General features: G+C 29.4%; 48 protein-coding genes and 1 pseudogene (1 of these 49 running past the window's edge). 29 read left to right on the forward strand and 20 right to left on the reverse strand.

Annotation, left to right across the window (positions count from 1 at the left end; genetic code table 11):
- Positions 1–42: 42 nt before the first annotated feature.
- The 26 genes from BQ7358_RS06920 to pgsA all read left to right on the forward strand — a co-directional run bounded on the left by BQ7358_RS06920 (position 43) and on the right by pgsA (position 28,674).
- Entirely contained in the window at positions 43–1,218 is a 1,176-nt protein-coding gene (locus tag BQ7358_RS06920) for a MalY/PatB family protein (protein ID WP_062173485.1), read from the forward strand.
- A gap of 141 nt (positions 1,219–1,359) precedes the next feature.
- On the forward strand, positions 1,360–2,319 hold the full coding sequence (fmt, locus tag BQ7358_RS06925) for a methionyl-tRNA formyltransferase (protein WP_062173483.1): 960 nt from the start codon (positions 1,360–1,362) through the stop codon (positions 2,317–2,319).
- Positions 2,312–3,637, forward strand: a complete 1,326-nt coding sequence (rsmB, locus tag BQ7358_RS06930) for a 16S rRNA (cytosine(967)-C(5))-methyltransferase RsmB (RefSeq protein ID WP_062173481.1) — start codon at positions 2,312–2,314, stop codon at positions 3,635–3,637. The genes fmt and rsmB overlap by 8 nt, the downstream gene beginning before the upstream one ends.
- Positions 3,631–4,764, forward strand: a complete 1,134-nt coding sequence (rlmN, locus tag BQ7358_RS06935; RefSeq protein ID WP_062173479.1) for a dual-specificity RNA methyltransferase RlmN — start codon at positions 3,631–3,633, stop codon at positions 4,762–4,764. The genes rsmB and rlmN overlap by 7 nt, the downstream gene beginning before the upstream one ends.
- Complete coding sequence (locus BQ7358_RS06940) at positions 4,742–5,485, forward strand: protein phosphatase 2C domain-containing protein (RefSeq protein ID WP_062173477.1); 744 nt, start codon at positions 4,742–4,744, stop codon at positions 5,483–5,485. Before rlmN ends, BQ7358_RS06940 begins: the two co-directional genes overlap by 23 nt.
- Complete coding sequence (gene pknB, locus BQ7358_RS06945) at positions 5,478–7,325, forward strand: Stk1 family PASTA domain-containing Ser/Thr kinase (protein ID WP_072520400.1); 1,848 nt, start codon at positions 5,478–5,480, stop codon at positions 7,323–7,325. The genes BQ7358_RS06940 and pknB overlap by 8 nt, the downstream gene beginning before the upstream one ends.
- A gap of 191 nt (positions 7,326–7,516) precedes the next feature.
- On the forward strand, positions 7,517–9,262 hold the full coding sequence (gene uvrC, locus BQ7358_RS06950) for an excinuclease ABC subunit UvrC (RefSeq protein ID WP_062174737.1): 1,746 nt from the start codon (positions 7,517–7,519) through the stop codon (positions 9,260–9,262).
- Positions 9,263–9,370: 108 nt separating this feature from the next.
- Positions 9,371–10,285 carry a fumarylacetoacetate hydrolase family protein gene (locus BQ7358_RS06955; protein WP_072520401.1) on the forward strand — a complete coding sequence of 305 codons (915 nt, stop codon included), beginning with the start codon at positions 9,371–9,373 and terminating at the stop codon, positions 10,283–10,285.
- 15 nt (positions 10,286–10,300) lie between these two features.
- Entirely contained in the window at positions 10,301–11,428 is a 1,128-nt protein-coding gene (recA, locus tag BQ7358_RS06960) for a recombinase RecA (RefSeq protein ID WP_062173470.1), read from the forward strand.
- Positions 11,429–11,659: 231 nt separating this feature from the next.
- On the forward strand, positions 11,660–13,843 hold the full coding sequence (locus BQ7358_RS06965; protein ID WP_062173469.1) for an ATP-dependent helicase: 2,184 nt from the start codon (positions 11,660–11,662) through the stop codon (positions 13,841–13,843).
- Between the two features lie 3 nt (positions 13,844–13,846).
- Positions 13,847–15,835, forward strand: coding sequence for an NAD-dependent DNA ligase LigA (ligA, locus tag BQ7358_RS06970; protein ID WP_072520403.1), 1,989 nt, complete (start codon positions 13,847–13,849; stop codon positions 15,833–15,835).
- A gap of 2 nt (positions 15,836–15,837) precedes the next feature.
- Positions 15,838–16,128 (forward strand): LapA family protein, encoded by a 291-nt coding sequence (locus tag BQ7358_RS06975; RefSeq protein WP_062173467.1) that lies wholly within the window; start codon positions 15,838–15,840, stop codon positions 16,126–16,128.
- A 15-nt stretch (positions 16,129–16,143) separates the two neighbouring features.
- The gene (gene recJ, locus BQ7358_RS06980; protein ID WP_062173465.1) at positions 16,144–18,411 is read left to right on the forward strand and encodes a single-stranded-DNA-specific exonuclease RecJ; all 2,268 of its coding nucleotides are present in this window, start codon (positions 16,144–16,146) and stop codon (positions 18,409–18,411) included.
- Between the two features lie 51 nt (positions 18,412–18,462).
- Positions 18,463–18,825, forward strand: a complete 363-nt coding sequence (locus BQ7358_RS06985; RefSeq protein ID WP_062173463.1) for a hypothetical protein — start codon at positions 18,463–18,465, stop codon at positions 18,823–18,825.
- 252 nt (positions 18,826–19,077) lie between these two features.
- Positions 19,078–19,401, forward strand: a complete 324-nt coding sequence (gene ylxM / locus BQ7358_RS06990) for a YlxM family DNA-binding protein (protein WP_062173461.1) — start codon at positions 19,078–19,080, stop codon at positions 19,399–19,401.
- A gap of 11 nt (positions 19,402–19,412) precedes the next feature.
- Positions 19,413–20,765, forward strand: a complete 1,353-nt coding sequence (gene ffh / locus BQ7358_RS06995; protein ID WP_062173459.1) for a signal recognition particle protein — start codon at positions 19,413–19,415, stop codon at positions 20,763–20,765.
- Positions 20,766–20,771: 6 nt separating this feature from the next.
- Entirely contained in the window at positions 20,772–21,245 is a 474-nt protein-coding gene (gene trmL, locus BQ7358_RS07000; protein WP_062173457.1) for a tRNA (uridine(34)/cytosine(34)/5-carboxymethylaminomethyluridine(34)-2'-O)-methyltransferase TrmL, read from the forward strand.
- 9 nt (positions 21,246–21,254) lie between these two features.
- Positions 21,255–21,728: an rRNA maturation RNase YbeY gene (gene ybeY / locus BQ7358_RS07005; protein ID WP_062173454.1), complete on the forward strand. Its 474-nt coding sequence runs from the start codon at positions 21,255–21,257 to the stop codon at positions 21,726–21,728.
- A 2-nt stretch (positions 21,729–21,730) separates the two neighbouring features.
- Positions 21,731–22,642 (forward strand): GTPase Era, encoded by a 912-nt coding sequence (era, locus tag BQ7358_RS07010; RefSeq protein WP_072520404.1) that lies wholly within the window; start codon positions 21,731–21,733, stop codon positions 22,640–22,642.
- Positions 22,629–23,357 carry a DNA repair protein RecO gene (gene recO, locus BQ7358_RS07015; RefSeq protein ID WP_231723750.1) on the forward strand — a complete coding sequence of 243 codons (729 nt, stop codon included), beginning with the start codon at positions 22,629–22,631 and terminating at the stop codon, positions 23,355–23,357. The genes era and recO overlap by 14 nt, the downstream gene beginning before the upstream one ends.
- Before the next feature lie 18 nt (positions 23,358–23,375).
- Positions 23,376–24,167, forward strand: a complete 792-nt coding sequence (gene racE, locus BQ7358_RS07020; protein WP_062173448.1) for a glutamate racemase — start codon at positions 23,376–23,378, stop codon at positions 24,165–24,167.
- A 10-nt stretch (positions 24,168–24,177) separates the two neighbouring features.
- Positions 24,178–24,762 (forward strand): XTP/dITP diphosphatase, encoded by a 585-nt coding sequence (locus BQ7358_RS07025; protein WP_062173446.1) that lies wholly within the window; start codon positions 24,178–24,180, stop codon positions 24,760–24,762.
- Positions 24,752–24,988, forward strand: coding sequence for a ferredoxin (locus BQ7358_RS07030; RefSeq protein WP_062173444.1), 237 nt, complete (start codon positions 24,752–24,754; stop codon positions 24,986–24,988). Before BQ7358_RS07025 ends, BQ7358_RS07030 begins: the two co-directional genes overlap by 11 nt.
- A gap of 190 nt (positions 24,989–25,178) precedes the next feature.
- Complete coding sequence (locus tag BQ7358_RS07035) at positions 25,179–27,206, forward strand: DNA translocase FtsK (RefSeq protein ID WP_062174734.1); 2,028 nt, start codon at positions 25,179–25,181, stop codon at positions 27,204–27,206.
- A gap of 60 nt (positions 27,207–27,266) precedes the next feature.
- Entirely contained in the window at positions 27,267–27,959 is a 693-nt protein-coding gene (locus tag BQ7358_RS07040; RefSeq protein WP_062173442.1) for a hypothetical protein, read from the forward strand.
- 145 nt (positions 27,960–28,104) lie between these two features.
- Positions 28,105–28,674 carry a CDP-diacylglycerol--glycerol-3-phosphate 3-phosphatidyltransferase gene (pgsA, locus tag BQ7358_RS07045; RefSeq protein WP_072520406.1) on the forward strand — a complete coding sequence of 190 codons (570 nt, stop codon included), beginning with the start codon at positions 28,105–28,107 and terminating at the stop codon, positions 28,672–28,674.
- A 77-nt stretch (positions 28,675–28,751) separates the two neighbouring features.
- Here the strand turns inward: pgsA and xerS are convergent, their stop codons facing one another.
- The 3 genes and pseudogenes from xerS to BQ7358_RS07060 form a co-directional block, all read right to left on the reverse strand.
- A complete protein-coding gene (gene xerS, locus BQ7358_RS07050) occupies positions 28,752–29,804 on the reverse strand; it encodes a tyrosine recombinase XerS (RefSeq protein ID WP_082729126.1) in 1,053 nt (350 codons plus the stop codon).
- Positions 29,805–30,007: 203 nt separating this feature from the next.
- Complete coding sequence (rpmB, locus tag BQ7358_RS07055; RefSeq protein ID WP_006365046.1) at positions 30,008–30,196, reverse strand: 50S ribosomal protein L28; 189 nt, start codon at positions 30,194–30,196, stop codon at positions 30,008–30,010.
- 113 nt (positions 30,197–30,309) lie between these two features.
- Positions 30,310–31,704 (reverse strand): annotated as a pseudogene (locus BQ7358_RS07060) (GntT/GntP/DsdX family permease).
- Between the two features lie 262 nt (positions 31,705–31,966).
- Here BQ7358_RS07060 and BQ7358_RS07065 point away from each other — a divergent pair.
- Together BQ7358_RS07065 and BQ7358_RS07070 are read left to right on the forward strand one after the other, a co-directional pair.
- Positions 31,967–32,554: a TetR/AcrR family transcriptional regulator gene (locus tag BQ7358_RS07065; RefSeq protein WP_062173436.1), complete on the forward strand. Its 588-nt coding sequence runs from the start codon at positions 31,967–31,969 to the stop codon at positions 32,552–32,554.
- Positions 32,555–32,575: 21 nt separating this feature from the next.
- Positions 32,576–33,907: an MATE family efflux transporter gene (locus tag BQ7358_RS07070; RefSeq protein WP_062173434.1), complete on the forward strand. Its 1,332-nt coding sequence runs from the start codon at positions 32,576–32,578 to the stop codon at positions 33,905–33,907.
- Positions 33,908–33,981: 74 nt separating this feature from the next.
- Here BQ7358_RS07070 and efp read toward each other — a convergent pair whose 3' ends face one another.
- The 7 genes from efp to BQ7358_RS07105 form a co-directional block, all read right to left on the reverse strand.
- The gene (gene efp, locus BQ7358_RS07075) at positions 33,982–34,539 is read right to left on the reverse strand and encodes an elongation factor P (RefSeq protein WP_062173432.1); all 558 of its coding nucleotides are present in this window, start codon (positions 34,537–34,539) and stop codon (positions 33,982–33,984) included.
- A gap of 124 nt (positions 34,540–34,663) precedes the next feature.
- Positions 34,664–35,305 (reverse strand): tRNA (guanosine(46)-N7)-methyltransferase TrmB, encoded by a 642-nt coding sequence (trmB, locus tag BQ7358_RS07080; RefSeq protein WP_062173430.1) that lies wholly within the window; start codon positions 35,303–35,305, stop codon positions 34,664–34,666.
- 13 nt (positions 35,306–35,318) lie between these two features.
- Positions 35,319–38,180 (reverse strand): insulinase family protein, encoded by a 2,862-nt coding sequence (locus BQ7358_RS07085; protein ID WP_062173429.1) that lies wholly within the window; start codon positions 38,178–38,180, stop codon positions 35,319–35,321.
- 20 nt (positions 38,181–38,200) lie between these two features.
- A complete protein-coding gene (locus tag BQ7358_RS07090; protein WP_021752837.1) occupies positions 38,201–38,713 on the reverse strand; it encodes an adenine phosphoribosyltransferase in 513 nt (170 codons plus the stop codon).
- 145 nt (positions 38,714–38,858) lie between these two features.
- On the reverse strand, positions 38,859–39,518 hold the full coding sequence (locus tag BQ7358_RS07095; protein ID WP_062173426.1) for an aspartate/glutamate racemase family protein: 660 nt from the start codon (positions 39,516–39,518) through the stop codon (positions 38,859–38,861).
- A gap of 220 nt (positions 39,519–39,738) precedes the next feature.
- Entirely contained in the window at positions 39,739–42,318 is a 2,580-nt protein-coding gene (locus BQ7358_RS07100; protein ID WP_062173424.1) for an ATP-dependent Clp protease ATP-binding subunit, read from the reverse strand.
- 166 nt (positions 42,319–42,484) lie between these two features.
- The gene (locus BQ7358_RS07105; protein WP_062173422.1) at positions 42,485–43,516 is read right to left on the reverse strand and encodes a threonine aldolase family protein; all 1,032 of its coding nucleotides are present in this window, start codon (positions 43,514–43,516) and stop codon (positions 42,485–42,487) included.
- A gap of 96 nt (positions 43,517–43,612) precedes the next feature.
- Here BQ7358_RS07105 and BQ7358_RS07110 point away from each other — a divergent pair, with 96 nt between their 5' ends.
- Entirely contained in the window at positions 43,613–44,464 is an 852-nt protein-coding gene (locus BQ7358_RS07110) for an RluA family pseudouridine synthase (protein WP_062173421.1), read from the forward strand.
- 116 nt (positions 44,465–44,580) lie between these two features.
- On the opposite strand, the gene BQ7358_RS07115 is transcribed toward BQ7358_RS07110, so the two are convergent.
- The 10 genes from BQ7358_RS07115 to BQ7358_RS07160 all read right to left on the reverse strand — a co-directional run.
- Positions 44,581–45,867 (reverse strand): adenylosuccinate synthase, encoded by a 1,287-nt coding sequence (locus BQ7358_RS07115; RefSeq protein WP_062173419.1) that lies wholly within the window; start codon positions 45,865–45,867, stop codon positions 44,581–44,583.
- Positions 45,868–46,339: 472 nt separating this feature from the next.
- Positions 46,340–47,995 carry a formate--tetrahydrofolate ligase gene (locus tag BQ7358_RS07120; RefSeq protein WP_072520407.1) on the reverse strand — a complete coding sequence of 552 codons (1,656 nt, stop codon included), beginning with the start codon at positions 47,993–47,995 and terminating at the stop codon, positions 46,340–46,342.
- A 56-nt stretch (positions 47,996–48,051) separates the two neighbouring features.
- Positions 48,052–49,356: an adenylosuccinate lyase gene (purB, locus tag BQ7358_RS07125; RefSeq protein WP_062173417.1), complete on the reverse strand. Its 1,305-nt coding sequence runs from the start codon at positions 49,354–49,356 to the stop codon at positions 48,052–48,054.
- 120 nt (positions 49,357–49,476) lie between these two features.
- The gene (gene purD / locus BQ7358_RS07130) at positions 49,477–50,712 is read right to left on the reverse strand and encodes a phosphoribosylamine--glycine ligase (RefSeq protein WP_062173415.1); all 1,236 of its coding nucleotides are present in this window, start codon (positions 50,710–50,712) and stop codon (positions 49,477–49,479) included.
- Between the two features lie 2 nt (positions 50,713–50,714).
- Positions 50,715–52,235: a bifunctional phosphoribosylaminoimidazolecarboxamide formyltransferase/IMP cyclohydrolase gene (purH, locus tag BQ7358_RS07135; RefSeq protein WP_062173413.1), complete on the reverse strand. Its 1,521-nt coding sequence runs from the start codon at positions 52,233–52,235 to the stop codon at positions 50,715–50,717.
- The gene (purN, locus tag BQ7358_RS07140) at positions 52,232–52,795 is read right to left on the reverse strand and encodes a phosphoribosylglycinamide formyltransferase (RefSeq protein WP_062173411.1); all 564 of its coding nucleotides are present in this window, start codon (positions 52,793–52,795) and stop codon (positions 52,232–52,234) included. The genes purH and purN overlap by 4 nt, the downstream gene beginning before the upstream one ends.
- Positions 52,792–53,796 (reverse strand): phosphoribosylformylglycinamidine cyclo-ligase, encoded by a 1,005-nt coding sequence (purM, locus tag BQ7358_RS07145; RefSeq protein WP_062173409.1) that lies wholly within the window; start codon positions 53,794–53,796, stop codon positions 52,792–52,794. The genes purN and purM overlap by 4 nt, the downstream gene beginning before the upstream one ends.
- Positions 53,780–55,246 (reverse strand): amidophosphoribosyltransferase, encoded by a 1,467-nt coding sequence (gene purF / locus BQ7358_RS07150; protein WP_062173407.1) that lies wholly within the window; start codon positions 55,244–55,246, stop codon positions 53,780–53,782. Before purF ends, purM begins: the two co-directional genes overlap by 17 nt.
- Positions 55,233–55,940 carry a phosphoribosylaminoimidazolesuccinocarboxamide synthase gene (gene purC / locus BQ7358_RS07155; RefSeq protein WP_062173405.1) on the reverse strand — a complete coding sequence of 236 codons (708 nt, stop codon included), beginning with the start codon at positions 55,938–55,940 and terminating at the stop codon, positions 55,233–55,235. Before purC ends, purF begins: the two co-directional genes overlap by 14 nt.
- A gap of 1 nt (position 55,941) precedes the next feature.
- A protein-coding gene (locus tag BQ7358_RS07160) for a phosphoribosylformylglycinamidine synthase (RefSeq protein WP_072520408.1) crosses the window boundary here: on the reverse strand, positions 55,942–57,671 show its 3' end. The gene runs 1,945 nt beyond the window's last position; only the last 1,730 of its 3,675 coding nucleotides appear in the window; the start codon falls outside the window, past its right edge — the gene reads right to left on this strand; the stop codon is at positions 55,942–55,944.

Here is a 57,671-nt window from a genome sequence, read left to right on the forward strand (position 1 = left end):
GAAAAAACAATATAAAAGTATGCAAATAAGGAGATAAAACTTATGGATATAGAAAAATTTGTTAAAAAGTATAGTGTAGAACGTCGAAATACCGATTCATTGAAATGGGATGCCTTAGAAGAAAAATTTGGTAACTCAAATTTATTAGCGTTATGGGTAGCCGATATGGAGTTTAAAACACCGGAGTGTGTAAGAAAAACCCTGAAAAATAGGGTAGAGCATGGTGTATTTGGTTATACAAAATTAAGTGAAAGTTATTATACCGAATATATAAAATGGCATAAAGAGCGTCATAACTACACGATAGAAAAAGAATGGATAAGATTTGCTCCCGGTATAGTTCAAGCTATATTGTGGATATTACACGCTTATACGAAAGAAGATGATAGTGTTGTTATTATGCCGCCTGTTTATTATCCTTTTTCTTTAATGATAAAAAATAGTAAGAGAAAACTAGTAGAAGCAAATTTACTAGAAAAAAACGGAAAATTTAAAATAGATTTTGAAACTTTTGAGAAAGTCATAAAAGAAAACAATGTTAAATTATATATTCATTGTTCTCCACATAATCCGATTGGAAGAGTTTGGACATTAGAAGAGCAAATGAGAGTATTTGAAATTTGTGAAAAATATAACGTTCTTGTATTATCAGATGAAATTCATCAAGATTTTGTTTATAAACCACATAAACAAATAGCAACACTATCGCTTGAAAATGGGAAATACATCGATAGATTAATTGTTGCAAATTCCGGTTCAAAAAGCTTTAATTTAGCTTCATTATGCCATTCTTCCATAATAATTGCTGATGAAACTTTACGAAAAAGATTTGATGATTTCGGTAAAAAATATTTAGCTGTAGAATCGAGTTATTTAGGGCAAATAGCATTAGAATCAGCCTATCGCGAGGGAAAAGAGTGGTTGGAAAACCTTAAAGAAGTAATTGAGTATAATTATAAAATGTTGTACAATGAATTTAAAAAGTATTTACCGACTGTAACAGTTTATCCGTTGGAAGGAACCTATTTAGCGTTTGTCAATTTAAAAAGTATATTAAACGGTAGAACAATAAAGGAATTTATTCAAGATGAATGTAGCCTTGCAATAGATTATGGAGAATGGTTTGGGAAAAACTATAAAGAATATATTAGAATAAATTTAGCAACGACACCGGAAAATATAAAAGAAGCTATAAGTCGAATAATAGAAAGAGCATAAGTGAGAATACATTATGAAATAGAGCGAATTTGATATTGTCAATTCGTTTTATTTGTTTAAGAGTATTTTACTATTTGATAATAGAACAATAATTTAAAGTATGGTATAATTAATAAGATTAAGTTGTGATAGGAGAAATAAATGAGTAAGAAAAAAATAGTATTTATGGGTACACCTAAATTTGCTGTTCCAATATTAGAAATGTTAATAGAAAATTTTGGTGTAGAGTTGGTTATTACTCAACCGGATAAAAGAGTTGGAAGAAAAAAGGTATTAACTGCTCCGCCGGTGAAGGCCATTGCTGAAAAAAATAATATTCCGGTGTTACAACCGGAAAAAATATCTAATGATAAAGAAATATTAAATGCACTAAAAAAAATAAATCCGGATATAATAATTACAGCGGCTTATGGTCAACTAGTGCCGGATAGCATATTGGAAATACCTAAGTACAAATGTATAAATGTTCATGGTTCTTTACTTCCAAAATTACGAGGCGGGGCACCGATTCAGTATGCGATATTAGAAGATCACCGAAAAACAGGAGTGACAATAATGTACATGGTAAAAAAATTAGATGCCGGGGATATGATTTCAAAGGTTGAAATTGATATTTTTGATAGCGATAATTATGAAACACTTCATGACAAATTGTCATATGCGGGTTGTGAACTATTAAAAGAAACTTTACCAAAAATATTTTCAGGAGATATTTCTCCACAAAAACAAGATAATTCTATGGCAACTTTTGCTAGAAATATTCTTCATGATGATGAAAAAATATCTTGGGAGGAAAATGCAAGAGTGATTTTTAATAAAGTTCGCGCATTAGATCCTAATGTTGGAGCATTTACATATTTAGATAAAAATATTTTAAAAATTTGGAGTGCAGAAGAGATAATTGTTAAAGAAAATTATAATAAAAAAGTTGGTACAATAGTAAAACAAGATAAAAAATTTTTATATGTACTTTGCGGAAACAATACGATACTTAAAATTAAAGAATTACAAATTGCCGGAAAAAAAAGAATGCCCGTTGTAAACTTTTTATCTAATATGAAAGATTATGTCGGAATAACTTTTGGTGATAATAATGACTAAGATTGATGCAAGAAAAATCACTTATAAAGTATTATATGATATTATATTAGAAGAAGGATATAGTAATATCACATTAAATAAATATTTTAAACAAAATTCTTTAGATGAGCAGGACAGAAGATTTATTAGTGAGATAGTTTATGGAACTATAAAAAATAAAATTTATTTAGAATATATAATTAAACATTATTCAAAGGGGAGAATAAAGCCAAAGGTAAAAATAATTTTGTTAATGGGTGTTTACCAGTTGTTGTTTATGGATAAAACCCCGAATTTCGCTATTATTAATGAAAGTGTAAAACTTACAAAAGATGTTGCAGGAAATATTACCGGAAAGTTTGTTAATGGGATACTTAGAAATATAGAACGTACTTTTAATAAAGATAATTTAAAATATAGAAATTTAGATGAACAATTTATTATTGAAAAAAGTTGCCCTAAAGTATTATTTGACATATTGGTAAAACAGTATGGAAAAGAAAAGGCAAAAAGCATAATTTTATCTTTTAATACGAAAAGTGAAAACAGTATCCGTTATAATCCGTTAAAAATATCTAAAGATGATTTATTAGAATTATTAGGTAATAACCCAAGAAAAAGTTATATTTGCGAAGATAATTTAATATTAACTAAGCAAAATTTAGATAATGAATATTTTAAAAAAGGTTACTATATTGTTCAAGATGAGGCTAGTTCTTTAGTGGCCTGCTCAATAACTGAAGACGAGAAGAAAAATTATAAAATTTTAGATACGTGTGCCGCACCGGGCGGCAAAAGCATACATATCGCCACTAAGTATTTTAATTCGACTTTAATTTCATGTGATAAATATATACATAAGTTAAGGCTAATTGATGAAAATATAGAAAAACTTGGCATAAAAAATGTTGTAACATTAGAACAAGATGCAACTGTTAGTAATGATAACTTTGTGGATAATTTTGATATAGTAATTTGTGATGTTCCTTGTTCCGGAATGGGCGTAATAAAGAATAAACCGGAAATAAAATATAAAATTACTGATAAATACATTGAAGATATCGCAAAATTTCAATATAAAATTTTAGAAATTAGTAAAAACTACGTAAAGGACGGTGGAATACTTATGTACTCTACCTGTACAATAGATAAAAGGGAAAACATTGAAAATATAAAAAGATTTTTAATGAAAAATAAAAATTTTAAATTAGAACAAATAACTCTAAAAAATAGTATAGTGAAGACGACCGTGTATGGTGTTTTAGAAATATTACCCGATGAGTATAATTGCGACGGGTTCTTTATTGCAAAATTAAGAAAAGTGGAGGAAAAATGTTAATTTCGGATTTTAAAGGTTACAAGAAGTCAAGATGGCTTAAAGATTTTGAGAAAATGTCAATTTATTCTTTGAGATTAGATCAATTAGAAGAGTATTTTCTTAGTATTGGTGAAAAAAAATTTAGAGCTAAACAAGTATTTGATTGGCTATACAAAAAAAGAGTTACTGATTTTTCCTTAATGAAAAATTTACCTAAAAATTTGCAAGAAAAGTTAAATGAAGAATTTCAAATAACAACCTTGAAAACTATTATTAAGCAAGAATCAACAGATGGAACAATGAAATTTTTATTTGAACTACAAGACAAATATACTATCGAAAGTGTTTTAATGAAAAATAAATATGGTAATTCTCTATGTGTAACAACACAGGTGGGATGTCGAATTGGTTGTACTTTTTGTGCTTCAACTCTAGGTGGCTTAAAACGAAACTTGGAGGCCGGTGAAATTGTTTCTCAAGTATTAAAGGTTCAAAAAGAACTTGATAAACGTGGTGAACGAATTTCGAGCATAGTGATTATGGGTATTGGAGAACCGTTTGAGAACTATTCTGAAATGATGGATTTTATTAAAATAATTAATAGTAATGAGAGTTTTAATATTGGAGCAAGACATATTACAGTTTCTACGTCAGGTATTGTTCCTAAAATATACGATTTTGCGAATGAAAATATTCAAATTAATTTTGCCGTTTCACTTCATGCACCGACAAATGAATTAAGAAGTAAGATAATGCCGGTAAATAGAGCATATAGTATTGATAAATTAATGGAAGCATTAAAGTATTATCAAAAAACAACAAATCGTCGAATAACTTTTGAGTATGGGCTTATGGGTAGAGTTAATGACCAAAAAGAACATGCGGAAAAATTATCAGAAATAATTAGAGAATTAAACTGTCATGTCAATTTAATTCCAATAAATTATGTTCCGGAAAGAAATTATGTAAGAACAAGTAAAAATGATATTTTTGCTTTTGAAAAAGTATTGAAGAAAAATAGGGTTAATGTAACGATAAGAAGAACTCAAGGAGATGATATTGACGCTGCTTGTGGTCAATTACGTGCAAAAGAACGTAAAGATGAGGTAGAAGGAGGAATCCCAGATGCCACTAGTATATTCGTATAATAGTAATAAGGGTAGAAAAACAAAAAATGAAGATGCCGTAAGTGTTGTAAAGAATAGTAAAGGTGATGCATTAGCTATTATTTGTGACGGTGTCGGTAGCCATAGTAATGCTGCATATTCCAGCAATTATATTGTCACAACTTTGGAAAAAGAGTGGCAAAATATGTCTTTTGCTAATTTTAAAAATATGAAAAATTGGCTTTATGATAAAATTGAAAAATTAAATATAGAGTTATATACAAAATCTAAAAAAAGTAGTAAAAAAATGGGAACAACTATTGTTGTAGTAGCTACTTTCAAAGAAGAAGTTGTAGTTTATAATATCGGTGATAGTAGAGCATATGGTGTAACAATAGATAATGATATGAAATTATTGACTATAGATGATTCTTTTGTCGGTGCATTAATTAATGCCGGAGCAATTACAGAAGAAGAGGCAAAAAATCATCCGGAAAAACATATTTTAACACAAGCTTTGGCAACAAGAGAAAAGATAAATCTCCATACTTATACTGATACATTAGAAAAATTCGATTATTTTTTAATATGTTCTGATGGGTTATCTAATATGATAGAAACTGATGAAATAAAAAATATAATTAGAAATGAAGAATTATCTGACAGCATAGAGAAATTAATTAATTTAAGTGTAGAACGTGGTGGCATTGATAATATTTCAGTGGCAATCATAAAAAATCTAAGGGGTGGCAATAATGATTAATAAAATGATATGCAATCGCTACAAAGTATTGGATCATCTCGGAACCGGAGGAATGGCAACTGTTTGGCTAGGTTACGATACAATTTTAGATCGTCAAGTTGCGATTAAAACTTTTAAAATAGATGCAAACGACAAAGATGCGGTAAAAAGATTTAATAGGGAAGCGAAGGCTGTTACCAGTTTATCACATCCTAATATCGTTTCGATATATGATGTAGAAAATGAAGGCGATTTTTATTATTTAATGCTTGAATATGTAGAAGGTATGACTTTGAAAGATTATATGATGAAAAATCCGAAAATACCGATTGATACGATTATTTATATTGCTAAGCAAATTGCTGACGGATTAAGCCACGCTCATCAAAACGGCATTATTCATCGTGATATTAAACCGCAAAATATACTCATGAAACCGGATCTTACATGTAAAATTACAGATTTTGGAATAGCACGTGCTTATGGAGATACTACACTTACTCAAACTAATCAAATGTTAGGTACAGTTTATTATCTTTCACCGGAGCAAGCGCGGGGTAATGTAGCAACAGCACAAAGTGATATTTATTCTCTTGGTATTCTAATTTTCGAGATGATAACAGGACAAATTCCATTTAAAGGTGAGTCAGCGGTTGCGATAGCACTTAAACATCTTCAAGAGGAACTTCCGGATATTGATAAATATCGTGATAATGTACCGCAAAGTGTAAAAAATATTGTCCTTCAAGCTACAATGAAAAATCCTAACGAACGCTATATTAGTTCTAAAGAATTAGCACAGGATATTTCTACTTGCCTGAGCCCTGAAAGATTAAATGAAAATAAGTATGTCGGATTTAAAATTCCAACTGATGAAAATCAACATTTTAATCAAACCCAGTATATTGACAGTAGAAACATAGAACCTTACTATGAAGAACAATATCAACCGGATGAATATTATGATAATTATGAAGATGACAACAGAACTAATCATAATAATAAAAAAAATAGCTATAATAATGTTGGAAAAAATAAAAAAGAATCATCTAAAGGGAAGCATATTATTCTGGCGTTATTAGCAATAATACTTATAGCTGTAGGTTCATTTTTTGCTTATAATTATATAGTAGGTGCAGACAGTGTTTCAGCACCCGATGTTAAAAATCAAACATTAGATGAAGCAAAAGTTACAATAGAAAAAGCCGGCTTGGAAGTTGGAGATATAACAAAGGTAGCCAGTGATGAAATTAAAGAAAATACGGTAATTGACAGTGATCCTAAAGCCGGTAAAAAAGTTAGAAAAGGTACGAAAGTGGATTTACGGGTTTCTTCGGGAAAAACTACGGTTGATATGCCGAATTTTATCGGAATGGATGAAGAAACGGTTAAACGTAATGTATCAAAATTAGGCTTTAAGAATGTCACCGTAGAAAAAGTAGCAAGCGACAGGTATGATAGTGGCAAAGTCGTTGCACAAAGTATTCCTGCCGGAACACAAATAGTTCCGAAAGAAAAAGAGCTTATTATTCAAGTATCAACAGGTAAGAAAAAAGTTAGTATGCCTAATTTAGTAGGTATTTCGCGTGCTGAGGCAAAAAGTATTATTGATACTTATGGTTTTAGAAGTGTTTCTTATAAAGAAGAATATTCAGATAAAGAGAAAGAAGGCACAGTTATTTCTCAAAGTATTCGAAGTGGTTCAAGCATTATTCCAAGTGAGGAAATATTAGAGATTATTGTTTCAAAAGGAAAAGAAGAAACTAATAAAGGTAATAATATTTCAGATCAGAATAATAAAAATAATAATAACTCGGAAAATTCAAATAATACTCCAGGGAATAATTCATCGGGTAATTAAAAAAGAAGTGACCTAGAAAAAACATTCATAATTTAATTTAGGTACAGCAGTTTATCAGTGTTCAAATTTATTTTTCAAATATTTTTGAATATCTTATAAATCTTACGGGAGTGACTTTTAAAAAATTATTTTTTGAAATCATGATTTTAAAGGCGCTCCCATTTTTAAAAATAAAATTTTATGGTGAAAAAATGAATACAACATTAGAAAAAAAATTAGAGTTGCTTCCTAATAATCCGGGGTGTTATTTATATAAAAATAATATTGGAGAGATTATTTACGTAGGAAAAGCAAAAAATTTGAAAAATAGAGTGAAAAGTTATTTTACAGGAAGTCATAATAAGAAAACTCAGATGTTGGTAGCTAAGATAGATGATTTAGAATATATAATCGTTAACTCTGAAAAAGAGGCATTGCTTCTGGAAAACAATTTAATAAAAAAATATAAACCATATTTCAATATTCGTTTAAAAGATGATAAAACTTATCCATATCTTATGATAACAAAAGAAGAACATCCACGCTTGGTGTTAACTAGAAAATATAAAAAAAATAATAAAAATATTTATTTCGGTCCATATGTTGATATAAAATCAGCAACACAAGTAAAAAAAATTCTTGATAAAATATATCCATTACGTAAATGTAATCCTGTTGGGAAACGACCTTGTATGTATTATCAAATAGGGGAATGTATAGGCCCGTGTGCAAAATATGTAAGTCAAGAAGAATACAAAGAGCAAATATCTAAAATAAAATTATTTTTACAGGGAAATACTAAAGAAATATTAACGATATTAAACGAAAAAATGCAGAATTACATCACAAATCTTGAATTTGAGAATGCAGAAAAAATTCATAATTACATTAACTCGATTCAAGTGTCAATTCAAAATCAAATTGTTGCAGATGTAAATAATGTGGATAAAGATTATGTAGGATATTGTTATAACGAAGAATATATATGTATTCAAATATTTTTATCACGCTTAGGGAATATAATTGAGCGTAAAGTAGAATATTTTACCTTATATGATACCCCGGAGGAAATATTATATTCATATTTACTTCAGTATTATACATTTAATAAAGTACCGAAAGAAATTTATATAAACAACATTAATATTGAATTACTTTCTAAAGTTATTGAAACCAAAATTATTACTCCTAAAAGAGGTAATAATAAAAAACTTTTAACGATTGTAGAGGATAATGCTAACTATTTTTTAGAAAATAATTTAAAAATAGAAGAACAAAAAGAAATAAAATTACAGGAAACACTTAAAAATCTTGCAAAAAAAATCGGAGTAAAAAGTATCAATAGTATAGATGCTTTTGATAATTCAAATATTATGGGAATTGATGCTGTATCGGTTAAGGTGAATTTCACAAATGGAAAAAAGAATACTTATAATTATAGAAAATTTAAAATTAAGGAAACCGTAGGAATAAATGATATAAAAACGATGAAAGAAGTTTTATATAAAAATTATAAAGATAAGGTTACAGATACCGAACTCATCGTTATTGACGGCGGAAAAAATCATGTTAGTGCCGCTATTGAAATTATTCATGATAATCTAAATTTAGATATAAAAATAATAGGTTTAGCAAAAAACGATAAGCACGTAACAGAATATATTGTAACTGATGATTTTGAAATTATAGAATTGGATAAACGTTCATCAGAATATTTATTTTTAAAGCAAATTCAAGATGAAGTACATAGATTTGCAATTACATATCATCGTGCAACAAAAACTAAAAATATGTTTACATCAAAACTTGACAGTATTTCCGGAATAGGGAAAGTTAGGAAAAAGGTATTGTTAGAAACCTTTTCTTCATTGGAGGAAATAAAAAACTGCTCTTGTGAAAAACTTTATGATCTTGGAATTCCTAAGGAAGTTATAAAAAGAATAAAAGAGGAATTGTAAAAAAATAAAAAGTACGGATATCTTAATTTTTTGATTTAATACTATGGTATATTTTAAAAAATTATGATATAATACTATAAAAGATTAACGGTATTTAGGAGGCAGACTATGAAATTTTTATCTTTTAGATATGAAGATAGAGAATTGTACGGAGTAAAAGTAAAACGTGAAGAAAACGCTTGGAATTTAATTAAAATATTAAAAGAATTTGATAATGTTGATACAGTTCCAAAAATTTTAAGGGAAGCTATTGAAATTTATGGAGTTTCCTTTATAGAAAAAGTAAGAAAAGTGTTAAAACACGTTGAAAAATTAGAAACAGCTGAGGATTATAAAATTCCACTTGATAAAATTATCTGGCGTTCTCCTATAACAAGAACTCCGAAAAATATATTATGTGTAGGTCATAACTATGCAACTCACGTCAATGAACTTGGAGATGAATTAGCAAAAACTCCTAAAGATGTCCTTATATTTACAAAATCTACTACAGCCTTGGCAGGTAATAATGAAGTTGTCCCGTCTCATAAAGATATTACAGATAGTCTTGATTTTGGAGGAGAGCTGGCAGTAGTTATTGCAAAAAATGGTAAAAATATTTTACGTCCGCTAGTATTGGATTATATTTTCGGATATACAATTATGAATGATATTACGGCTACGGATCTTCAGTATAAACATGGTCAGTTTTTCTTAGGAAAATCATTGGAGAAATCTGCAGTTGTTGGACCATATCTTGTAACTAAAGACGAAGTAAGTTCACCGGAATCTATGAATATTGTTACTAAAGTAAATGGTGAAATTAAACAAAATGCTATGACTTCGGAAATGTTATTTAGAGTTGATGATGTTCTTGCCGAAATTAGTAAAATTATTGAGTTGGAAGCAGGGGATATTATAGCAACCGGAACTCCGGCAGGAGTAGGACAAGCACAAAAACCGCCACGCTTTTTAAAAGAAGGCGATGAGGTGAAGATAACCGTAGAAGGTATAGGAACATTGACAACCATTATAGGAGAATAAGAAAGGAAATGAGTTATGGCAAAGGCTAAATCTAAAATAAAAGATAAAGTTACCAGAATTGATAGAGAAGATACAAAAGGAAGACAAGAAGCAATAGCTAATGCGATAAAAGCTATTGAAAAAGAATTTGGGAAAGGTGCAATAATGGATCTTTCTAAAGATAATCCCATAAAAGTTGAATCAATTTCTTCAGGCTCGCTGGCGATTGATTCGGCTCTTGGCATAGGTGGCTATCCGAAAGGGCGTATTGTTGAAGTATTCGGACCGGAGTCATCCGGAAAAACTACAATTGCATTACATGCTATTGCAGAAGTACAAAAACAAGGGGGTATAGCTGCGTTTATTGATGCGGAAAATGCGTTGGATATAGAGTATGCTAAAGCGTTAGGTGTTGATTTTTCACCCGGGAAATTCTTTTTATCACAACCCGATAGTGGAGAACAAGCATTAGATATTGCAGAAAAATTAATTTTATCCGGTGCTATCGATATTATTGTTATAGATTCAGTTGCCGCTTTGGTTCCACAAGCGGAGATTGATGGAGTAATGGGTGCCTCACACGTCGGTCTTCAAGCACGTTTGATGTCACAAGCACTTAGAAAATTAACAGGAAACATTAACAAAACTAATACAATTGCATTATTTATCAATCAACTTCGTGAAAAAGTTGGGGTAACCTATGGAAATCCTGAGGTAACAACAGGAGGACGAGCACTAAAATTTTATTCATCTATTCGTTTGGAAGTGCGTAAAATTTCTGCAATTAAAAATTCCGGAGAGAATGTAATAGGTAACAGAACAAAAATTAAAATAGTTAAAAATAAAGTAGCACCACCATTCAAACAAGTAGAAGTCGATATTATGTTTGGAGAGGGTATTTCTAAACTTGGAGAGTTAATTGATTTTGGTGTTGAACTTGATATTGTAAATAAATCGGGTTCATGGTTCTCTTATAATGGAGAAAAATTAGGACAAGGCAAGGAGAATGCAAAAAAAGTTTTAGAAGAAAACCAAGAACTATACCAAGAAATTCGTGATGCGGTAAGAGCAGAACTTATGAATACAGAATCGGAAAAAACAAAAGAGCTTATAAATTCGAGTAATGATGAAGAAAATGAATTGTTAGAGGAAATAGATGAATAAAAAAGTATTTAAAATAGTATTATGGGTAATGATATTTGCAATGCTAATTGGTGGTTTTGCTTCAGCTATTGCAATATTTCTAAGATAAAAAATACCACAATATAAAATAATATTAATAGCTATAATTTGTTAATAATTATTAGTAAATTATACGGGGGTGAGTGGACGTTAGTGTAATACTTTCAACCTCACCTCTTTCTTTTTATGATATAAGTATAGGAGAATAAAATCGTGAATTTAATTCAAAATATGAATAATAATCAACTAAAAGCTATTTTAAAAACAGATGGTGCAGTTATGGTTATAGCAGGAGCCGGAAGTGGTAAAACTAGGGTGCTTACTAACCGAATAGCATATTTAATTTCAGAAAAAAATGTGTTAGAAAGTAATATTCTTGCTATTACGTTTACAAATAAAGCGGCAAAAGAAATGAAAGAAAGAATTTATTCACTAGTAGGAGAAACGGCTAAATTTATTTGGATAAATACCTTTCACTCAATGTGTGTACGTATTCTAAGGAAACATATTGATTTATTAGGTTATAATAAGACATTTACAATCTTAGATACCGGTGAGCAAAAAACTGTAATAAAAAATATAATCAAAGAATCAAATTTACCGGAAGATTCTTATCAACCAAATAGCATATTAAAAATTATTTCTAATGCAAAAAATAAAATGGTTACCTCTAAAGAAATGAGAGAAACATCAAAATTCGGATTTATGAAAAATGTAGCAGAAATATATTGTCAATATGAAAGATATTTGAAAAAAAATAGTGTTTTAGATTTTGATGATTTAATGCTGAAAACTATAGAATTATTTGAAAAAAATAAAGATATATTAAGTATTTACCAAAATAAATTCGAATACATCCATGTTGATGAATATCAAGATACCAATGTAATACAATATAAGTTAATAAAGATGTTAACAGCGATTCATAAAAATATTTGTGTTGTTGGAGATGATGATCAAAGTATTTACAGTTGGCGTGGTGCGTGTAGTGATAATATTATAAATTTTGAAAAAGATTTTGATAATGTAGAAATTATTTTTTTAGATCAAAATTATCGTTCAAATTCGATAATATTAGATGTAGCAAATTCAGTTATTAAAAACAATACTGATAGAAAAGAAAAGGCACTCTGGTCTGAGAATAAGGGCGGCGAAAAAATAACAGTTTATGCTGCATTAAATGATAGAGATGAAACCGATGATATTGCTAAGAAAATCACAGAGTTAAAACTTCAAGGAAATTCATATAAAGATATAGCAATACTGTATCGAGCAAACTATCTGTCTCGTTCTTTAGAAAACTCTTGTGTATCATTCGGTATACCGTACAAGCTGATTGGTTCATTAAAATTCTTACAACGACAAGAAATTAGAGATATATTATCTTACATGAATGTTTTGGTAAACCCAAATGATGAATTTAGTCTAAGAAGAATTATTAATACCCCTAAACGTGGTATAGGTGCCAGTTCCATAGAAAAAATAGAAAATTATGCTAGTGAGAACAATATTTCATTATTTCAAGCGCTTAAAGAAATTGAAAATATAAAACTTTCTAAGAAAATATCTACAAATGTTAAGTTGTTTATAAAACTGTTTGATAAATATTCGCAAGTAGAAGATTATACCATTGAAGAGTTAATTATAGGAATTTATAAAGATTCAGGATATGAAAGTATGTTAAAAGAATCTGCTGATGTCTATGCTGAAAGTAGAATAGAAAACATTTCAGAATTAGTATCATCAGCAAAACAGTTTTCAAGTATGAATGACAATTTAATTGATTTTATTTCTGAAATGTCGCTTACTTCTGATTCTGATGATGAAAATGAAGATGATGCTGTAACATTATCTACAGTTCATGCAGCTAAAGGTCTTGAGTATAAAGTGGTATTTATTATGGGACTTGAGGAAAATCTTTTTCCTTCTATTCGTGATGCCGATAGTTCAGAAGATGAAAAAAATAAAATGGAAGAAGAAAGACGCTTAGCTTATGTAGCTATAACTCGAGCAAAAGAAAAATTATTTATGTCATATGCCAATAGGCGTATGCAATTTGGTAATATAAAAATGAATAAACGCTCCAGATTTTTAGATGAAGTTCCCGGTAATTTAGTGAACTTTGAATCATCGTTTGGAGATTTGGAAAACACTAATGATAAAATACAAAGTGTAAATAAATTTGTAAGTAAACTTAGTCCAAAAATAAAAATTGATGACAAGCCAAAAATTAGTGCCAAAAGTGCGAATTATTCCGTTGGCGATAAGGTTAATCATAAAAAATTTGGAGATGGTGTAGTGGTAGAAATAAAACATGATAGTGTTAAAGTGAATTTCGAAGAAGTTGGGGTTAAGATACTTCTTATAGAATATGTGAAGTTGACAAGAAAGGGATAAATAATGCAACATATTAAAGATGAAATATTAAAACTGGTAGATCTTTTAAACAAATATTCCTATGAATATTATGTTGACGATAATCCGACAGTTAGCGATACAGAATATGACACTTTATATAAACAATTAGAAAAATTGGAAAAAAAATATCCGGAATATATATTGGAAAACTCACCTACAAAACGTGTAGGGGATGTTGTATTGGAAGAATTTCAAAAAGTTACCCATACTGTGCCTATGCTTAGCTTATCAAATACGTTTTCTATAGATGAAATTAATGATTTTGATGGTAGAATTAGAAAACTAATACCGGAAAATAAAATAGAATATATTTGTGAGTTAAAAATAGATGGTTTAGCAATATCTATAAATTATGAAAACGGAAAATTAATAGAGGCTGCAACACGTGGAGACGGAATGATTGGAGAAAATGTAACAGAAAATATAAAAACCATTTTTTCTATCCCTAAAATCTTAAAAAATAATAAAACTTTTGAAGTACGCGGTGAAGTCTATCTCCCGAAAAAATCTTTTGAATTATTAAATAATAATCGTAAAAAAAATGGAGAACAACTTTTTGCAAATCCGAGAAATGCAGCAGCCGGCTCTTTAAGACAATTAGATTCAAAAATTACCGCAAAAAGAAAATTATCAGCATTTATTTATTCTGTAGTCGGTGAAAATGATATTAATTCACAAGAAGAAGCGTTAATATTGGCAAAAGAATATTCATTTCCAATAAATACCAATTATAAATTATGTAAAAACATCACTGAGGTGGGAGATTATATAAAATATTGGGAAGAGAATAAGGATAATTTACCTTATGCTATAGACGGAATAGTAATAAAGGTTAACTCGTTTTCTTCGCAGGAAATAGTAGGTTATACCCAGAAAAGTCCACGTTGGGCAACAGCATATAAGTTTCCGGAAGAAGAACTTGCCACAAAATTGCTTGATATTGAACTTAGTGTAGGCAGAACAGGAATAATTACGCCGGTGGCTGTTTTAGAGCCTATTAATATATCGGGCTCTGTTGTTTCAAAGGCTTCTTTACATAATAAGGATATTATTGACGAATTGGATATTCATATTGGTGATATGGTTATAGTGAAAAAAGCAGGAGAAATTATTCCTAAAGTGGTAAGGGTTGTTAAAGAACTACGTAATGAAAATTCACTAAAATATGAAATGCCGAATATATGCCCCTCATGCAAGGAAAAAACAATAACAAAAGAAGATGATCCGTTTACACGCTGTGTTAATCCAAATTGTCCTGAACAGAATATTAGAAAAATAATTCATTTTGCCAGTCGTGATGCTTTAAATATAGAAGGTCTTGGTGATAAAGTGGTCGCTACACTGTATGAAAAAAAACTTATTCAACATGTTATTGATTTGTATAGTTTAACAAAAGAAAAAATAATAGATATAGAACGAATGGGCGAAAAGTCTGTTGATAATCTTCTAAATGCAATTGAAGATTCTAAAAATATTAGTTTGGACAGACTTATTTATGCTCTTGGTATCTTGAATGTTGGTAAAAAAGCTGGTAAAATATTAGCTGAAAACTATGGAACATTATTATCTTTTTCTAAAGCCACTATGGAGGAATTGTTAGAGCTTCAAGATGTTGGGAAAATTACGGCAGAGTCAATTATTGATTATTTTTCAGATGAAAATAATTTGAAATTTATTAGTGATTTAATTGCATTAGGAATTAACCCTGCTTATAATAAAGAGAAAATAAATGAAGATAATTTATTTAACAAAAAAACTGTTGTCCTTACCGGGAAACTAATCAGCTTAACACGTAATGAAGCTAAAGAAAGTCTTGAACGTTTAGGGGCAAAAGTAACAGGAAGTGTTACTAAAAATACTGATTTAGTAGTAGCAGGTGAAAAAGCCGGTTCAAAATTAAAAAAAGCAAAGGAATTAAATATTTCTGTAATCAGCGAAGAAGAATTTATAAATTTAATTAAAGAGGTGTAACTATGGATAATAAATTACCTTATAAAATTTTTGGTCTAGTAATTTTATTTGTATCTATAATAACATTTTTTATAATGAATTATAACTCAGTTCCTGTTTCATTTATATTTTTTACTGTAAAATTACCGCTAACATTATTATTTTTTATATGCTTTTTTATCGGGATAGGAATAGCTAGTTTTTATTGGTATTCAAAATATAAAACATTAGAAAAAAAATGGGAAAGAACAGAAAAATTATTATTTTCAAAAGAAAAATTGGAAGATGACTCTAATGATAAAAATAATAATTAAAGAGGTACAGCTAATATGGGATTGAAGTATAATTGGATTTATCCACAATATAATGAAAAATTTTTAGAAGAAGTTGTATCCTATAACATTTCAAATAATATCGGTAAAATATTAAATGCAAGAGGTGTTTCGACAATCGAAGATGTAAAAAAATATTTTTCTGATGAATATGAAGAAGGATATGATCCATTTTTGATTTATGATATGAAAAAAGCTGTTGATAGAATAAATCAAGCAATAAGTAATGAAGAAAAAATATTAGTCTATGGTGACTATGATGCTGACGGTATTACATCAACAGTACTTTTAGTAGAAACATTGATTTCTATGGGGGCTGATGTTTCTTCTTACATTCCTAATCGTTTTGATGAAGGGTACGGGCCTAACAAAGAAGCATTTAAAAAAATAATAGAATCAGGTATTACTCTTATTATAACAGTAGATAATGGGATAGCCGGCATAGAAGAAGTAGATTTTGCCAATAAATTAGACTGTGATATCATTATTACTGATCATCATAAAATTCAAGATACATTACCGAATGCTTATGCAATAATCCATCCGGAGCACCCTAAAGGAACATATCCTTTTAAAAAGTTGGCAGGAGTGGGAGTTGCATTTAAATTGGCACATGCACTCTTAGAGATTTATCCGGATTTTTTATTAGATTTAGTTGCCATAGGGACGGTTGCAGATATGGTTCCTATGGTTGATGAAAATAGAATTTTTGTAAAACAAGGTTTGGAATTATTAAATGAAGATTTGCGAATTGGAATAAAAATGTTGCTAGAATTATCCGGTATTACAACAAAAATTGATGAACAAACGATTGGTTTTTATATTGCACCAAAGTTAAATTCTATCGGAAGGATGGATAGCGCAAAACTGGGACTATCATTTTTAATGACGGAAGACATTGAACAAGCTAGACAATTAGCACGAAGAATAGAAGAGTACAATATAAATCGAAAAACAGTAACTGAAACAATTATCAAAGATGTTATTAATCAAATAGAAACAACAGGTAAAAAAGATAAAAATATACTTATGATAGCAAGTGAAAAATATCATGAGGGAGTTCTCGGTATAGTCGCTTCAAAAATTACTGAATTATACAATAAACCCGCTCTTGTTATGAAAGATAATGGGGGTATTTTAAAAGGATCGGCACGAAGTGTTTATGATTTTAATATTTATGATGCTATAAATAAAATAGGAAACTTATTTAATGCTTATGGCGGCCATACACTTGCAGCCGGATTTTCATTTGAAAAGAATAATTTTGAACTAATAGAACAAGGATTAGATAAAAAATATAAAGAATATGTTAGCACTCATGAATTAAAGTTAGATAAAAAAATTGATATTGTCACCCATTTAGAAGAAGTAAGTTATCAATTTTTAAGTTCATTGGATACACTTAAGCCGTATGGAATGGATTTTGAAAAACCGACTGTATTGCTGGAAAATGTCAATGTTATAGACAAGGTATATTTTGGTAAAGATAAACAGTATTTACGTTTAATTATATCAGATGAAACAAGTACCTTAGAATGCGTTAGTTTTAAAGATAATTCTTTATTTAGATTTGTTGAAAAAAATGATATAATTGATTTACTTTGTACACTGGATAAAAATAATTTTAACGGTCATACAAAGTTGCAAGCACAAATTATTGATTTAGAAATAAAAGAATTTTTATTTGAAGACTTAAGAAATACAACGTTCAACATTGATAATATTGAGACTGATAGTTTGAAAATATCTAAAAAACTGGATAATCCACAGAATAATTACTTTAAATATAAAGATATTTCCAATATAAATGGAGTATTTGATAATATATATTTACTTGATGTTCCACAATCAAGAGGTCAAATTCTGGAGCTATTAAAATTACAACCTAAAAAAATATATGTTGTATGTAAAGAAAAACAAATAATGTCAGATTATTATAAAATAGATAAAGCTAGATTGATTAAGTTATTTAATTTATTAATTCGTACTAAAGAAAAGAAAATTAATATAACAAAAACTTTGCAGAAATTATTGAATTTATTGGAAACAAATGTTGATAGTTTAAAAATAATGATACAAATTTTTCAAGAACTTGAATTAATACAAGTTATAAATAATACTATTATCTTAAATTCAAATTATGCAACAGTTAATTTAAGACAATCACCAAGTTTTGTTTCAATGGAAAATATTTTCGAAATGGAGAAATTATTTTTAAAAGAAAATATAATGATAATAAATAAAAAATTTGAAAATATATTATAATATAATATAAGAACTGAGAAATAAAATGAGATTTATTGAGGAAAACAGATTATGACAAAAGAAGAACGTGCAATAAAGTGGTTTCGTAATATACCTAATGCAGAATTACTTGATATGAAAACAAAAATGAATATATGTAGTAAAGTTGCAAAGAAAGTGATTATTATATTTTTGATATTATTTGCAGTGGAGTTCATTTTATTATTTATGATAAGTGACGGTGAAATTTTCAGTATCATGACAAATTTTCTTAATAATATTTCGGAGGGTAGTTCTACAAGAAATCGTTATAGAAGAGTAGCTTTTATAGGAGGGCTTATATGTTTACCTGTCGTAATGTTACCTTTAATTATTGCTCTGATATATAAGAATAAATCTCTTAAATCTGAAACAGCTAAAGCTACCGATCCCTAAAACTTGGACAAGTTTTAGGGGCTATTTTAATGAAATTAACAAATAAAAATAGAGTACAAAACATAGTAAAATAATACAAAACGGTCAATAGTTTTTATTTTTGGAACAACCTTTATATTTTACAAAAATTGAAAATGGTTGAGTTGGGGATTTTTATTTGGTTTTACAACTTGGTAAATTTGAAAAAAATGCGATTTTATCGTATAATATAGTGATATAGAAATATACTTTTAAATTGGATGGAGGGCAGTTGTGGAGATAGAAAAAATTATTCAAATTACACAACTATATGATTTTTATTCTGAATTACTTAGTGAAAAACAAAAACAGTATCTTAACGATTATTTTTTTTATGATTTATCACTAACAGAAATTTCAGAAAATTATTCAATATCGAAACAAGCTGTTTCGAATAATATTAAAAGAACGGTAGCTGAATTAGAACAATTTGAAGAAAAATTAAATTTAATTAAATTAAACAATGAACGATTATTTTTATTAAATGAAATAAAAAAAATAACTGATAACAAGGATATTTTAGATTACATTTATCAGTTAGAAAAACTTGAAAATTAGGAGCAAAAATTATGGCATTTGAAAATTTGTCGGAAAGACTACAAAATACAATAGCTAAATTGACCGGTAAAGGGAAAGTTTCTGAGGCGGATGTTAAAGAAATGATGCGAGAAGTTCGTCTTGCGTTATTGGAAGCTGACGTTAATTTTAAAGTTGTAAAGAGTTTTGTAAAAAAAATTAGTGAGCGGGCTGTGGGTACGGAAGTTATGAAATCACTGACACCGGCTCAACAAATTGTAAAAATTGTTAATGAAGAATTGGTTGAATTGTTAGGTGGCTCTAATGTTGAATTAAATCAAGGCGGGAAAATCACAACCGTTATGATGGTTGGACTACAAGGTGCAGGTAAAACGACAACCGCCGGGAAATTAGCGTTAAAAGTTAAAAAAACGATGAAGAAAAAACCGTTGCTTATTGCAGCCGATGTTTATCGTCCGGCTGCTGTTCAACAATTACGAACACTGGGAAAACAATTGGATATAGAAGTGTTTTATGTTGATAAAGATCCTGTTGATATTGTAAAAGAAGGATTGGAATATGCCAAAGAGCATTATTTTAACTATGTAATTGTTGATACTGCCGGTCGTTTACATATTGATGAACTATTAATGGATGAATTAAAAAATATTAAACAAGCTGTTACACCGGACGAAATTTTACTTGTTGTTGATTCGATGATAGGGCAAGAAGCTGTCAATATAGCTACATCATTTGACGAACAACTTGATATTACAGGTTTAGTATTAACAAAACTGGACGGTGATACTCGTGGTGGTGCTGCTTTGTCTATTAAATCTATTACCGGAAAACCGATAAAATTGGTTGGTATGGGTGAGAAGATGAATGATCTTGAATTATTCCATCCGGAACGTATGGCATCACGTATATTGGGGATGGGTGATGTATTGACATTGATAGAAAAGGCACAAGCGTCTATTGATGAAGATGAAGCAAAAAAAATGCAAGAAAAAATGATGAATCAAAGTTTCACATTTGAAGATTTTCTAACACAACTTGAACAAGTAAAAAAACTTGGTAGTATTAAAGATATATTAGGTATGCTACCGGGTATGGGTAAAATAAAAAATATAAATCTTGATTCTGTTGATGAAAAACAATTTGTTTATGTTGAAGCGATTATTAAATCAATGACACCGGAAGAACGTCAAAATCCTGATATTATCAGTGTTCCACGCAGAAAACGTATAGCACAAGGTAGTGGACGACCGATAAGTGAAGTACATAAGTTAATTAAACAATTTGAAGAGATGCGTAAAATGATGAAACAATTTGGCGGTATTATGAATGATAAATCAAAAAGAAAGGGACTTGGAAAAATGTTTGGTGGCAAACTTCCATTTTAGAAAAGTATGAATCATATAGTTTTATTTCAACCGGAAATTCCAGCTAATACCGGAAATATTGCACGTACATGCGTCGGAACAAATACACGATTACATCTTATAAGACCGCTCGGTTTTTCTATTGATGATAAGGATGTAAAACGTGCAGGTCTTGACTATTGGAAAGATTTAGATTTAGTCGTTTGGGACAGTTTTGAAGAATTTTTAGCTGCTACCGATGATAAATGTTATTATCTTATAACAAAATTCGGAGAGAAAATATATTCTGATTTTAATTTTTCCAACAGGAAGAATAAAGATATTTACTTTATTTTCGGGCGTGAAACGAAAGGGTTACCCAAAGATTTCAGAGAATTATATCACAAGCAAACTTTAAGAATTCCTATGAGTGATAATGTCAGATCTCTTAATCTTTCAAACACAGCAGCACTAATTATATATGAAGCATTAAGACAACAAAATTTTAATGAATTACATTAAGGAGATACTATGAGTTTTGTAGATATTATTGATAATAATAATTTGATTGAAGATAGTATAAAAGAAATGCTATTGTCACTTTTAGACACGGCTGCCGAATATGAAAATATAAATACCGATATTGCTGATATGTCACTTACGTTTGTTAATAAAGATGAAATTCAATATATAAATCGTGAATATCGTGGAAAAGATGTTCCCACTGATGTTATTTCATTCGCTTTAAATGATGAAGTCGAAGACGAAATTAATATTATCGGTTTAGAAAATGAAATCAACTCCCTTGGCGATGTTATTATTTGTGTTGATATTGCTAAGGAACAAGCATTGGAATATAATCATAGTTTTGATAGAGAAATAGGATTTCTAGCAGTTCACGGTTTCTTACATCTTTTAGGATATGATCATATGAATAAAGATGATGAAAAAGAAATGTTTGAGAAACAGGAAATTATTTTAGAAAAATTTGGATTGAGGAGATAAGTATGTTGCCAATAGAAAAGGTTAAAACCGGTTTTGTAACAATTATAGGTAGACCTAATGCAGGAAAATCAACGTTATTAAATAATATTCTTAAACAAAAAATAGCTATTATGTCAGATAAACCGCAAACGACTCGTAATATTATTAATGGCGTTTATACCGATGAAGATTCTCAAATCGTTTTTATTGATACACCGGGTATTCATAAACCAAGGCATAGATTAGGTGATTATATGATGAAGTTGGCTAATAGCGCCATTAAAGATTCAGAAATAGTTTATTTAATAATTAATGCTAATGAAAAATTCGGTAGTGGTGATCAACATATTATTAATATTATAAAAGAACTTAATGTTCCGACCTTTTTATTAATAAATAAAATAGATTTAATTAGTCCGGAAAATATAATAGAAATTATAGAATTTTATAGAAATTTGCATGATTTTGTAGAGATTGTTCCTATTTCAGCTTTGAAATCTATTAATGTTGATAATTTATTAAAGACAACTAAAAAATATTTAATTCCAAGCATAAAAATGTATCCTGATGACGTCATTACAGATTCTCCCGAATATTTTGTTATTTCTGAATTTATTCGTGAAAAAGTTTTGCAACTTACTGAACAGGAAATTCCACATTCTATTGCGGTTGTTATTGATAAAATTTCAAAAGAAAAAGGTAAGAAAAAAAATATTATAGCTACAATAGTTGTTGAACGAAAATCACAAAAAGGTATGATTATTGGAAAACAGGGGAAAATGATAAAAGAGATTGGTATTCGTGCTAGAAAAGATATTGAAATACTACTTGGAGAAAGGGTATTTCTTGAGTTATGGGTAAAAGTAATTGATAATTGGCGTTCAAAACCTAATTTAATCCGTGATTTAGGCTATAGGGATGATGTCTTTGACTAGAAATAATTATGTAACAGGTATAATAATAAAAAAAATAAAATATCGTGATTATCATGAGATACTTCATGTTTTAACCGAACATGGATGTATTGAAAGCTTTTTTTATGAAAATGTTTATAAGAATAAAAAAAAATTAAAGGTAAATATCCCATACAAAGTTTTGATTAATTATTTTCCAACAGGTGGGATGAATAAAATAATAGCATTGGAAATAGAAAATATGTATAACACCATAATTTATGATGTTATGAAAAATGCGTATGCCACTAACATAATAGAGTATATCGCGTATAGCAATGATACATATTTAAACATATATAAGCTTCTTGGTAAGTGTTTAGATTACATGAATCGTAACATATCTGAACGTTTAGTTACGATTTATTGCTTAATTAATTTATTAAAAGTACACGGTTTTAATTTTAAATATCAAAAAACAGATTTAGAATATGTGGCATATAGTTTTAGATACAGTATTTTTGTAGATAAAAATCATTTAGACCAAGGATGTTATACCATAAATAACAGTCTTGTAAAGTTGGTTTATTACTTTAGCATAAAACCGATAAATTTTTTAGAAACATTGGATATTAGCGATAGAGAATTAGTTTCCTTATTTGAATTTTGCAATTTATTGTTTAAGGAATATGTTGGAATTGAAACAAAATCATACCCAAAAATAATAGAGTTGGAGAAATTACTTAACTCTATTTAGTAGAAAGGATTTTATAAAATGAGTGCTATAGGAGTTTTTGATAGCGGTGTAGGTGGTTTAACAGTTGCTAGAGAAATTATGAGGCAACTGCCAAATGAAACTATCTATTATTTTGGTGATGTGAAAAATTGCCCATATGGAGATAGAAAAAAAGAAGAAATTATTAAGTACACAGAAAAAGCTGTGAAGTTTTTAATTAGTAAAGGCGTTAAGATGATTGTTTTAGCGTGCAATACTGCGACTGCGGCAGCTCTTGATCATTTGCATGATAAATATGAACTTCCGATAATCGGGGTAGTTCAACCGGGTGCAAGGCGTGCTATTCAGGCATCGCAAAACAACAAAGTATTAGTATTGGGAACACGTTTTACCGCACAGTCTAAAGTATATAATAACGAAATCGATAATATTAATCCGGAAATGACGGTATATAATAAAGCATGTCCGACGTTTTGTCCTTTTATTGAAGCTGAAGGTAATCTTATTCCTCATGCTACCGAAAATCTATTAAAAGAAGCATTGGATGAAACAAAAAAACTGGACATGGATACTGTTGTTCTTGGTTGTACACATTACCCTATATTAAAAAAAGAAATAGAAAAATTTTATGGTAAGGATATTAAAGTTATTTCTTCCGGTAGGGAAGCCGCACGTGAAGTGAGTACCGTCCTTACTTATGAAAAATTACATCAAAAAAAATTAAATAAAACTGCACATCAATTTTTTATATCTCAAGAAGGAAAAAATTTTAATAATATAGCTTCGAAATGGTTAAAACAAGATATTATTGCACAGATAGTGGATATTTAAGGAGTATGTCATGAAAGAGTTGGTATTAGCATCAAATAATACACATAAAATTGAAGAAATTAAAGAAATTTTAACAAATTATAATATATTAAGCCTTGCCGATGTTGGATTTTTTGATGAAATTATTGAAGATGGAGTCACTTTTGAAGAAAATGCACTTATAAAGGCGAGAATTATTTCTAATTATACTAAAAAAACTTCAATAGCCGATGATAGTGGGTTGGTAATAGATTTATTAAATGGTGAACCGGGTATTTATTCTTCTCGCTATTCAAAGGAACAAACTGATGAAAAAAATATTGAAAAGGTAATAACAAAACTTAATGGGAAAGAATCTCCGGCACATTTTGTATCTGTTATAGCTTTAGTAACTCCCAATGGAGAAGAGATAACATTTAGAGGAGAATGTCATGGAAAAATCATTTCAAAACAACGTGGTAATAACGGATTTGGTTATGACCCAATTTTTTACATAGAAAAATTAAATAAAACATTTGCTGAACTAAGCAGTGAAGAAAAAAATTCTATTAGTCATAGAAGAAATTCTTTAAACGAATTAGCAAGTTACTTAAGGGAACAAATTAATGAAAACTAAAATAAATAGGGAAGATTGTATTGCATGTGGGAATTGCAGTGCAATTTGCCCGGATGTATACGATTATGATGAAGACGGCATAGCATTTTGTCATATTGATAATAATTCTATGAGTGCAGTTATTCCTGAAAAATATGAAAGTTTAATAAAAGAAGCATGTGAGAATTGCCCGACTGAGTCAGTTATTGTGGAAGATAATAAGGAAGGAGAGCAGATTGAGTACTAAAAAAACTACAACAAAGAAAAAAACAAAACAAGTAAAAACACAAAAGATAGGAGCAATACCTAAAAAGAAAAAATCTGCAAAAACAAAAAAATCATCGAAAAAAAATAATATTCCTACACTTTCTAAAGAAACATATCGTTCAATATTTTTTATGATTTCTATCATTATAGTAATTTTATCAGTTTTACAAATGGGAGTTATTGGGAAATTTTTTGATGCTGTATTTAAATACTGTTTTGGTAATTTTAGCTATCTGTTGTATTTAATATTAGCCAGTATTCCGATATATCATGTAATTAACAAAAAATTGAAATCACCAATTTTTCTTATTGTAATATTAGTACTTATTGACTTTTTATTCCAACTAATTTTAATTGGTAATAAAGATATGAACTATATCAATTTTAATGATATTTATAATGATAAAGTATCACTTTATGGCGGTGGAGTGATTTCATATTTTCCTGTAAAATTACTTATATACTTATTATCATATTACGGAGCGCTACTCGTTGTTATTTCAGTGATAATCACAACAATAATACTATACCTGAATATTCATCATCGAATGTTTGTTCTAAAAGTAAAAAATACCATACAAAACGCATTTGATAAAAATGTATATGAGTCGGAAAGTGAAAATAAAGATGATTATGAAGTAATAATTTCTGAGAATGATAAGATAATAGAAAATTCCAATGAGAAACGCTATAATAAAATAAAAAATAAAGAATTGGAAGTTGACATAAGAGAATTTAATGAAGAAGTTTCTGAGTTTGATAATGTAAAAAAAGAAGAAGAATCTTATGATAGTTATATTTTACCTTCCATATCCTTGCTTAACAATCCTACAAAACAACAAACTATAACTAAAAGCGATGTCGTTAAAAAATCAAAAATTTTGCAAAGTACTTTTAACAACTTCGGTATAGAAGTAAAAATTGTTAAGGCTATAGTCGGCCCATCAATTACACAGTTTCAAATTTTACCAACACCAGGTACAAAAGTAAGTAAAATTGTTAATTTAAGCAATGATATTGCGCTAAATTTAGCAGCAAAAGATGTTCGTATTGAGGCTCCAATTCCGGGTAAATCACTTATAGGTATAGAAATTCCGAATACAATTAATGAACTTGTAACAATGAAAGAAGTATTTGTTAACAGTAAGGATAACTCACCATTATCAGTGGCTTTGGGTAAAGATGTTTCAGGAGAAGCTATCTTTACACGTTTGGACAAAACACCTCATTTACTTATTGCAGGATCTACCGGCAGTGGTAAGTCGGTTTGTGTAAATACAATAATAACCAGTATTTTACTCAAAAATAAACCTGACAAAGTTAAATTGATAATGATTGATCCTAAAATGGTAGAACTTTCCATTTACGATGGTATTCCACATCTACTAACGTCGGTTGTTACCGATCCGTTAAAGGCTGCCGATGTATTACATAAGGTTGTTCTTGAAATGGAAAATAGATATCGTGAATTTTCACGTGCTAGAGTTAGAAATATGGAAGGCTATAATAAAATAGCCGAAAAAGATCCGGATTATAAAAAATTACCATATATTGTCGTTATAATTGACGAGCTTGCTGATTTGATGATGGTTTCATCGAAAGAGGTGGAAGAATCAATAGCACGAATAGCACAAAAAGCACGTGCTGCAGGTATTCATATGATTATTGCCACACAACGTCCATCGGTTGATGTTATTACGGGGGTAATTAAAACAAATATTCCATCACGTATAGCTTTTGCGGTAAGTTCCAGTGTTGATTCAAGGACTATACTTGATAAATCAGGTGCTGAAACATTGCTTGGTAAAGGCGATATGCTTTATCTGTCAGCCGATTCAAATAAACCTGTACGTATCCAAGGTGCTTATTTATCAGATGAAGAAGTTGAAAAGGTAGTAGATTATGTAAAAAGTCAGTCAAAAGCACAATATGATCCAAATATGACACCAAGTGAAACAACAAAGGAAAATAACGGGGTAGGTAATAATGAAATAGATCCCCTTTATAAAGAAGTGCTACTATTTATCGCAAAAACACAAAAAGCATCTGCATCACTATTGCAAAGAAGGTTTAAAATAGGTTATAATAGAGCTGCACGTATTGTTGAAATGTTGGAAGATGATGGTTACATAGGCCCGGCAGATGGTGCAAAACCTAGAAAGGTTTTTTTAGAAAAAGAATTTTCGGAAGATAACTAATAAATTTTATTTACATATATTAAATTATGTTAACTTAAATAATATTAAGAGGTACAAATAATGAAAAAAAATAATAAATTATTATCAGGAATACTTGTTGCATTATTATTTATTATAGGAGGGCTTTCTGCCTACGCATATAATAAAGAACAAAGCTATAAAAATAATAAACCTGTAACAAGTAATAATAATTCTCAAGAAACAGCTAACACAAAATTTATAAATAATAGTTTGAATAAGTTTAACGAAGTAGATACATTAGACAAAAAAGTATCTGAACTTAAAACATTACTTGATAAAAAAGATGAGATAACTTCTAAAAATAAAGATGACGAAATTAAATTATTTAATGATGTGCTTAAACAAATGCGTACTAGTTTATCATCTTTAATAGAAAAAGAAATTCAGAATAATACATTATCACAAGTAGATAAACAAGATAGTGAAAAAGTTAATTCGGCTAAAGATAGTTTAAATGCGTTACAAGCAATTATTGAAAAAGAAAAAACCGTGATATATGAAAATGAAGGAGACGGTGCAACGACATTAACAACAATAGCAAATGTACTGGTAGCAAATAATGAAGTTCTTGCAGCAGCCAGTGCACAGCAAGCTGCACCTTCTACGCAAACACAAGACCAAACTAACGGTCAAACAGCTCAAGGACAAACAACACCGCCTGTTGTTACTCCTACTCAACCTGCAAGACAAAACTCAGGTGCGACTGTGCCTAATAATCAAAAGAGCCAATAATATGCTTAATTAATAAAACAATGAGAAAACCATTACTTTAAAGGTTTTCTCATTGTTTTTATATTGTAGCTAATCATTGTTTATGTTATAATAAATTAGTACATTAAAAAAGATAAAACAAAAGTCAGAAGGATAAGTAATTACGATGAATCTACCAAACAAAATAACATTATTTAGAACAATTTTAATACCGGTTTTTATAATTTTTTTACTAATTGATATGGGTGGTTCTATATCAATAATAAATGGGAGATCTATTAAGTTAAACACTTTTATTGCCGCTTTAATATTTATTTTTGCTTCTATAACAGATTTTGTTGATGGTTATTTAGCAAGAAAATATAATCTTATAACAAATATGGGGAAATTTTTAGATCCGCTAGCGGATAAACTGCTTGTAGGAAGTGCATTTATTGTAATGGTTGAACTGGGGATGATGCACAGTTGGATGGTTGTTGTCGTTATTGCAAGAGAGTTTGCTGTAACAGGGCTTCGACTATTGGCGGTGGAAAAAGGTGAAGTTATACCTGCCGGTGTACTGGGAAAATTGAAGACAGTAAGTCAATTGGTAGCTATTATACTTATTTTGCTGGGGAATCCTATTTTTAATACGTGGAATTTTGAATTAGATTATATTTTACTTTGGATTTCCGTTATTTTAACTATCCTTTCAGGTTTGGAATATTTTAAGAATTCTATACATGTTTTTAAATAAACAAAATCGCAGAAGATATAATTGATAAATTCTTCTGCGATTTTGTTTGAAAACTATTTAAAATGTTTAAAGCGATATTATTCATCAAGTTTGTCAATAGATTGTTTTATTATCTTTTTAGATTCATTAATGTAAAGCATAGAAGTATCACTGTTTGAATGACCCATTTGAGTCATTATAATTGGAATATTACCATTTGTTTTTAATGCTAATTTTGTACCGTAACTATGGCGGAGTTTATGTGGTGACATTGGAACATTAAATGCGTCGGTATATTTCATTACTAACTTTTGAATAGCACGAATTGAAAGTCCGGTTTTATTTTTAGATGTAAAAACAAAATCTTCACTTGTTGGTTTTAATGCCAATGAATTAAAATATATATTCAATTTAGTGAGAGCAGATTCCGGTATAATTACCGTATCTGTTTTATTTCCTTTACGAATTACATTAATTTCACTATTAAGAAAATCAATATCTTTCACTTTAAGATTAGCCAACTCATTAACACGAATACCACTTTTTAAGAAAAGGGTGAGGATAGCTATATCTCTTGTTTTATCACGTAAAAAAAATATTTTAGCATGTTTAGAAAGTGTATTTTCATATTGATTTTCGACAAAATCAAGAAATTCTTCATCTTGCGAATCAAGAAAAATTTTTTCTGATATTTTTTTTGAACGTGAAGATAATGTTTCTTTAACACGTGTAATAGGTATTTTAAGCATAACATTACGCTCAAAATAAGCACGCCCTTGTTCATTTTCACTCGTTACAGTAAGAAATTTATAAAGAGAACGCATAGCAGCTTTATAATTGTTTATTGTTGTTTGTGTACGATATTTACCGTTTATTGCTTCACGAGAAAGATATTTAAAATAACTTTCCATTTCTTTTTTTGAGATATTTTCTAATGTAGAGAGTTCTACATTTTTAATTATATCAGCATGAGAAATAGTTTCACTAATTAACCAAGAAAGAAAATTTTTATATGTTTCTAAATATCTATGCAACGTAAGTGGCGATAAAATATAATAATAAGTATCAATAAAATCCTCAATATAATCAGGAAATTCAGGAATGAGTTTATTTATTTTTTGACGGTAATAATCACGTTGATTGCGTACCACTATTATATTTCTCCTTTACACAATAATTTATGCATATAATATGTATTATGCGAACAATTATATTATAATATATATAAATTATTTTTTCAACTCTTTTAATCACTATTAGATTTTTAATTTCAAATTTTAATACCTCAAAATTTAAGATTACAAAGTAAAAAACTACCTAAGATAATCTTAGATAGTTTAAAGTCTATTGCTAATTATACACGCTCAACTTTTCCAGATTTTAAAGCTCTAGCAGAAACCCAAACTTTTTTAGGTTGTCCATCTACTAAAATTGTTACTTTTTGTAGATTAGCTTTGAATTTTCTTTTTGATGCGTTCATCGCATGTGAACGAGTATTTCCTGAACGTGCTTTACGTCCGGTAACGTAACAAACTTTTGCCATGAATTAATCCTCCTTTTTGGAAATAGTTTATTCATAACATTTACTACATACACAAAATATAATATACCATATACTAACACGTATAGCAAGTGATATTGTTTATAATTTTTAAATTAACTGAATTGAACCAATAATAAAACTATTACAAACGCAATTATACTGGCGACACTTGTACCAAAAGTCCATGTCTTAAATGTTGACTTTAAATCAAGGTTTAAATATTGTTTGAATAGTCAAAAACCCGGATCGTTAACATGAGAACAAAACATACTTCCAGCTGCAATGCTAAGCATAACCAAAGTTGCAGGATAATTTATACTATTAATCATCGGTTCTACTATTGCCAATGTTGTGATAGCAGATACCGTACTGCTTCCTAGAGTAATCCTTAATATCGCAGCAACCACGAAACTAATAAGTAATACTGAAATATTAAGTTTTGATGTTATACTAACTATCTCTTCAGTAACCTTTGCATCTATTAAAATCTGTTTTAACCCCCCTGCTGCTCCATTAATTAATAACACTGTTGCTATAGATTTTGCAGATAGGGTTAAATCATTAGAAATTTGAGAAATTTTTTGCCCTCTCATTATTCCTAATCTTACTATTGCTATGATAAGAGTGATTATAAGAGCCGAAATAGGATTAGAAATCAACTTCAAATATGAATTTACCGTCTTTGGTAGACTTATCATTGATATTATCAACTGTGGTATTGTTATTAAAATAACCGGCAGTAATAAAATAAAAATAGAAATAGAAAAGCTAATGCTACTATCAGTATTATCAAAACTCAATTCATTTTTTTGCTTTGTTTTTTGCTCTGAACTAGTAAGAGTAATTTTAGTTAATAACACACCACTTATTATTACCGTTGGAATAGCCACTATTAAACCATAGTACATAACTTCAGTGATTTGTAAATTAAAACTTTTTACTATAATACTTGGACTGGGATGTGGTGGAAATAACGCATGTATTGTTAAAATAGAGATACCGGTAGGAAGTGCTAACCAAAGTTTATTGACATTTTAGTGTTTTGCAATATTGAGAACTATTGGAATAATCAAAATAAATGCTACATCAAAAAATAATGAAAAACTAATACACATACCGGCAACAATAAGACCCCATTGAATACCTTTAACACCAAAAAAGTCAATTAAGCGTGTTGCGGTAATTTCTGCTACTTTTGAAGTATTCAGTAAAGAACCCAACATAGCCCCTAATCCTAAAATAAGTGATAGATGACCTAGTAATACACCATTCCCCTTTTCTACAGTATCAATAATTTCTATCGGTGATAATCCGAGAATTAATCCTAGAATAATTGAAATTAATAAAATAGATATAAACGGTTCAACGTTTAATTTAGTTATTAATATAATCAATGCTATAATCCCAATAAAAACCGTAAATAACCGTATTGAATTATTTAATATAAGCACTGTTGATATTATTAAAAATAATATGCTAATAATAGATAACTTATTTTTTTTTAACATACTCACTCCTTAAAATTTTTATAAAGTTTATTATAACATTTTTTCAAAAACGTTTCTAAAAATTGAATTGATAAGTAATTTAATATTAATTAACATTTAGATCATTTTACTATAAACATTATTTTATTATTTAATAACTTCACTTTGGAAAACTTTTTTCGCTTTACTAACTTGTAAATTAAAAAAAAATATGTTATTATATAATCAATTCATTACCGAGGATAATCTCGGTATAATAAAAATTTATAAGTGGGAAAATATTATGTCGGCAAAAAGATTAAAAAAAGAAGAAAGAAAAAAATTTATACAAGATATAGCAAAAGAATTATTTTTAGAAAAAGGATTTAAAAATACTACTATGCAAGATATAGTAGTTGCTTCTGAAATGTCTATTGGCGGTCTATACCACCATTATAAGAGTACAGGCGAAATACTTTACGATATAATGATAGAAGGGAATATCTACAGAAAAAATATTATGTTTGAAAAAATTAATAATAATACAGTTACAAATAAATTATTAGCAGAATTAATAGTTGATAAAATGTTGGCTGATAATGAATTTACACCATTGTATGTTATGTTTTTACAACAATTAAATGAAGATGAAAGTTTAAAAAAACTTTTTGAAAAATTAAAAAAAGATTCTATAAATAGCCTTAAAAAATTTTTTGAGAAAATTGATTGTATTTGTTCTCTTGATGAAATACTTGAATTTATTACGTGTATAATTAATACTTCAGTGCTAGGGTGCGAATTAATTGATATTAGAAAAAATTTTATAAAAAATAGAAACCAGCTAGAATTTATGATTGAATCATATTTAACAAAAAATATTATTATAAAATAATCAATGAAAGGAATGATAAATATGGATAAAAATAGTAAGGAGTTACTAACTGCTACTCCACTTAATATTATGGTTAAATTATCTATCCCCGCAATTATTGGAATGATTGTTATAGGATTATATCCTTTAATGGATGGTATATTTGCAGGACAACTTTTAGGGCAAGATGCAATGACCGCTGTAGGTGTTGCAATGCCTTTTACATACTTTAATACAGGAATTGCAACGTTAATCGGTGTAGGTTCCGCCTCTGTCTTATCTCGTGCTATAGGAGAAAGAAATCAAAACACTATCGATAAAATTATGAATAATTTACTTTATTGGGTTATTCTATTGTCAGTTATTATAACAATTATAGGTTTTTTATTTTCAAAACAATTTTTGAGTTTGGTAGGAGCAAGCGGAAATATATTAGATTTAGCTACGCGTTATTTAAAAATTATATTTATAGGTTCTCTATTTGTCAATTTTGCTCAGGCAGCCAATATGGTTATGCGTGGTGAAGGATTAATGAAAAGAGCAATGCTAATTATGGGAATTGGTGCTGTAATTAATATTATTTTAGACCCTATATTTATGATATCAATGGGAGATAGAGGAATTGAAGGTGCTGCCATTGCAACTATTACAGCACAAATAATTCAAGCAATTATCACATTTTATTATTTTAAATATAAAAGTAATACTGTTAAAATTAATAAAATTATTAGTGAAACCAGTATTTATAAAGAAGTATTTTCTATTGGAGTATCTGCGATGTTAATGCAGGTTTTAACTATTATTCAGCAAAGTTTATTATACAATCAAGCATTCAGGTACGGTGAAGATGAAGCCGGATCAATAATGGCAGCTTCATTAAGAATATTGGCATTTTCATTTATTCCAATTTGGGGTATGAGCCAAGGACTACAACCGGCAATAGGAGCGAATTTCGGCGCAAAACAATATGATAGAGTCAGATCAATTTTTAAAATATTTACAATCTACTCTATTGTGTTAGCTGCTATTTTTTGGATACCATCAATTATTTTTACTAAACCACTATTAAGTCTTTTTGGTTTAACAGGAAATTCTTTAATAAATGGAGTAACAAGTTTTAGAATACTTTATAGTGCTTTCATTTTATATGGAGTAATGATAATGTTACTAACATTTTTCCAAGCGATTGGTGATGCAAAATCTGCCGGACGCTTGGTAATGTTAAGACAAGTTATAATATTTGTACCTGCGATGATAATATTACCAATGTTTTTCGGTCTTAAAGCAGTTTGGTTTACAACGCCGGTTATAGATATTTTAATCGTTGTTTTAGGTATGCTCACATATTTAAAAACAATAAAAAAATTTAATTAAAATCCGTATTATTAAGGTATTGTACATACAAAAATAACCATTTGAATTTACAAATGGTTATTTTTGTACAATAATTATGCTCTTGATACATAGTTACCTTCTGCTGTGTTGATAACTAATATATCTCCTTCTTTTACGAATAACGGTACTTGTAATGTATAGCCGGTTTCTACTGTTGCAGATTTAGAAGCACCTTGTGCTGTATCCCCTTTTACACCCGGTTCTGTCTCTGTAACAAGTAATTCAACTGTTGTTGGTAAATCAATTCCTAAAATTTCATCTCCAAACATTAAAATCGAAACTTCCATGTTTTCTTTTAAGAAGTTCAACTCATGAGTAAGGTTTTCTTCCGGTACTTCTATTTGTTCATAAGTAGCATTATCCATAAACACATAAGCATCACCTGTTGAATATAGATAAGACATTTTTTGATTGTTTATTTGTGCTTTGGCAACTTTCTCACCTGCTCTAAACGTTTTATCATTTACGGCACCGGTTCTCATATTTCTAAGTTTAGAACGAACAAATGCAGCTCCTTTTCCCGGTTTAACGTGTTGAAATTCTAACACTTTCCAAATGTTACCATCAACTTCAATAGTAACACCGGTTTTAAAATCATTTACTGAAATCATTTTTAAATCTCCTTTGAATATTACTAATTATTATTATAATTAATTTCTTTTATTTAATCAATACTAAATTTATAGTTAACTTTACATAAATAAAAATATGTAAAGTGCAACATAATTTTTTAATTTAATTTTCTTTTACGGCTTCTACCATGTAAATTTTATTACCCTTTTGGATAAACTTATCCTCATATTCAGTGTGAACATTATCTTCTTCATATATACTGTTTGTCAAATCCAGCGATATTTTTTCAAAAGTAAAATCATTTTTTGCAAAACTCATAAGACTATATTCAAATAGCCCTTGATTATCAGTTTTTTGGACAATAGTCTTTTTATTATTTAAGATAATTTCATAACGTTCCAAAAATTTACTAAATGTTAAACGTCGTTTTTCATGACGTGTCTTAGGCCATGGATCTGAAAAATTTAAATATAGTTTACTTATTTCAAATGGTGCAAAATAATCTAATAAATCTTCTGCATTCCCTGAAATAAGTTTTAGATTATCTCGATATGTTTCTTCAATCTTATCCAGCAAAAAGCTAAGTACAGTTTGTTGTGATTCCATTGCGATAAAATTAATATTTGGATATTTTTCCGCTAATGTGTGAATAAACTTCCCTTTTCCACTTCCTATTTCCAGATGTATAGGATTGTTGTTTCCAAAAATGTTTTTCCATTTTCCCTTGTTATCCTTTGGTTGTAAAAATACTAAGGGGCTGTTTTCAAGACGTTCTCTTGAATTTGATCTGTTACGAACTCTCATTCATATTCCTTTCTTAGTTTAATTCTATTATTTTATTGAATAATTTTTTGTTTTCAGTTATTTTTTCTTTTGAACCTATAATACATTTATGCGAAAATCTAATATTTTCAAATTCTTCTGCAATTTGGCGTAAATCTGAAACCGTAGTATTTTTGACTTCATTAACAATTTTTTCATAAAAATCCTTTGGACTGTTCGTAAGATATTTAGTTAAAGAATAATATGCTTTTGCATTTGGTGACATAAGTGTATCAAGAGTGTTAAGTGTACCGATAATGTATTTATTTAAAGTTTTATCATCTATTTCAAGATTTTTAATATAATTATAAATATTATAATAAGTTTCTAAGGTTTCCTCTAAATTCGGATCACGGTATGACCACAGACCGAAATTTCCATAATTATTAATAATCATTCCGGCACCGTAAGCACCATTTTTAACTCTAACATTATTCCATAAATAATCAAGGTTTAATATATGACGTAATACCAAATATGCTCCGGAATAGCTACTAATATTATAACCAACGCCTACATATTGAACCAATGTGTCAAAATAAAAACCTTCTGAATAATTTTTATCTTTTAATTCAACTTTAAATCCACCTTGATCATTAATATTGTTTGGAAATTTTTTTACTAATTTAGAAATATTTTTTTTAAAGTTTTTATATTCTCTTTCATTACCAACAAAATTAACTAAAAGTCGTGAACTGTTAAAAATTAATTTGGTAATATTTTCTAGGTTTTCTTTTATATTCTCAAACTCAGTTTCAAAATTAGCTACTAAATTTTCGATAAATAAATAGAAATTATATTCTGAAATCTGTTCAGCCAAAGCACCTTGAACGGTATAATAACTGATAAGTCGTTTTGATACGAAACTATGCCCTGCTTGTTTAAATCTATTTTCAAGCATAAGTTTAAGCTCTAATAGTACATTATATATAGATGTTTTATTTTCAAAATCAAAGTTTAAAGTAGTTTCTTCTAAAATATCAAATAGTTTTTTTGATTTTTCTACAAGATATTTTGTCCCTATTATAAAATTAATTGAACAACGTTCACTTTCAAATTCTCTAAAAATCTCAATACTTGAACTAATATTACCTAAATTGAAATCAATTTCTTTTATTATTTCGGATTCTGTTTTATTTTTAGTATTTAGATTAAATAACAAATAAGTTAATAGCGAAGAATATTGTAACTGTGGTATGGTAAAGTCCGTTATATTAAATAATAATCTTGAATAAGAAATGCCGTTAGTTACTGTATCAAAATGTGAATATGTAACATCTTTTAATATTTCAATCTCAGTTTTTTCCAGTGGATTTTTTAATTCTACAGTTTTTGCATCAACACTTTTTATTTTTCTCAAATTTTCTTCACTATCCGGTGTTTCTTGCCAAACTTTCAAATCGTTTGTTTCTTTAATGATGTCATTTATTTCTTCAGCAGATAAAGTTTTCTGATAAGAGACCAGATCTTTTTCCGTTTGTTCTTTTTTATCAACCGGTAAAAGTTCAACTATACTTGATTTTTCATTATCTAATAACCATTTTTTGGCTATTTTTTCAAAGTGTTTATTATCGCAGTTTTTCTGTATATTATTAATAACTTTATCAATATCAAAACTATCTAACGGATCGTATCCATAATTCCAAGCGCGCATAATTTTTACGGCATAAGATATTCCTTTAGGAGAGCCGGTTTTGTTAATTTCCTCTTTAACGGAAAAGTTCTTTTTATTAATTGTAGCCTGAACTTGTTCGTAATCAAATCCGGCTGTTATTATTCTACTTAAGGTATCTTTATAAAGTTTATCTAATTTACTAAGCTGATTATCATCTACATATTTAAAGATAATATTATATACAGCTTCTTTGCGATCTTTATGCAAGTAACTATATACATCTTCACAAATATTATTATCAATAAAATATTTTCTAAATTCCGTATTACTGCTTCCCAATAAAATATCATCAATAATATCTATATTATCTATTTCTATGCTGTTATTGCTATCTCCCAATATATAACTATATGCAACATACCCTTTATTATTAGTTTTTTCATTAAAATAAGTACGTCTAAAGACTTTATCAGAAAATTCATTTTGTGAGATTATTTGATAATTACTGTAATCTTTATACTCATAATTATTTAAATAATTATCAATTTTTATAAGATAATTATCAATTTTTAAATTACCGTAAAGAACAATATAACTGTTACTTGGATGATAATTATAGTTATATGTATCAATAAATTCTTTATATGTAATACTGGGAATGGCTTCCGGTTTACCGCCGGATGAATAACGATAAGGTGTTTTTGTAAACAACGCTTGTGATATATAGTCATCAAGGACTTCATCAACAGAAGAATAAGCACCTTTCATTTCGTTATAAACAACACCTTTATAAGTTAATTTATCATCAACACTTTCTAAATGATAGTGCCATCCTTCTTGAGATAAAATATTCTTATTTGTTTTTAATTTTGGATTAAAGACAGCATCTAGGTAAATATCAGTTAAAATTTCAAGATCTTTGTCATTTTTAGAGGCTACCGGATACATAGTTTTATCAGGAAATGTCCAAGCATTTAAAAATGTATTAAAAGAACCTTTTAGTAATTCTACAAAAGGTTCTTTTACCGGATATTTCTCTGAACCACATAAAACAGAATGCTCTAAAATATGAAAAATACCATTGTCATTATAAGGGATAGTTTTAAATGCTATACTGAAACTTTTGTTTATGTCCTCATTTTCCAGAAAAATTAATTTTGCCTTTGTCTTTTTATGTTCATAAACATAGGCATTGGTATTTATATTCTTAAGATATTTTGTTTCTTTTAGTTCAAATGTCATATTAATATTTTAGTAGTAGATTACATTTTTAATAATGTAAGTACATCATAATCTTTTAGTTTATCCATTCCGTTTAAACCGTCTAATTCAATTAAGAATGCAATACCTACTACAATTCCTCCTAATTGTTCTACTAATTTTATTGATGCTTCAATAGTACCGCCGGTTGCAAGTAAATCGTCGGTAATTAAAACACGTTGCCCGGGTTTAATAGCATCGGCGTGCATTGTTAATGTGTTACTTCCATATTCTAAATCATATTTATAGCTAATTACTTCACGTGGAAGTTTGTTAGGTTTTCTCACCGGAACAAATCCTATTTTTAATGAATATGCAACCGGACAACCAATAATGAAACCACGAGCTTCCGGTCCGACTACTACATCTACTTTTTTTTCTTTTGCATAGTTAACAATTTGATCAGTTGCATATTTATAGGCTTCACCATCTGCCATTAATGTTGTAATATCTTTAAAACTTATTCCTTCTTTTGGCCAATCTTCTACGATTGAAATATATTTTTCTAAATTCATCTATTTTACTTGTTCTCCTAAAAGTTTTCTTAACTAATACATTATACTATATTTTAAGCAAATAAGCAATTTAACAAGTGCCAAAAATAAGGCGGTATACGAAAAATATTATTTAATTGACAAAGCGGCAAGTTATATTGATATGTTATTTTTTCGAAGTATTTATCTTTAGTTTTTTCACCATATATAAACCTACATCAATAATAGGTAATGACGTTATTTTTTTTAATTCATTTTTTATATAAGGAAAATGTGTGCATCCTAACACAATTGCTTCGACCTGCATCTGTTCAAAATAATTTAATAAATGTATAAAGTTAAATTTAGTAACTATTTCATCAGGTTTTTGTTTTTCCTCTATTGCTTTGACAAGTTCTAACATTGTTATCCCTAATATTTTTAATTCGGGATTAGCGACATAAAGATTATTTTCAACGCCTACTAAACCGTGAGAATTAGCTGTTATAACCGCTAGATTACGATATTCAAGCCCAAGAGTGCGATACATCTGCATAGGAGTTATTATTGTTACATTGTATTTCTTTGATAATTCATCAAAATTAATAGCGGAACTAAGTGAGTTGCAATAAACAAAAATTTTAGTACAATTTTGAATTTTTAACTTTTTAATATATCCAATAATTATTTTTTCTTTTTCTATTTTTTTCATTGCTTGAAATGTTGTTTGTTCAATCGGATTTTTCGATATTGGTATGGCAACAAGATTATTATAACCATGCTTTTTTAATAATTCTGCTCCCAAATTTGTATCAACTGGTGTTCCTGCCATAACTGCTATTTTCATAATATTCCTCCTAACTTATGATTAATCGTTGATATGATTATACTATAAAAAGATAAAAAAATAAAAGTAAAATTCATAATTTAGAGAAATCCATTTTTTATACTTATTCTATAATTTCATACCACATCTGTTTTAATTTATAATATTAATTGATTTATCTAATAAAAAATCGGAGATAAATATTTCTAAATATCTCCGATATAATGAAATTATTTTTATATTATTTTATATTAATTAATAATTCATTATTATAATCAAGTTTAATCTCCATACCATCTTCAATACCATGGCGAATTAATTCTACTGACAGTTTATTTTCAATTTGACTTTGAATGAAACGTTTAAGCGGTCTTGCACCAAATTTTATGTCAAAACCTGCTGTTGCAACCCACTCTGCCACATGATCTGTATAAGTTAATATAATATTTTTATTTTCTAAACGAACAACCAACTCATTTAATAATTTATTTGCTATACCTTTAATATTATCCTGAGTAAGCGGTTTAAAGATAATAATATCATCCATACGATTTAGAATTTCCGGTTTAAAGTAAGCATATAGTTGATTAGTTACATTTTTACGTGTTTGCTCGCTAATTTGTCCATCTTTAACTTCTTCTAATAGTTCTAATGAGCCTATATTTGATGTCATTATAATTATAGTATTTTTAAAATCTACGACAACACCTTTAGAATCTGTTAACGTACCTTCATCCAGTAGTTGAAGCAAGATGTTAAACACATCAGGGTGAGCTTTTTCTATTTCATCCATTAGAATAATGCTATATGGATTACGACGAACACTTTCTGTTAATTGTCCTCCTTCTTCATATCCAATATATCCCGGAGGTGCTCCTATTAAACGACTTACTGAATGTTTTTCCATATATTCACTCATATCTATTCTAACGATATTTTTTTCATCATCAAATAAATTAAGCGCCAATGCTTTAGCTAGTTCTGTTTTACCTACACCGGTTGGACCAAGGAATAAAAAACTACCTATTGGTCTATTTGGATCTGCAATTCCTGCACGTGAACGTAAGATTGCATTTGTAACGCTCTCTACCGCCTCATCTTGACCAATTACTTTTTTATGGATTGTATCTGCTAAATGTAGTAATTTTTCTTTTTCTGTTTCGACCAAACGTGTTACAGGAATACCTGTCATTTGGCTTACGATAAAACCGATTTCATCTTCTGTTACTTCTTGTTTTAAAAGTTTATATTCTTCTGTTTTCGACTTTTCTTCCAATTCATTTAATTCTTGTTGTAATTTTGGCAAGGTAGAATATTGCAACTCTGATGCCTTTTCTAAGTTATAGCTATTTTGTGCTTGTTCTAGCTCCAATTTTACCTTATCAATTTTTTCACGTAAATTTTTAACTGCCGATAATTTTTCTTTTTCATTATCAACTTGTAATTGTAAAGCATTTTGTTCTTCTTTTAAATTTGCTAATTCTTCACGTAAGTGTAACAAACGTTTTTGTGAAATTTCATCATCTTCACTACTTAGTGCTTTTTCTTCAATTTCTAATTGCATCACTTTACGATTAATAGTATCCAGTTCAGCAGGATTAGAAGAATTTTCCGTTTTTATTGTTGCGCATGCTTGGTCAATTAAATCGATAGCCTTATCCGGTAAAAATCTATCGGTTATATATCTATTAGATAATTCGGCGGCTTCTACTATTGCTCTATCAGAAATTTTTACTCCGTGATAAACTTCAAAACGTTCTTTAAGACCACGTAAAATTGAAATAGTGTCTTCTACAGTCGGTTCTTTAACTAATACTTTTTGGAAACGACGTTCTAACGCTGAATCTTTTTCGATATATTGGCGATATTCATTAAGAGTGGTTGCCCCTATACAGTGCAATTCTCCACGCGCCAACATCGGTTTTAAAATATTACCCGCATCCATCGCGCCGTCAGTTTTACCGGCTCCGACTAACATATGAATTTCATCGATAAATAATATAATTTTCCCCTCTTGTTCTTTAATCTCTTTTAATACGGCTTTTAAACGTTCTTCAAATTCACCACGATATTTAGCTCCGGCTACCAAACTGGTTAAATCTAACTCAAATACTGTTTTGTTTTTTAAACTTTCCGGTACATCACCACGAACAATACGCTGTGCTAATGCTTCTACTATCGCCGTTTTACCTACACCGGGTTCTCCGATTAACACAGGATTATTTTTTGTTTTACGTGATAAAATTCGTACTACATTACGTATTTCTTCATCACGTCCGATAACAGGGTCAATTTTACCGTTTTTCGCCTCGTCTACCAAATCTCGACCATATTTTTCTAATACTTCGTAATTATTTTCAGGATTTTCATTCATTACTTTTTTCCCTCCTCTGATATCATCAATTATAATTGACAATTCTTTTAATGTTGCTACTTTATCCACATATTTTTTTACAATACTATTTTTTACATAACTTGCCAGCACTATATGCTCACATGAGATAAATTTATCTTCATATTTGTTTTTATATTTATCAGCCTCTACTAATAAAACATTTAAATCATTACTTAAATAACCACCATATTGTATATTCTCTCCGTCTACGGCACTTATTTTATTGATTTCATTTTTTAAATCGTTCAATAATCCTGCTTTATCAATATTTATTCTTCCTAATATATCACTATATAAATTATTACCAGATAATGCTTCGTAAAGAAACATTTCACTCGTAATACTTTGACTTTTTTTCTCTATTGCTTGTTGTGAAGATTTTGCTAATATTTCTTTAACACTATTTGTAAAACTATTAATATCCATAGTAAATCTCCTTAAATTATTTTATATTTAGTAAAAAAGATCAATTATTTTGACCTTTTTTGACCTTAATCCAATTATATCACTTTTGACCTTTTTTGACAATGATTTTTTTTAAAAAAAATTAAAAATTAAGCAAAATTAATGCTTAATTTTTAATTTTTACATTTTATAATATTTTTATTAGTTGTTCTACATCTTCTTTTTTAGTTGACCAATCTACGACGAAGCGGATAATTGTATGTGAATCATCATATTTTTCCCATTTTGCAAATTGAACGGTTTTTTTAAGTTTTTCCATTCTACTATTTTCCATAATAATAAATTGTTGGTTAGTAGGTGAATCAATGTAGAATTTATAACCTTTATCTTTTAAACCTTTTTTCAATAACTCTGCCATTTCGATAGCATGTTTACTTATATTAAAATATAAATTGTCGGTAAATAATGTATCAAATTGTACACCAAGAAGTCTACCTTTAGCTAACAATGCCCCTGCTTGTTTAATAATTGTTATGTAATTTGCCGGTATTATGGTTTTATTAGTAAAAACAACCGCTTCTCCGCATAATGCTCCTACTTTTGTTCCCCCGATATAGAAAACATCGCACAAGTCAGTAAATTCTTTAAATGTTATATCACATTCTTTAGCCATTAAACCGTAACCTAAACGTGCGCCGTCTACAAATAAAGGTACATTATATTTTTTACATACTGTATGCAGTGCTGTTAATTCTTCTTTATTATATAGTGTTCCGTATTCCGTAGGATATGAGATATAAACCATACCGGGTTTTACCATATGCATAAGATTGGCATCTTTGCCAAATGTATCAAAATACTCTTCCACATCTTCAGCCCTTAATTTACCATTATAATTAGGTAGTTCTATTACTTTATGTCCTGTGTATTCAATTGCGCCTGCTTCATGGGTACTGATGTGTCCTGTATTTGCTGCAATTACTCCCTCATAAGAACGTAGTAAAGATTTTATTACAACAGCGTTTGTTTGTGTTCCACCGACTAAAAAATAAATTTCAGCCTCTTCTTTTTCGCATGCAAGTCGAATTTTTTCTTTTGCTAGTTCACTATAACTATCCATTCCATAACCATATTCTGATTCTAAATTTGTTTGGGTAAGTTGCTCTAATATTTTTGGATGAGCACCTCTTCCATAATCATTTACAAAAAATAATGTCATTTAGTATCTCCTTATATCCTTTTTAGTTTATATCATCCAAAAAATATTATATAATAAATAAACTTATTAATCAATAAACAGTAGAAAGAGTATAATATGAATTTTAAAATTTTACATAGTTACCAAAATGTAGAACAATACCTAAAAATTTTCCTAAAATTATCTAAAAAAAATATTCACGCCATTCGCATGAATAGCCATCACAATAAAGAAACTATAATAATTAATAAAAAACCTGCAACTTTAAATACACCGTTAAAAAAAGATGATATATTAATTATTAATATATTTTTTGTACAATCAAAATATATCGTAAATACTTCATTAGATATTATTAAAGAATATGAAGATGATTATTTTCTTGTAGTATCGAAACCGGCTGGAATGAAAACGCACCCTAATGATATTGATGTAGAAAATGATACACTTGTTAACTTCTTGATTAGTGATTATATATATCTTGAGCCGATACATCGTTTAGATGTTGATACGAGTGGACTTGTTATTTTTGCTAAAACCCCTTTTGTAAAGGCAAAACTTGATTTAATGTTGGAACAACGCTTAATAAAACGTTATTATAATGCGTTAATAAAAAATAATCTCACTCCGCAGACTATTAAAACAAATATCGGTCGTGATAGACGTGAAAAAAATAAAATGGTTGTTGTTCATAACGGAAAATCAGCAGTAACTCATATTCTTAACTGTAAAAAAATAGGTAATGAACGTTATGTTATTACACTTTCATTGGATACAGGACGAACTCATCAAATTCGTGTTCATCTAGCACATTTAAAATCGGCGATTATAGGTGACAGATTGTATTCTAATGATGGATATAAATACGATAAAATGTATTTAGGAGCATTCAAAGTCGAATTTAAACACCCGATTACTAATAAAAATATTACTATTATGTCACAATTAGAAGATGAATTTTATTTATAATGTGTATAAAATTTATATGAGATTATTCTTTAAAATCAACCTCTAAAACTTAGATAAGTTTTAGAGGTTGATTTCCTTTTTATATCTCGTATTTACCATACAATTACATTAATTTTTTATTTCCACAAATCTTCTAACAAGTGCGTTTGTGTTCTATCTGGTCCGGTTGAAAATACGGAAATTTTTACACCCACCAATTCCTCAATTTTTTCTAAATATTTTCTTGCATTGGTAGGTAGTTCTTCTAATGATGATATACCGGTAATATCTTCGTTAAAACCTGATAATGTTTCGTAAATTGGTTTGCAATCTTTTATAATATTTTCATTTGCAGGATACTCTGTTAAAATTTCTCCCTTATAGTCATAAGCTGTACAGATTTTTATTTCTTTAAGACCTGACAATACATCAAGGCAGTTGACCGATAAGTTTGTCATACCTGACACACGTGCTGAATGACGCATTACAACAGTGTCAAACCAACCTATACGACGTGGACGTTTTGTTACCGTTCCATATTCATGTCCCACTTCACGAATTGTATCCCCAACTTCATCAAATAATTCTGTTGGAAATGGTCCGTCACCTACACGAGAAGTGTATGCTTTACAAATGCCAAGGACTTTAAAACCGTTTGTCGGAACAAAACCGTTACCTATAGTAATTCCGCCGGCACTTGGATTTGATGATGTAACATAAGGATATGTCCCATGGTCAATATCAAGCATTACCCCTTGTGCTCCTTCAAATAAAATATTTTTTCTTTCTTTCTGAGCATCTCCTAACACTTTTGATGTATCGGTAACATATTGTGCTAACTGTTTTCCGTATTCAAAATATTCGTTAAAAATTTCTTCAACTGTAAAACCATCAACACCGTAAATTTTTTCAAATACTTCATTTTTTTCTTTCAGATTCTGTTCTAATTTTTTCTTAAATAATTCTTTATCTAATAAATCAGCAATACGTACTCCACAACGTTTATACTTATCTACATAACATGGCCCGATACCTTTTTTAGTAGTACCTATTTTGTTGTCCCCACGTCTTGCTTCTTCTACTTCATCAAGTTTCAAGTGATATGGCAATACTACATGTGCTCTGTTAGAAATCCTTAAACCGTTACATGTTACACCACTTTCTTTTAGACGGTTAATTTCACCGCAAATCCATTTCGGATCAACTACTAAACCATTACCTATAACAGATAATTTCTCATCATTAAAAATACCGGATGGAATAAGTTGTAGTTTATAAGTTTTACCGTCGAACTTAATTGTATGTCCTGCATTGTTACCACCTTGATAACGTGCTATAACATCAGCACGCTCTGCTAAAAAATCGGTGATTTTACCTTTCCCTTCATCACCCCATTGTGAACCTACTACTACAATTATTGACATTAGTTGTGCCTCCTGAAAGCTATTATTTTTTCCATTAATTATTATACCACAAATACGGATATTTGCGAACATTTTTTTATAATTTTATAAAAAATTGTGTAAAATATAATATAAAAGTGAATTTACATAATTTTTTTGTTATTTTTATTATAAAAAACGATTATTATATATAAACTGTGTATAAATTACTTTAAATAAATACGAAATATTAAAATATCATTTCCTATTTATATCTAGTATATTATATAGGAGTTGGATACTATATTAAATCTAACTACGAAGGAGATCGTGATATACACTATACAATAATATATAGAAATGAATTGGAGTTTAAAAAACTATTTGAAAAATGCTAAGCAACATCATGTTGCTTAGCATTTTATCCTTATTTTTTCTCATACCCCATACTTGACACAGAGCTACTTTATTTTCCGGTTCTACTTTCTATATTATACTTATTTGATTAATTATTTTAGAATATTCCTAAAATTGTTTCTGTTTCTTCATCTATATTGATATTTAATGCACTTGGTACTTTTGGTAATCCCGGCATTGTCAGTACTTTATTAGCGTACGCTACCACAAATCCTGCTCCGCTACGTAGTTTTACATCACTGATTGTAATATTAAATCCATGTGGTCGACCTTTCAATTTTGAATTATCAGAAAGTGATAATGGTGTTTTCGCCATACAAACCGGTAAATTTCCGAAACCTAACTTTTCGATTTTTTCTATTTCTTCTTTTACTTCATCAGTAATATTTACACCATCTGCACCGTAGATTTCACGACAGATAGTTTCGATTTTTTCTATTATCGATACTTCGTCTTTATACAGTAATTTTAACTTTTTATCATTACTTTCTACAACTTTTACTACTTTTTCAGCTAAATCTATTCCGCCTATGCCACCTTTTTCCCAAACTTCTACACGAGAAAATTCAACATTTTTTTCTTTTGCCCAATTTTCTAAAAATTCCAGTTCTTTTACTGTATCAGTAATAAAAACATTTAGGGCTATTATAACCAGTAAATTAAATTTTCGTAAATTTTCAATATGTTTTTCTAAATTTTTTACCCCTTTTGCCAATGCTTCTAAATTTTCTTCTTTTAAGTTTTTTTCTTCAATATCACCATGAAGTTTTAATGCTTTAATAGTAGCCACAACTACAGCAGCTTTCGGATTAAGACCTGCCTTACGACATTTTATATTTAAAAATTTTTCAGCACCAAGGTCTGCTCCAAATCCCGCTTCTGTAATAACGTAATCTGCATATTTCAAAGCTGTTTTTGTTGCCAAAATTGAGTTACAGCCATGAGCAATATTCGCAAACGGACCTCCATGAATAATAGCCGGATTATTTTCTAACGTTTGAACAATATTAGGTTTAATTGCATCTTTTAACAGAGAAGTAATAACCCCTTCAATCTTCAAATCCTTAAGATATACCGGATCTCCTTTTTTATTATAAGCTACTAATATATTACTTAGTTTTTCTTTTAAATCACCAAGATTTTCTGATAGGCATAAAATCGCCATAATTTCACTGGCAACTGTAATATCAAAACCATCTCTACGTTCCAATTCTGTTCCTACATTGATTTTTATATGACGTAAATCACGTGCATTCATATCCATTACACGATTAAAAATAATTTTATCAATTTCAAGTTCATTACCTTGAAATACATGATTATTAACAAGAACTGCTATTGCATTATGAGCGGTTGTAATAGCGTGCATATCACCGGTAAAGTGTAAGTTGATGTCCTCCATAGGAACAACCTGTGCATATCCTCCACCTGCTGCACCACCTTTTCTCCCTAATACAGGGCCTAATGACGGTTCACGTAACGCTACACACGATTTTTTACCAATTTTATTTAGAGCATCTGACAACCCTATGGTAACAGTTGACTTACCTTCTCCACTTGATGTTGGGTTGATTGAAGTTACTAAGATTAAATTAGCATCCTCTTTAATATTTTTCTTTATATTTTTTGTTTGAATTTTGGCTTTATAATTACCATATAAAATCAAATCATTTTCACTTATTCCTAATTTATTTGCCACTGTTTTAATATCTTGTTTTTTACATTCATTTGAAATTTGAAAATCTGATTTCATTTATCATACCTCTTTTCTATAAGGGTTATTTTTTATATAAATCACGATGTTTTAAATTATTCTTCCAATCCCGGGACACGTTTATAAATTTTATCAATATTTATCAAATGAACATTTAGGTCAAAACAACTGTCCAATATTTCTTTTGATACCGTTTTTTGAATAATTTCATTTTCTTCTAATAATTGTTTAAATGGAATATTTTCGAACCATGATCTCATTGCCAACGGTTGTACTAAATCATATGCTTCTTCGCGAGAAAATCCATAATTTTTAATTAGATTACTCATAGTTCTTTGAGCAAAAATAACCCCATTAGTTGCATAAATATTTTTAATCATATTATCGGTAAATACTGTCAGATTTTTTACAACATTTGTAAAACGATTTAACATATAATCTAACAATGTTGTTGCATCATTACTTAAAATACGTTCTGCGCTTGAATGTGAAATATCACGTTCATGCCATAAAGGAATATTTTCATAAGCAGCTAGCATATAACCACGCATAATTCTGGCACAACCCGCCATATTTTCACTTGAAATAGGGTTTCGTTTGTGTGGCATTGCACTGGAACCTTTCTGATTTTTTGAAAAGAACTCTTCTGCTTCACGAACTTCTGTTCTTTGCAAGTGACGAATTTCTACCCCTATTTTCTCAATAGAGCTTGCAATTAATGCCAATGTCGCATAGTAATCAGCGTGTCTGTCACGTTGTAGAGTTTGTGTCGAAATGTTACTTGACTCTATTCCTAATTTTTTACATACATAGTCTTGTACTTCCGGTGGCGTATTAGAAAATGTTCCTACTGCACCGGAAATTTTCCCTACTTCAATGATTTTTCTTACTTCATTAAAACGTTTAAGATGACGATTAAATTCATCATAGTATAGTGCAAACTTTAATCCGAAACTACTTATATCGGCATGAACTCCGTGAGTACGTCCAATACATGGAGTAAATTTGTACTGCAATGCTTTTTCTTTTAATACTTCTTGAAATTTTAATAAATCTTGATACAAAATATCGTTTGCCTGTTTATATAAATATCCGTATGCAGTATCAACTACATCTGTTGATGTTAAACCGTAGTGTATCCATTTTTTTTCATCACCTAAGTAACTTGATACATTGCGAGTAAAAGCTACTATATCATGTTTTGTTTCTTTTTCCAATTCAAAAATTCCTTTTAAATCAAATTTTGCATTGGTAAATAATTTTTCCACATCTTTTTTCGGAACAACTCCTAGTTCACTCCATGCTTCGGTAGCATATAATTCAACTTCTAAATATGCTTTAAAGCGATTTTCATCACTGAAAACATTACGCATTACTTCTCTGCTATATCTTTCAATCATTTAAAATAATCTCCTGCCATTAATAAAAATACTGTGGGATAAACAATCAACTTTATCACAATTATTATGTATATTAAAAATTATTAACATCAATAATAAACTAATATACTAACACATTTTTTATAAGGATAAATGACCTATATCTCGTCTGAAAAATAGTTCTTTACATTCTATTTTTTCTATTTCATTATATACTTTTTCTCGTGCTTCTTGCAAGGTTTTTCCATTTGCACATACTAATATAACACGTCCGCCATTTATAACAATTTCACCGGATACCTTTTTTGTTCCCATGTGAAAAACGGGTGTCGATACTTTATCTAAACCTTTAATTATTGCACCTTTTTCACTATGTTCCGGATAACCTTTAGCTGCCATTACCACCCCGATAAATGCATCACTGTTCCATTTTAGTTCAATATCTTTTCCATCAATCACATTGTTAGCAATATCATACAAACTACTCTCTAATTTCAGTAATAATATTTCACTTTCAGGATCTCCAAAACGAACATTAAATTCAATAGTTTTAATACCGTTTTTACATTTCATAAGCCCGGCATACAAAATGCCGTAAAATGGCATCCCCTCGTCACTCATTGCATTAACAATAGGTTGAACTACTTTTTCAATTCCTTCTTTTATGTCATCTACAGTGATTTTTTTCAGCGGAGTATAAGCTCCCATCCCTCCGGTATTTAACCCTTGATCATTATCAAAAGCTCGCTTGTGATCTTGTGCAATTTCCATTGGATAAACCTTTTTATTCGAAACGAAGCACATTAATGAAAATTCTTCTCCTTGAAGAAATTCTTCAATTACGACTTTAGCACCTGCTGAATTAAACTTGGAATTACACATCATTTCTTTTAATTCATACTGTGCTTCTTCTAAAGTATTCGCAATAATAACACCTTTACCTGCTGCTAAACCGTCAGCTTTTAAAACTATAGGCACTTGTTGTTCAGCTAAATATTCACTAGCTTTTTTATAATCACTAAAACTTTCATATTTAGCAGTTGGAATATCGTATTTTTTCATCATCATTTTTGAAAATACTTTACTTCCTTCTAATTGTGCAGCTTTTTTACTTGGTCCAAAAGCACGAACATCTTTTTCTTGAAGTTTATCAATAAGTCCATTAACTAATGGTACTTCCGGGCCGACAAATACTAGGTCTATATTGTTTTCTTTTGCATAACTTGGTATTTGGTCTTCATTTATTGTTACGCACGTTCCAAACTCTTCGACCGCAGGATTAATTTCTGTCATAAATATTTCATGACCCTCTTTATAAAGTTTATATGCAATAGCGTGTTCTCTTCCGCCATTACCGACTATTAATACTTTTGCCATAATTAGTGTTTAAAGTGGCGAATTTTACTGAAGACCATTGCCACTCCTTTCTCATTGCAAGCATCAATGCTTTCTTGATCCCGAATAGAACCTCCCGGTTGAACTATTGCTGAAATTCCATATTTAGCTGCCAAATCTACACTATCACGCATTGGAAAGTACGCATCTGATGCCAAAATTGCACCCTTTGCTTTTTCTCCGGCTTGCTCAAGAGCAATTTTACATGAACCGACACGATTCATTTGTCCTGCTCCGATTCCCAAAGTTTGAGAATTCTTCACTACCACAATAGCATTTGATTTTACATGTTTTACTACCTTTAACCCAAATTCTATATCTTTTTGTTGTTCAGCGGTAATTTTTTTATAAGTTACATCTATATATTCATCAGCAAGTTTGTCATTAAAATCTTGAACCAGTATGCCTCCACGAACACTTTTAATTTGTTCAACTGAATTATTGTTTTTTTCGCTTAACTTATAAATACGTAAATTTTTCTTCTTAGTCAATATATCCAACGCTTCCTTCTCATAATCATTAGCCAAAATAATTTCCAAGAAAGTTTTACTCATTTTTTCAGCCGTACGAATATCGATTACTCCATTAATCGCAATAATACCACCGTATATTGATACAGGATCTGCCTCGTAAGCACGACTATACGCCTCAAAAACATCTTTACCGACAGCAACACCACAAGGGTTCATATGCTTAACAGCAATACAAGTAGTTTCATCAAATTCATTCAATATATCTAATGCAGCACTTGCATCTTGAATATTATTGTAAGACATCGCTTTGCCATGTAATTGAACGGCATTGTGCAGTGCATAACTTTCATTGTTATTTTGAACATAATGATGTGCTTTTTGATGCGGATTTTCTCCATAACGTAAAGTATCTTGTAATTTATACGAAATTGTTAATTTTTCCGGAACTAAGCTATCTTTTTTATTAAAATAATTTGCAATAGCTGCGTCATAACTTGCTGTTGTATTAAATACTTTTATTGCTAAAGAACGTCGTGTTGATAAAGAAATGCTACCATTTTCTAATTCTTTCAAAATTTTATCGTAATCAGCAATATCAGTTACTACAACCACATCATTAAAATTTTTTGCAGCACTTCTTAACATACTGGGGCCACCAATATCAATATTTTCAATAATTTCTTCTTCAGTTACATCAATTTTTTTTATCGTTTGTTCAAAAGGGTATAAATTTACACAAACTAAATCTATATATTCTATATTATTTTCTCTTATATGCTTATTGTGTAATTTGTTCCCACGTTTTGAAAGTAATCCTCCATGAATTTTAGGGTGCAGTGTTTTTACACGTCCTTCTAAAATTTCAGGAAAATGTGTTATATCTTCAATACTTATACATGAAACACCGTTATTTTTTAAATGAGTAAATGTTCCTCCTGTACTAATAATTTCATATCCGTATTTCTCTAAACCTTTCGCAAATTCTACAATATTCGTTTTATCACTTACACTAATTAATGCTCTTTTTGTCATAGCTCCTCCTCTAATAGTTTTAAAATAACATTTGGATAAAGTTCATGCTCTAATTTATGGATTTTTTCAGTTATTGTTTCTAATGTATCGTCACTTGATACTTTTAACGAACGTTGGGCTATTACCCTACCACCATCTAATTCTTCATTTACATAATGAATACTTATACCAATTTTATTTTCTCTTGCATTAAATGCTTGTTTAATGGCGTCTTTCCCTTTGTATTTTGGCAACAATGACGGATGTAGATTTAAGATTGTTTTTTTATAATTTTCTAAAAAGTATGGAGAGATAATTCTCATATATCCTGCTAAAAAGATATAATCAAAATTCTTAACTTTTTCAAAAATTTCTTTTTCGTAGTCTTGTTTTGTCGAAAAATTTTTTGCAGAAAAAACATAGGTTGGAATACCTCTAGCTTGTGCTTTTTTAATAACTGCAGCATTTTTTTTATCACATACTAATAGTTCTATTACCATTTTTTCTTTTAAACGTTTATCATCCGCTATTTTTTCAAAATTACTACCTGTTCCTGATGCAAAAATGGCTACTTTCTTCATATTATTTTTATTCCACTTTCATTAGTTACTTCTCCTAAAACAAAGGAATTATCCAATAAAGATAAAGTTTTTCCTACATCTTCTTTTTCTACTACAAGTACCATACCGACACCCATATTAAAAATATGATACATTTCTTCTTCGTCTATACCACCTTTTTCTGCTAGAAAGTTAAAAATTTTTGGTACGCTATAAGAAGATTTGATAATTTTCATTCCTAAGCCATCTTTTAAACAGCGTGGCAAATTTTCATGAAAGCCCCCTCCCGTTATATGAGCAATTCCTGCTACTTTTACTTCTTTAAGAACCGTTAAAACTTCTTTAACATATATTTTTGTAGGTGTTAAAAGAGTTTCCCCTATTGTACTATCTTCAAATTTTTCATTTAAACTGATATTATTATCTTTTAAGATTTTTCTTACTAATGAAAAACCGTTTGAATGAACACCGCTAGATGCTAAACCGATAACTACTTGTCCGGCTTTAGTATTTTCGGGATTAAGTAACAATTCTTTTTCTTGTGCACCGACACAAAAACCTGCAATATCATACTCGCCATCTTCATAAAAACCGGACATTTCCGCTGTTTCTCCACCAACTATAGCACAATTGGCTTGCATACAACCTTCAGCTACACCTTCAACAATAGCTTCTACCTGTTTAGGATAATTTTTCCCAACAGCTAAATAATCTAAGAAAAACAAAGGTATTGCGCCTTGAGCAAGTATATCATTGGCACACATTGCCACTACATCAATACCGATAGTATTATGAATATTCAATTCAAATGCCAACTTTAATTTAGTTCCTACACCATCAGTTCCACTTACTAAAACGGGATTTTTAAAGTTATAAGCACTAAGATCGAATGCTCCGCCAAATCCCCCGATTGCTGACATCATACCCAAATTTTTTGTACGTTCTACATGTTTTTTTATACGTTCTACCGATTCGTATCCGGCTTGTAAACTAACACCACTTTCCTCATATTTTTTGCTCATTATTTTTACCCCTTTCTTGTAAAAATTTTTTTTGAATATCTGTCATTGAACTTATGTAATTATCTTCATAATCATATAACCCTGCCGAATAATCTCCATTGAAGCAATCCATACATAACCCTGTATATGGTGCATCATAATTAAGACCTATTGATTCTACTAAACCATCTTCACTTAAAAATCCCAACGAATCAGCTCCTATTATTTCTTTAATTTCTGTTATTGTTTTATTAGCTGAAATTAATTCTTGTGTTGTTGAAATATCTATTCCGTAAAAACTTGGAAACATTAGTGGAGGACAGGCTATTCTTACATGTACTTCTCTTGCGCCCGCTTCTTTAAGTAATTGAACAATACGTTTACTTGTAGTTCCTCTTACAATTGAGTCATCTACCATTACAATACTCTTACCTTTTACCACGCCTTTAACAGCGGATAATTTCATTCTAACTCCCTGTTCTCGCAATTTTTGAGTTGGCTGAATAAAGGTACGAGCTACATATTGATTTTTAATCAATCCCATTTCATAAGGTAGTCCACTTTCTTCTGCATAGCCACTTGCTGCTGATAATGATGAGTTTGGTACTCCAATAACCATATCGGCATCCGGAGTTGGTTGTTCCTTAGCCAAGCGGCGTCCGGTTCTTTTTCGTGCCGAGTGAACATTAATTCCTGCAATATTTGAATCAGGACGTGCAAAATAGACATACTCCATAGCAGCAATAGCTACCAAAGTGTTATTGGTATATTTTTCAATACGAATTCCATCATCATCAATTATAACCATCTCTCCCGCACCGACATTACAAACAAATTCTGCACCTACAACATCAATAGCACAGGTTTCACTAGCTGCCACATATGCTCCGTTCTTTGTTTTTCCTATTGCTAAAGGTCTTAAACCATTTGGATCTACTGCACCATATAAAGCATCTTTTGTTAAAAGCAAATACGTAAAACCGCCCTTAATTTTTTGTAAACTTTCTTTTAATTGTTCTTTAAATGTTGATTTACCACTTCTTCTTATTAAATGAATTAAAACTTCCGTATCTGATGATGAGTGAAAAATTGCCCCATCTTGTTCTAATTCACGTCGTAAAGTTTTAGCATTAATTAAATTACCGTTATGACAAACGCCTACACTCATATCATAAAAATGGTATAAGAAAGGTTGAATATTTTGAATACTATTGTTACCTGATGTTGCATATCTAACGTGTCCTATTGCACTGTTACCTACAAGATGTTCTAATTTTTCCTTATCACGAAATACTTCTGAAACCAAACCTAAATCTCGATACCCTCTTAAAGTATTATTATCGCGTGAAACTATTCCAGCCCCTTCTTGACCGCGATGTTGTAAACTATGTAATCCAAAGTACGTAACATTACTTGCAGATGGATGATTCCAAATACCGAACACACCACACTCTTCATTAATCCCTCGCATCTTCTAATCTCCTTAAAACTTCTTCATAAGCTTCCATCACCGAACCTAAATCTCTTCTAAATCTATCTTTATCTAATTTTTCATTTGTATCTTTGTCCCATAGGCGACAAGTATCCGGAGAAATTTCATCAGCTAAAATAATATTTCCATCCTTATCACGACCAAACTCTATTTTGAAATCTACCAAAATTAAATTGGCTTTTAAATATAATTTTTGGAGTAAACTATTAATTTTAAGTGCTTGCATTCTTATATTTTCCAATTCTTCTTCCGTTACAATTTCCAATGCGACGGCATGATCGTTATTAATTAACGGATCGTTAAGCTCATCATTTTTATAACTAAGTTCAAAAATCGGCTTTATCAATTTTTTTCCTTCTTCAATACCATATTTTTTAGCCATTGAGCCTGCAACTATATTGCGAATTATTACTTCCAACGGAATAATTGTTACATGTTTACAAAGTTGATCTGTTTCATTTATTTTTTTTATAAAATGAGTTTTGATGCCTTCTTTTTCTAAGTATTCAAAGATTAATGAAGTAATGGTATTATTGAAAACTCCTTTCCCTTCAAACTCTTCTTTTTTTACGCCGTTGAATGCTGTAGCACTATTTTTGTAGTGAACGTAAATTTCATCATCATTAGCACATTCGAACAATTGTTTTGCTTTTCCTTCATATAATAATTTCATTTTATTCTTCCCCTTTAAAATAATTTACACCATTTTTAAAAATATCTTGTTTTATTTTTATTGTATTAGTTTTATATAGAGTTTTTCCATAACGCTCACTATGCCCCATTTTTCCTAATATTAATCCATTTTCACTTATTAAACCTTCCGTAGCCAATAACGAACCGTTTGGATTAAATTTTCCGTTTAAAGTCGCATTACCGTTGAAGTCGCTATATTGAAAAGCAATCAAATGTTTGAATCTTTCAATATTTATTCCGACTACTTTTCCTTCACCATGGCTGAACACAACTTCATGTTGTTCGCCAATATTAAAATCTTGTAACCAAGGAGAATTTGTGTTGGCAACACGTGTAAAGGCTGTTGTGGAAATATGTTCATAGCTATCATTACGATACAAAGTTAAATCATCTTTTGTTAATTCTCTAATTTCTCCATATGGAATTAATCCCGATTTTAACAATGCTTGAAATCCATTACATATGCCTAAAATTAATTTTTTTTCAGCTAAATGTTTATGAATTGCATTTTTAACTTTAATATTTTTTAAGAAGTTAACAATATATTTAGCGCTTCCATCCGGTTCATCACCACTAGAAAATCCACCGGGGAACATAATAATATGTGACTTCTCAATAGCACTCACAAACTCATCTATTGATTCATTAATATCATTTTTACGGGTATTTCTTATAACTACTGTTGTAGGGGTAGCCCCCGCTTCTATAAATGCTCTTTCGCTATCATATTCACAATTTGTTCCCGGAAATACTGGGATAACTACTTTTACATCTTCTACATATTGAGGATAGTACACTTTTTTATTGTGTTCGGTATGTAGATTTTCAACAGTTCCTCTATCTTCATTTTGATATATTGGATAAATGTCATTTAATGTTTTAGTATAAGCATCGTATATTTCTGTACGCATAAATACTTCATTATTAATGATTATTCTTTCACTGACAACCCCTAATTTTTCAAAAGGTAATTCTTTTATCGATTCTACTACCAGTGATGCCGGATCAAAGTTTAAAATGTTATCTTTAGCTACTTCAAATCCCAAATCATTACCTAAAGACATTTTAACCAACGATGCAACTATGCTGCCTTCTTCTTGGGCATATGCTGAAACAATAGTTCCATCTTTAATATATCTACCTATTTTTTCATAATTTTTTAAAGTTTCTTTAATATTCGGGTATCCTTTTTCATCTTTTATTACAGGAATATGATACAAATGATTACCTATTGTTTTTAATTCCGGCGTTATAACATCTTCTATTTTTATAGGAGTACAAGCAAATGAAATCAATGTTTCAACTACATCTAAATTATTGAACGTTCCTGACATACTGTCTTTACCACCTATGCTAGGACGACCAATTTCTTTTTGAGCATAAATGCTACCCAATAAACTTTGAGTAACTTTTCCCCATTTTGTACTATCTTTACCCAATTTTTCAAAGTATTCTTGGAATGAGAAGTAAAGACTTTCTGTATTTCCTCCTACTGCATATACTTTAGCGACCGATTCTAATACAGCATATATAGACGATAAAAATGGTGAATAATGAGAAATTTTCGGAATAAATCCATAAGTCAAAATTGTTGCCGTATCACTTGTTGAATGGAGTGTCGGTAATGCCTGAACACTAGCTTGGACCGGTGTTAGTTTATTTTTTCCAGAAAATGGCATAAGCACCGTACTAACTCCGATTGAGGAGTCAA

This window comes from Gemella massiliensis, from assembly GCF_900120125.1.
In the GTDB taxonomy this organism is placed as follows: Bacteria; Bacillota; Bacilli; order Staphylococcales; family Gemellaceae; genus Gemella; species Gemella massiliensis.

Coding starts and splice junctions, on each gene's coding strand:
- BQ7358_RS06920 (WP_062173485.1), top strand. CDS start 43: ATGGATATAGAAAAATTTGTTAAAAAGTATAGTGTAGAACGTCGAAAT.
- fmt (WP_062173483.1), top strand. CDS start 1,360: ATGAGTAAGAAAAAAATAGTATTTATGGGTACACCTAAATTTGCTGTT.
- rsmB (WP_062173481.1), top strand. CDS start 2,312: ATGACTAAGATTGATGCAAGAAAAATCACTTATAAAGTATTATATGAT.
- rlmN (WP_062173479.1), top strand. CDS start 3,631: ATGTTAATTTCGGATTTTAAAGGTTACAAGAAGTCAAGATGGCTTAAA.
- BQ7358_RS06940 (WP_062173477.1), top strand. CDS start 4,742: ATGCCACTAGTATATTCGTATAATAGTAATAAGGGTAGAAAAACAAAA.
- pknB (WP_072520400.1), top strand. CDS start 5,478: ATGATTAATAAAATGATATGCAATCGCTACAAAGTATTGGATCATCTC.
- uvrC (WP_062174737.1), top strand. CDS start 7,517: ATGAATACAACATTAGAAAAAAAATTAGAGTTGCTTCCTAATAATCCG.
- BQ7358_RS06955 (WP_072520401.1), top strand. CDS start 9,371: ATGAAATTTTTATCTTTTAGATATGAAGATAGAGAATTGTACGGAGTA.
- recA (WP_062173470.1), top strand. CDS start 10,301: ATGGCAAAGGCTAAATCTAAAATAAAAGATAAAGTTACCAGAATTGAT.
- ligA (WP_072520403.1), top strand. CDS start 13,847: ATGCAACATATTAAAGATGAAATATTAAAACTGGTAGATCTTTTAAAC.
- BQ7358_RS06975 (WP_062173467.1), top strand. CDS start 15,838: ATGGATAATAAATTACCTTATAAAATTTTTGGTCTAGTAATTTTATTT.
- recJ (WP_062173465.1), top strand. CDS start 16,144: ATGGGATTGAAGTATAATTGGATTTATCCACAATATAATGAAAAATTT.
- BQ7358_RS06985 (WP_062173463.1), top strand. CDS start 18,463: ATGACAAAAGAAGAACGTGCAATAAAGTGGTTTCGTAATATACCTAAT.
- ffh (WP_062173459.1), top strand. CDS start 19,413: ATGGCATTTGAAAATTTGTCGGAAAGACTACAAAATACAATAGCTAAA.
- trmL (WP_062173457.1), top strand. CDS start 20,772: ATGAATCATATAGTTTTATTTCAACCGGAAATTCCAGCTAATACCGGA.
- ybeY (WP_062173454.1), top strand. CDS start 21,255: ATGAGTTTTGTAGATATTATTGATAATAATAATTTGATTGAAGATAGT.
- era (WP_072520404.1), top strand. CDS start 21,731: ATGTTGCCAATAGAAAAGGTTAAAACCGGTTTTGTAACAATTATAGGT.
- recO (WP_231723750.1), top strand. CDS start 22,629: ATGTCTTTGACTAGAAATAATTATGTAACAGGTATAATAATAAAAAAA.
- racE (WP_062173448.1), top strand. CDS start 23,376: ATGAGTGCTATAGGAGTTTTTGATAGCGGTGTAGGTGGTTTAACAGTT.
- BQ7358_RS07025 (WP_062173446.1), top strand. CDS start 24,178: ATGAAAGAGTTGGTATTAGCATCAAATAATACACATAAAATTGAAGAA.
- BQ7358_RS07030 (WP_062173444.1), top strand. CDS start 24,752: ATGAAAACTAAAATAAATAGGGAAGATTGTATTGCATGTGGGAATTGC.
- BQ7358_RS07035 (WP_062174734.1), top strand. CDS start 25,179: ATGGGAGTTATTGGGAAATTTTTTGATGCTGTATTTAAATACTGTTTT.
- BQ7358_RS07040 (WP_062173442.1), top strand. CDS start 27,267: ATGAAAAAAAATAATAAATTATTATCAGGAATACTTGTTGCATTATTA.
- pgsA (WP_072520406.1), top strand. CDS start 28,105: ATGAATCTACCAAACAAAATAACATTATTTAGAACAATTTTAATACCG.
- rpmB (WP_006365046.1), bottom strand. CDS start 30,196: ATGGCAAAAGTTTGTTACGTTACCGGACGTAAAGCACGTTCAGGAAAT.
- BQ7358_RS07065 (WP_062173436.1), top strand. CDS start 31,967: ATGTCGGCAAAAAGATTAAAAAAAGAAGAAAGAAAAAAATTTATACAA.
- BQ7358_RS07070 (WP_062173434.1), top strand. CDS start 32,576: ATGGATAAAAATAGTAAGGAGTTACTAACTGCTACTCCACTTAATATT.
- efp (WP_062173432.1), bottom strand. CDS start 34,539: ATGATTTCAGTAAATGATTTTAAAACCGGTGTTACTATTGAAGTTGAT.
- trmB (WP_062173430.1), bottom strand. CDS start 35,305: ATGAGAGTTCGTAACAGATCAAATTCAAGAGAACGTCTTGAAAACAGC.
- BQ7358_RS07085 (WP_062173429.1), bottom strand. CDS start 38,180: ATGACATTTGAACTAAAAGAAACAAAATATCTTAAGAATATAAATACC.
- BQ7358_RS07090 (WP_021752837.1), bottom strand. CDS start 38,713: ATGAATTTAGAAAAATATATTTCAATCGTAGAAGATTGGCCAAAAGAA.
- BQ7358_RS07095 (WP_062173426.1), bottom strand. CDS start 39,518: ATGAAAATAGCAGTTATGGCAGGAACACCAGTTGATACAAATTTGGGA.
- BQ7358_RS07100 (WP_062173424.1), bottom strand. CDS start 42,318: ATGGATATTAATAGTTTTACAAATAGTGTTAAAGAAATATTAGCAAAA.
- BQ7358_RS07105 (WP_062173422.1), bottom strand. CDS start 43,516: ATGACATTATTTTTTGTAAATGATTATGGAAGAGGTGCTCATCCAAAA.
- BQ7358_RS07110 (WP_062173421.1), top strand. CDS start 43,613: ATGAATTTTAAAATTTTACATAGTTACCAAAATGTAGAACAATACCTA.
- BQ7358_RS07115 (WP_062173419.1), bottom strand. CDS start 45,867: ATGTCAATAATTGTAGTAGTAGGTTCACAATGGGGTGATGAAGGGAAA.
- BQ7358_RS07120 (WP_072520407.1), bottom strand. CDS start 47,995: ATGAAATCAGATTTTCAAATTTCAAATGAATGTAAAAAACAAGATATT.
- purB (WP_062173417.1), bottom strand. CDS start 49,356: ATGATTGAAAGATATAGCAGAGAAGTAATGCGTAATGTTTTCAGTGAT.
- purD (WP_062173415.1), bottom strand. CDS start 50,712: ATGGCAAAAGTATTAATAGTCGGTAATGGCGGAAGAGAACACGCTATT.
- purH (WP_062173413.1), bottom strand. CDS start 52,235: ATGACAAAAAGAGCATTAATTAGTGTAAGTGATAAAACGAATATTGTA.
- purN (WP_062173411.1), bottom strand. CDS start 52,795: ATGAAGAAAGTAGCCATTTTTGCATCAGGAACAGGTAGTAATTTTGAA.
- purM (WP_062173409.1), bottom strand. CDS start 53,796: ATGAGCAAAAAATATGAGGAAAGTGGTGTTAGTTTACAAGCCGGATAC.
- purF (WP_062173407.1), bottom strand. CDS start 55,246: ATGCGAGGGATTAATGAAGAGTGTGGTGTGTTCGGTATTTGGAATCAT.
- purC (WP_062173405.1), bottom strand. CDS start 55,940: ATGAAATTATTATATGAAGGAAAAGCAAAACAATTGTTCGAATGTGCT.